This is a genomic window from Pantoea sp. B550 (assembly GCF_024158165.1).
GTDB classification, from domain to species: domain Bacteria; phylum Pseudomonadota; class Gammaproteobacteria; order Enterobacterales; family Enterobacteriaceae; genus Pantoea; species Pantoea alfalfae.
Map to the genome: position 1 here is coordinate 1 of NZ_JAMYXI010000002.1, position 57671 is coordinate 57671.

Consider the following 57671-nt stretch of genomic DNA (forward strand, 5'->3'; position numbering starts at 1 on the left):
CCGACACCAGCGCCGGAAGTTACCCCTGAGCCGGAACCGACGCCAGCGCCGGAAGTTACCCCTGAGCCGGAACCGACACCCGCGCCGGAAGTTACCCCTGAGCCAGCGCCTGTTCCAGACGCTTCGTCAGCGGATAATGCCACTGCTGAGCAAGCTGCTGTGGAGAAAGCAGAGGAAGACGCCAAATCCAAAGCAGAGGCACAAGCGAAAGCCGAAGCTGAAGAAAAAGCGAAAGAGGAAGCCGCGAAAGCAGAAGAGGAAGCCAAAAAACCGGCGTTCAATCCGGATGACTGGTTCTCTGTTTACGACAACCTGCCGCTGATCCAGCGCACGCGTGCCTTAATCGCCTCGCGGCAGTACATTTTCAGTGAAGCGGTCAGCCAGTTGCATAACCGCACTGACAGTCTGCGCGCTTCGCCAGAAAGCAGCGGATCATGGGCAACAATAGAGCAGAAAAAAGGGCATTTTCTTGGACTCGACGTCAACCAGCAAACACTGAACGTGGGCTGGGATAGCCGCAGCGACAAGCAAACAGCCGGTATCAGCGCCAGTTATACGCAGGGTGAGGTAAAAGGGGAGGGTCATGAAAAACATCGACTGGCTACTGTCGGTGCATTTTATTCCTGGCAGGCTGATGCCGGATGGTTCTTTGATGCGGCCAGTCGTTATATGTATCTGAATCAGGAGATAACGCTGGATCCTGCTTTAAATATAAATGGCATGAAAAAGGACAGCCATATGCTGGCAGGCAGCCTGCGCACTGGCTATCAGTTTGCGCTCGCTGACGATACTCTGTTTATCTCACCGTTTGTTGGTGTGACCGCAGGTGTCATGTCCGGCTATACCCTGAAAGGGGAGGATGCGTCAGTTTCGTTAAGTTCATCCACACCTTACTTCACCAGCAGCGGGTTCATGGTGCAGAAACGCGGTCTGGGCGCATTAATGCCGAATATTAACGTCAGCGCCAGTCTGGCCTATCAGTATTCACCTGGTAAAAATGGCTCCACAACCACGCTCTCCGATCGTCAGTCAAACCGGCAATACAGCGCCTGGTCAGATAACCGTTATCGTGGCAGTGTAGGGCTGGAAGGCATTATCGCGCCCGGCCTTTCACTAAATGCGAAAGTAGAGAACAGTTTTGGTGGTGAATTTAAAACGGATTACAGTGGTTTAATCGGCCTGTCATATCACTTCTGATATCCGTGTCGGAATAATATCAGAGCATCACTTCATGAAGGGGTGATGCTCTGACTTATCGATACATTATTCCTGCTGGAAAATATCAGCCTGCGGACGTAGCCGTAAGACGAAAAAGGATAATCTGCAGAGCAGTAAATCTTCAGAGGATAATGTATTAATGTTGATATTTTCTCCTTATTTCAGCGTCAGCAAACTAATCGCCAGACTTCCGCAGGCACTTCGTTGTAAGTCTCATTCATTATTAGTTCAGCTTTACGATGATCGTATGCGCCCTCAAAAGAAGAGAGATCGTCAGAAGGAAGTTTTTTCCGCATATAGCTTGTCACGATATCCAGGATATCGGTTGACGGGCAGTTTCTTAACTTATTCAGATAGTAGACTTTGTTCATAATTTTTTGCTGAAGTTAACCTGTAAAAATGAGCTTATGCGCGGTCTTAACTTTATCTAAGCTGACTCGCTGTGCTATCGATGCTGCCAGGAAGATAAAAACCTGACAACAGATATACGTGTGTCCTTACGCACTGGATACGTTCAGATGCGCCGCGTCGCCTCTGACGCTTCACTGGCCTGGCTAAACGGAAGATTAAAAATCAGCTTTTATCTTAATGTATTTTTAATTTGTTGTTTCTAAAGTTATTTTTTAAGTGAAGCCCTGCCGTAATCCCATATCAGATTGAAAAGATAAGCATAAACCAGAAAAAACAGCACTAACCCACATTCCAGTTTCAGCGCTGCGAATAGCGTAATATCCAGCCACCATGCTGCAAAAGGTATCAATACGAATAACAGACCTGCCTCAAATAAAACGGCATGGAGACATCTTATTCGCCAGTCTTTTTTAAATCCGGTTCGCAGCTGAACGCTGTCAAACATCAGGTTGAACAGATAGTTCCATCCCATCGCCAGCGTTGATGAAACTATAGTCAACAGTGCCGACTGCGAAGGTGCTGCCGAGGCAAAAATAATCAGAATGATGAAAACCAGGACATTAGCAACGACTTCGAAAATAACTGCGTGCAGCACTCTTTCTGTGGTGGTGCGTACCGGAGATAAACACTGTTCCAAATCACACTCTCATTAATCCGTCAGGCACCGTTACCGGTGAAGATAAAATTCAGGATAATCTTCTGCTCAGTCCGATTATATTCAAAGCGCTGGGCATTCACCTGCCTTAAACGGATGAGAATTTAGCATCGCACCGTCATAAAGTGAAAGCGTAACGGGTAACTACCAATAAAAATCCAGGCAGGCTTGATATTTATCAAATCTTACACAAAACGTGCTTTATCAGCGATGCGCCTTAGCATACCTGCTCCTGAATTACTCTTTCTGTTCAACGACCCGGGTCCAGAATGGTTAATCTGGTAAGTTTTTCACTGCATGCGGTGATGGCCTGTCGGATTCGAGGCGATGATAGCAACTCTGAAATGGAGTGAAATATTAAAATAGAAAATTGAGCGTATATAGATTTATATTTTAATATTTAGATGATAAGCAGGTTTAAAAACTGTATGTCGGCGTCATTTACCGTTCTGAAGCGATTGCGATACAGAAGTACAGCGTAAAGGTGAGGCTGCAGGAGGTGAAAAGTGGTTTGCCCACTGTGCCATTATCAATAGCCTAAACAGATTCAACGTCTGGCATTTATAACGAAAATGCAGTCCTCGGTGGAGAGTATGACGTGATGGTTACTTCATATCGCGTTCTCGGCTGTATAAATCATAAAGTCTACTTTTCCACTGGCATACTCATCGGGTTTCACTTTCTGCTCCAGATAATTCAGCATAAGCTGTACCGCAAGCTGAGCATGCTGCCGGGTATTCTGATCCAGCGTCAGCGCAACGCTCTGCTGCGCCATCAGCGTGCGTGTCGTGGCGTAAAGCTCATGGGTGATCCAGACGCACTGATTCAGCCGACGATGACGTGCCAGCGTCTGGCCTATTTCAGTGTTCCCCAGGCCGGTATTGTAAATTCCCTGCAGATTTCTGCTCTGAACCAACTGCTTCTCCAGCAACTTACTGAGGGTGTCCCTATTTTCCTGAGCCGCCAGAACTTCACATAGCTGAAGATGGGGATAGCGTTCAGTCATCAGCGTGCAAAATCCTTCAATGCGCTGACGATGCGCGCTGTAGTCCCTGTGACCACTGACCATCAATACCTCACCGGGCTGATGCAGCATTTTACCCATAAGCTGAGCGGCGGTGCGTCCTGCCTGCAACTGGTTGATCCCGACATGACAGAGCCGGGCGGCACCGGGCAAATCGGTGACCAGCGAGATCACCGGTACACCACGCACCCGGCAATCTTCCAGCGCCTCATAAATCGCCGGATGTTCATGGGCAAAAACGATTAATCCATCCCGCAATTCACTGCCTTGCCTGATAAGCTTTGCCAGTCGTTCAGGCTGCGCCTCCGGGACAAAAGTGCGATGCAGCGTCAACCGGCGATAGCCCAGATGGGATGCGACCTCCGTAAAATCCTGCGCCAGTTGCTTAAAGAAAAACGAATCGTTGCTGCTGAGCAACAGTTCTATCTGCCACGGATGACGATGCTCCTCAGGTAAAATTCGCCTGAGTCCGACTTCCCGTGCCGCCTGCAGCACCCTGTGAACCGTTTCCGGTGCAACGCCACCCCGTTCATTAAGCACCCGATCCACGGTTGCCAGCCCTACACCTGCCCGCAGGGCGACCTCTTTCAGCGACATGCCGCTCTCCTCTGAGGTAAACACCTCAAAACATCATGCTGTGAGTGTAAAACGCAGCGCTATTCTGCTGATGCAGCTTTCTGCCGGACTATGATGGAGTTCAAATAATGAATAAAAAGCAACGTGTTGCCCTTCTGGGGTGTGGCTTTATTGGTGAAGTTCATGCCGCGAATCTTCAGGCGCATCCCAAAGTAGAGCTGGTGTGGGTGGCGGATGCGGAACCCGCCCGCGCTGCCGACTTTGCGACCCGCTATGGTGCCCGGGTCGCGTCTGTCACAGACGCGATAAACGATCCGCAAATTGACATGGTGCTTATCGCCAGCGCGACGCCGACACATGCGGATTTGCTGGAAGCCGCTGCGCGCGCCGGTAAAGCTATCTACTGTGAAAAGCCGGTCGATCTTTCTCTTGAGCGTGCCCGTAAGGCCGTGACTAACGTTCTCCCTTACAACGTGCCGGTCACGGTGGGGTTTAATCGCCGTTTCGATGTCAGCCATCAGCAGCTGAAGCAGCAACTCCGTCAGGGGCGGATTGGCCCGGTGGAACTGATTCAGATGGTCTGCCGCTCCTCGGCTATGCCACCGCTGGCCTATCTTCAGGCGTCAGGGGGACAGATGCGCGATCAGGCTATCCATTTCTTTGACCTGCTGCGCTGGCTGACAGAAGAGGAGGTAACAGAAGTCGCAGCGATGGGAGCAGCACTGGCTTTGCCTTCTATCAGTGAATTTGGTGATGTGGACACCAGCATATTGCTGTTGCGGCTGCAGAACGGGGCGCTGGCACAGCTCGATAATACCCGCCGTACCGGCTATGGCTATGACGAGCGTATCAGTGTAATGGGGTCAGACGGCATGCTGGAATCGGCCTCTCAGCCGCAGCGCGGCGTCAGCTGTTATCAGGGCGCGCAGATTCAGCAGCCAGGTCTGCTGCCCGATTGGTTCAGCCGGGTGCAGCCAACCTATTATGCTCATCTTGATGCATTTATCCGATCGCTGAACGGGGAGCAGGTTGGCGATCTGCCTGGCCTGGAGGATGGTCTCAGGGCACAGGCGATTGCGGAAGCTGCGGTGATCTCTCTGGCGGAAAGACACTTCTGTCAGGTGGAAAACGAGCTGATCTGATCAGGCATGGCTGGCGGCCAGAAAATAAGTTTATTTTTATCGAATAGAAACCGGTGCTGAGCTGTTTACCGTATAGCGCCGCGCTGGCGGAGTGCCTCTGGCAGGTTTCATCAACTGCCTCCCCGACCCGATAAGGATAAATGATGACAACACGTTCTGGTATTCCTCTGCTTGCCGTTCCGGCCCTGTTACTGTTGCTGCACTCGCCGCTAAGTATGGCGATGGGTGACAATGACAGTGAGAAAAAGACGCCTGACTGCCCCAAAGGTCAGGTCTATGACAGTCAGACCAAAAGCTGTGTACCGGAGAAGACCAGCAGGCTGAGTGACGAAGACAAAACGCGCTACGCCTATCATCTGGCGAAAAAAGGTGAATATCAGTCAGCGCTGAACCTGCTGGATACGCTGAAAAACCCGGATACCCGCGAAGCCTGGAATTATCGTGGTTATGCTACCCGCAAGCTGGGCCGCACAGATGAGGGCATTGGCTATTATCAGCGCGCCATTGCGCTCGATCCCCGTTACGCTAAAGTGCGTGAATATCTTGGTGAAGCCTGGATGATCAAAGGGCGACCCGACCTGGCGCGCGAACAGTTAAAAACCATTGCCGGGATTTGTGGCACCGATTGCGAGGAGTACCGCGATCTGCAGGCCGCAATTAATGGCCATCCCGAGGTGTGACTCGGCACGGAGGAGCGAAAAATCACTCACAGCGACATCCGTCAGCACCTTGCAGAACACCTGACGCGACTCTGGCGTTACGGCTATGTGCTGTCGCACAACCGTGACATGGCAGAAGAGCTGGTACAGTCGACCTGCGTGCGCGCGCTGGAGCGCAGCGCACAGTTCACGCCGGGCACACGCATTGACCGATGGCTTTTCTCGATCCTCCACTCCATCTGGATCAGCGACTTACGGGCGCGAAAGGTGAGACAGGGCCAGGGATTCGTTGATCCCGATGCACTGCTGGCCGTGGATAACCATGCTTTCAGCGACGACAACCGGCACTACCAGCGCATCATGCAACAGGTTAACGCCTTGCCCGAAGCGCAGCGTAATGCGCTGTTTCTGGTTTATGTCGAAGGACTGACCTATCAGGAAGCGGCAGAAACGCTGGCTGTTCCGATTGGCACCATTATGAGCCGTCTGGCCGCAGCGCGTGCCACGCTGGCCAGGCAGACAGCGGCCTCGCCCGTACCGCAGGAGAATCGGAAATGAACAGGGAAACTTTTACGCCACCGTGGCGCGATGAGGCGATTGTTGCCTGGCTGGATGGTGAGATGATGCCACAGGAAGCTGCAGAGTTTGAGCAGGCGATGGCTGAAGATCCCGAACTGGCCGCAAGGGCCGCGAATTTCCGGCAAAGCAGTCTCGATTTTGAACAGGCTTTTGCACCGCTGCTGGAACAGGCTCCACAGGCCAGAATGGCACAGCAGCTGGCGGCCATTACCGCACCCGAGTCCCCGCCAGCCAAAGGATACAGCCGTCGGGCACTGATTGCCGCGTCTGTCAGCTTTTTGCTGGTGGGCAGCAGTATCGGTTTCCTGGCAAGACCGTCAGATGATGAGCAGGATGAAAGCCAGGCCATCCGCGATCTTGAAGCACGTTATATGTCGCTCTACAGTGCTGAAACGCTTGCCGACATGCCCGGTGATGCTCTTTCGCTGAAAAAGGGGCTGGACCGCACCCGACTCGATTTAGGATTGCAGCTGCACCCCCAGCAACTGCACGTAGCGGGGGCTGAACTGAAAATGGTGCGTATCCTGCGCTACGAACGGACGTCAATTGCGCAGATCGCCTGGCTGCACGCAGATTATGGCCCGATGGCGCTTTGTATCTCGCCCGCACCGCACAACACGAACCCGATTACCCGCGAACAGCGCCACGGCATGCAGCTGGCCTGGTGGACGCGCGACGGTTATCAATATGTGCTGATTGGCCGCAACCCCTCAGCGCAGCTGGCGTCCACCGCTGAAACATTACAGGCAGCGCTCACGTAATCCGGCAGCACGCGCAGCGGTGACGGTCAGCGCGGCTCTCTGACCTGCGCTGCAATCTTTAGCGCAATATTTACCCGGTCGTCCACCACCCCGACCAGCCGGTCCATACCGAAGGCGGAGCGGGAGATGGCGGTGGAGGCATGCAGCGCCAGCAAGCGTGAGGCAGGATCGAGGGTGTTCCCACTGTCCAGCGAGGCCAGCATCACGACAGGCCGGCTGACAGCTTTAACCGTCAGCGTGCCAAAAATCCGGTAATTACCGTCACCCAACGCAGCCACGCGACTGCTGACGAAATAAATCTGCGGGTAACGCTCTGCGTCAAAAAACAGATCACTTTTCAGTTGCCAGGTTAACAGGCTGTTCGAGGCCACCAGCGTTCCCACCGGAATATTCACTTCAATACGATCGTCACGATCCTGATCCGGATTAAGCGTAACCGTGCCGGTCACGCCCTGCAGTCTGGCCTGCGAAAAGTCATGTCCAAAGGCACGCCACGAAAGGCCAATCGACGTTTTATCGGGGGTAATGGCATAGGTTACCGGCGCGGCACAGATCACCGGGCTGATCAGGGCAAACAGAGTGCATAAGCAGGCGGCACGTATCATCACTTTTTCTCTTTTAGACAGACCAAACGTTAACGCCTGAAACCGCGATCTTATTCGCTTTTATTAGCACTGCTTTTACCACAGAGGCACAGATAAGCTTAAAGATATTAACTGACTGCCACCTTAAATTCACCAAAATGTAATGATTATTCCGCGGGCAGAACATCAACCCCAGGAAATATTAAGAATACATTAAGTCGACTTTATTAATCTTTCGTTTTACTGAAATCCTGAGTGGAGGTATTTGACACCCTTAAGGGGGCAATTTGCGATATGAAATTAGCTTATCGTAATCAGTGGCTTAAGGTTTTCTCGTTAAAGGAAATTTATGTCAGGCGAGCTTCATCGGAGCTGATAACAGGCTGGGCTTCCTGTTTTTTAAACACAATATCAATAACTCAAAAAGAGTTGAGTTCCGGGGCGGTATTATTGAAATGATAGTGAACTTTTCAGAAATCCATTAACTCAATCCTCGTTGTTTTTATTGTAATTAAACCTCTTCATTTAATGTTCAGTTAACTTTCATACGTTAGCTTGTATTAGCAGTCCGGTAACCTTAATTCCATAACGGGAAACCTGTTATGTCTTATCTGCCTGCCGGGTGTTGATAAATCACTATTTCAGTTCTTTCCGGCGTTGTATCCGATTAACAACGCGCGACAGTTTATGGGTTTGATTTGCAGGAGTTTTAGCATGGATTTTTTGCCATTTTCCCGCCCTTCATTCGGCAATGAGGAGCTGGCTGCTGTTAAAGCGGTATTCGACTCCGGATGGATAACAACCGGGGCGAAATGCGCCGAACTGGAGCAGGCCTTTGTTCAGCTGACCGGCAACCCGCACGCCATTGCAGTCAGCTCTGCCACTGCCGGGATGCATGTCACGCTGATGGCGATGGGGATCGGGCCTGGCGATGAGGTGATCACGCCGTCCATGACCTGGGTTTCAACCCTTAACCTGATTACGCTGCTGGGTGCCACGCCAGTCATGATTGATGTCGACCCGGATAACCTGATGGTGACGCCGGAAGAGATAGCTCAGGCCATTACGCCACGCACCCGCGCCATTATTCCGGTGCATTACGCCGGTGCGCCTGCCGATATCGCACCGATCTATCAGCTGGCTGAGCAGCATGGCATTGCCATTATTGAAGATGCGGCTCACGCGGTGGGCACGACTTATCAAGACAGACCGGTCGGGCATCGCGGCACGGTAATTTTCTCGTTTCACGCCATCAAAAATATTACCTGCGCGGAGGGCGGTCTGGTGGTGACCGATGACGCTGCTCTCGCCGATCGTATCCGCAGTCTGAAGTTTCATGGCCTTGCCGTGGATGCATTTGATCGCCAGACCCAGGGGCGTCTGCCGCAGGCGGAAGTGATGATGCCGGGCTTCAAATACAATCTGCCCGATATCAGCGCAGCGATTGCGCTGGTGCAGTTACAGAAACTGCCGGGCTTTATTGCACGCCGCCGTGAGATTGCCGAACGCTATCTTGAGGCGCTGCGTTCGCTACCTTTTACACCGCTTTCACGGCCAGAGTGGCCACATCAGCATGCATGGCACCTGTTTATTATCCGCATTGATGAACAACGCTGCGGGCTGTCCCGTGATGCCTTTATGCAGGCGCTGAAGACGCGAGATATCGGCAGCGGCCTGCATTTCCGTGCAGCACATACCCACAAATATTACCGCGAGCGCTATCCCGATCTGCGTCTGCCCGCCAGTGAACGTAACAGCCAGCAGATGTGTTCACTTCCCCTGTTTCCGTCCATGACGGATCAGGATGCAGAACGCGTGATTCAGGCTTTACATGACATTGCCGAGGCCTGAGATGCGCGATATCAAACCGATCAATGTGCTGTCCGTGGTGATCCCGGTCTATAACGAGCAGGAGAGTTTGCCTGAGCTGCTGCAGCGCACTTGCGCCGCCTGCGACGCCCTCAACCTTGAATATGAAATTCTGCTGGTGGATGACGGCAGCAGTGACCGCTCTGCCGAACTGATTGAACAGGCCGCCACCGTTCCCGGCAGCCGGATAACCGGCGTGCTGCTCAACCGCAACTACGGGCAGCACTCCGCCATCATGGCCGGATTCAGCCAGGTCCGTGGCGATCTGATTGTTACCCTTGATGCCGATCTGCAGAACCCGCCGGAAGAGATCCCGCGGCTGGTCGAGGCTGCGCGTCAGGGGTATGACGTGGTGGGCACCGTCCGGCAACAGCGCCAGGACACCTGGTTCCGTCGCAAGGCCTCGCGCACGCTTAACCGCCTGATTCAGCGGGTTACCGGCAAAGCGATGGGAGACTACGGCTGCATGCTGCGCGCCTATCGCCGCCATATCGTCGAAGCGATGCTCAACTGCCACGAACGCAGCACCTTTATTCCGATTCTGGCCAACACCTTTGCCCGTCACACCATCGAGCTGCCGGTGATCCATGCCGAACGGGCTTTTGGCGATTCGAAATACAGCTTTATGCGGCTGATCAATCTGATGTACGACCTGGTGACCTGCCTGACCACCACGCCGCTGCGACTGCTCAGCGTGGTCGGCAGCCTGATTGCGCTCTCCGGCTTTGCCTTCTCGCTGGTGCTCATCGTACTGCGACTCTTTTTTGGTGCGGCCTGGGCGGGTGACGGTGTCTTCGTGTTGTTTGCCGTGCTGTTCATGTTTATCGGCGCCCAGTTTGTGGGTATGGGACTGCTCGGGGAGTACATCGGGCGCATTTATAACGACGTTCGCGCGCGTCCGCGCTATTTCGTTCAACGCATTGTTCAGGCTCCTGAAGAGCCTTCAGTACAGGATACTCAATCATGAAGACCGTTGTTTTCGCCTATCACGACATGGGCTGTGTCGGCATCAATGCCCTGCTGAATGCAGGCTATGAGATCACCGCCATTTTTACGCACAACGACGTGGCGACCGAAAATAACTTTTTCGGCTCGGTAGCTCGCCTGGCGGCAGAACACGGCATTCCGGTCTATGCGCCGGATGAGGCGAATCATCCGATCTGGCTTGACCGCATCCGTACCATGGCACCAGAGATGATCTTCTCCTTCTACTATCGCCATCTGCTGAGCGATGAGATCCTGCAATGCGCTCAGAAGGGGGCCTTTAACCTGCATGGCTCCCTGCTGCCAAAATACCGTGGCCGGGCACCGCTGAACTGGGCGCTGGTCAATGGCGAGCGCGAAACGGGCGTCACGCTGCATCGCATGGTGAAGCGCGCAGATGCCGGTAATATTCTGGCGCAGCAGAAAGTGGCCATTGACGCTCAGGACAACGCGCTGGTGCTGCATCGCAAGCTGACCCAGGCCGCAGAGCAGTTGCTGAGTGACCTCTTGCCTCGCCTGCGTCAGGGTGAAGTCAGTGAGTGGCCACAGGATGAGAGCCAGGCAACCCGCGTGGGCGGTCGCACGGCCGAAGATGGCCGCATTGACTGGAATCAGCCTGCTGAGACAATTCACAACCTGGTCAGAGCGGTCACCGATCCCTGGCCTGGGGCATTCGCCTTTGCCGGTTCGGTTAAATTTATCGTCTGGAAGAGCAGGGTTCATCCGCAGCAGCAGCAGGCAAAACCGGGTACGGTCATCTCTAAACAGCCATTCCTGATCGCCTGTGGCGAAGGCGCACTGGAAATCCAGACCGGACAGTCTGAGCATGGCGTCTATATGAACGGCAGCCAGCTGGCGCAGAGCCTGGGCATGGTGCCAGGTGCGCTGCTCTATTCACAGCCGCAGTCGGCGCTGCAACGCCGTACCCGCGTACTGATCCTCGGTGTTAACGGCTTTATCGGTAACCATCTCACCGAGCGTTTGTTACAGGATGAACATTTTGAAGTCTACGGCCTGGATATCAGTTCAGACGCTATCAGCCGTTTCCTGGAACATCCGCGTTTTCATTTCGTTGAGGGCGATATCGCTATTCACTCCGAATGGATCGAGTATCACATCAAAAAATGTGACGTCATCCTGCCACTGGTGGCGATCGCGACGCCGATTGAGTACACCCGTAACCCACTGCGCGTGTTTGAACTCGATTTCGAAGAGAACCTGAAAATCATTCGCGACTGTGTGAAGTATCAGAAGCGCATCATTTTCCCGTCCACCTCTGAGGTCTACGGCATGTGTACCGATGCCAGCTTCGATGAGGATTGCTCAAATCTGGTGGTCGGGCCGATCAACAAACAGCGCTGGATCTACTCCGTATCTAAACAGCTGCTGGACCGCGTGATCTGGGCATATGGTGAAAAAGAGGGGCTGCGTTTTACCCTGTTCCGTCCCTTCAACTGGATGGGACCGCGTCTGGATAACCTCAATGCGGCACGCATCGGCAGTTCACGCGCAATTACCCAGCTCATCCTCAATCTGGTAGAAGGCTCGCCGATTAAGCTGATCGATGGCGGCAAACAGAAGCGCTGCTTTACCGATATTCAGGATGGCGTGGAAGCACTGTTCCGCATCATCGAAAACAGGCAGCAGAATTGTGATGGTCAGATCATCAATATCGGTAACCCGGACAACGAAGCCAGCATCAAAGAGCTGGCCGAGCAGCTGCTGGAAAGTTTCGAGCGTCATCCGCTGCGCAGCCAGTTTCCGCCGTTTGCCGGTTTCCGGGAAGTGGAGAGCAGCAGCTACTACGGCAAAGGCTATCAGGATGTGGAGCACCGTAAACCGGCTATCCGTAATGCGCGTCGCCTGCTCGGCTGGACACCGACCGTCACGATGGATGTCACTATCGACAACACCCTCGACTTCTTCCTGCGCACCGTCGAGCAACAGGCTGATAAGTGATGAAGAAGATTGGTCTGCGGATTGACGTAGATACCTGGCGCGGCACGAAGCAGGGTGTGCCGGCGCTGCTTGAGCTGTTCCGGCGTCATGCGGTGCGGGGCAGCTTTTTCTTCAGCGTGGGACCAGACAACATGGGCCGTCATCTCTGGCGGCTGGTGAAACCGGCGTTTCTCATGAAGATGCTGCGTTCCCGTGCTGCATCGCTCTATGGCTGGGACATTCTGCTCGCCGGCACGGCCTGGCCGGGAAAGCAGATGGGACGCGGCCTGCGGCAAATCATGCAGGACGCCACCCGTCAGCATGAGGTCGGCCTGCATGCCTGGGACCACTTTGCCTGGCAGACCTGGGCGGGCGTCTGGCCGCAGGACAAGCTGGTTGAGCAGATAGCGCGCGGCACCGAAACGCTGAGTGAAATCCTCGGTCACCCGGTCAGCTGCTCGGCCGTTGCGGGCTGGCGCGCTGATGGCCGGGTCATCGCTGCCAAACAGGACTTTGGCTTTCACTACAACAGCGACTGTCGGGGCAGCGGCCCGTTCCGGCCTCTGCTGCCGGATGGGCAGATCGGCACGGTACAGATTCCGGTGACGCTGCCCACATGGGATGAAGTGGTTGGCCGCGAGGTCAGCGCAGCAGGCTATAACGACTACATTCTGGCGAAGATGCTCGCGTCTGATGAGGGCGCGGTTTACACCATACATGCCGAAGTCGAGGGGATCATCGGCTACCCGGACTTTGACCAGCTGCTGGATGCCGCAGAACGTAACGGCATTCAGTTCTGTCCGTTAGGCGAGCTGCTGCCCGATGATCTCAGCACGTTACCGGTGGGCAGGGTCGTCAGAGGCGAAATTCCCGGACGGGAAGGGTGGCTGGGTTGCCAGAAACTGACTGAAGAGGCGAACTAGTGCGGATACATAACAACACGAAGTGGCTACTTTTTTTCGGCTTTTTTGTTCTCTATTACCTGATCCCACCGATGTTCCGCGACCTCTGGCAACCGGATGAAACCCGTTATGCGGAGATCAGTCGGGAGATGCTGGCCACGGGTAACTGGGTCACGCCGCACTTCTTCGGCCTGCGTTATTTTGAAAAACCGATTGCTGGCTACTGGGTCAATTCGCTGGGTCAGTGGCTGTTCGGTCATAACAACTTTGGCGTGCGGGCAGGAGCGATATTCTCAACGGCGATTACTGCCGCGCTGATCTTCTGGCTCGGCAGGCGGATATTTGGTTCGGCGCGCACCGCCGCTGTCAGTAGCCTGATTTTCCTCAGTTCGCTGCTGGTCTATGGCGTCGGCACCTATGCAGTGCTCGATCCCATGCTGATGCTCTGGCTGGCGGCCGGGATGTGCAGCTTCTGGCTGGCGACGGAGGCCAGCGGACGCGCCGGGCGCGCGGGCGGCTATCTGCTGCTGGGTCTCGCCTGCGGCATGGGATTTATGACCAAAGGCTTTCTGGCGCTGGCAGTGCCTGTGCTGGCGATTCTGCCGTGGGCGATCTGGCGAAAGAGACTTCCGGAGCTGCTCTGCTTCGGGCCAGTGGCGCTGCTCTCAGCCGCGGCGATCAGCGCACCCTGGGCGCTGGCGATCTATCATCAGGCACCGGATTTCTGGCACTACTTCTTCTGGGTTGAGCATATTCAGCGCTTTGCTGAGGACAATGCACAACACAAGGCGCCGTTCTGGTATTACCTGCCGGTTCTGCTGCTGGGCACGCTGCCGTGGCTGGCGCTGTTACCGGGTGCATTAATGACCGGCTGGCGCGAACGTCAGCACCATCCGGGCGCGCTCTATCTGCTGAGCTGGACGGTCATGCCGCTGCTTTTTTTCAGCCTGGCTAAAGGCAAGCTGCCGACTTATATACTGCCCTGTTTTGTGCCGCTGTCGCTGCTGATGGCGCACTATGGGCTGAACGCCGCCCAGCGTGCAGGGCGCGCTTTAACGGTCAATGGCTGGCTTAACCTGATTTTCGGCATCCTTACTCTGGCAACGGTCCTGCTGGTGCTGGCGCCCTGGAGCGTGACGCATCATCCGCTGTTCGCTACGCATGAGATGCTGAAGCTGGTACTGGGCGCGATGGCATTTCTCATCTGGGGGCTGGTGGGCGCATACAGTTGTCGATCTTCACAACGCCGCTGGCTGGCGGCCGCACTTTGCCCGCTGGGGGTCGCACTGCTTATTGGCGCTGCGATCCCGGATAAAATCCGCGATGCTAAACAGCCGCAGCACTTTGTTGCCACGATTAGCGCGCGTCTGGCCTCCAGCCGCTTTATCCTGGCGGACAATCCTGGCGTAGCCTCTGCGGCAGCCTGGCATTTGCAACGCAGCGATATCGGTTTCTATGACACTAAAGGCGAGCTGGAATATGGGCTGAGCTACCCGGATGCGCAGTCCCGCTTTGTCTCTCAGGCTGACTTTGGCGGCTGGCTTGCTGACCATCGCCGTATCGGAAGCGTGTCGCTGATGTTGCTGGTCGACTCGGTGCACAGCGATATCGGTGAGGATGTGCCGGTGCCCGATGCGGTCTATCGTCAGGGCAGGCTGGTCTGCCTCTATTACGGTCAGATGAAGTAATGCTGCTGCTGATTGTGCTGGTGAGTCTGCTCAGCTGCAGCGCGCAGCTGTGCCAGAAACAGGCGACCCACGCGACTTCGCGCCGAATTCGCTTAAGCTGGATTGGCATAAGCGTGCTGCTGTTAGGCGTTGCGATGCTCCTCTGGCTGCTGGTACTGCAGCGGGTGCCGGTGAGTCAGGCCTATCCCATGCTGAGCCTGAACTTCATTTTCGTTGCGCTGGCCGGACGCATCCTCTGGCGCGAACGGTTAACGCTGCGCCAGATTGCCGGCACGCTGCTGGTGGTGACGGGTGTGGCGCTGATGGCGAGTCAGCTATGAAAGGGTATGGATGGGTCGCCTGCAGCGTGCTGCTGGTCTCAGCGGCACAGCTGATGATGCGCTGGGCGATGCCGCGGCTGCCCGATGCCAGCAGCATTGTGTCTCTGCCTGCTGTTGCCATACTGCCCGCCTTGCTGCTGCTGGCCGGGCTGGGCGCGTATGGTGTCTCGATGCTTTGCTGGATTCGCGCGCTGCACTATTTTCCGCTGAATCGGGTCTATCCGCTGCTCAGCCTGAGTTACGTGCTGGTCTGGCTGGTGGCGGTCTGCGTGCCGGTATTCCATGAGGCGTTCAGCTGGCATAGCCTGGCGGGCGTAGCGATTATTGTTATCGGGCTGCTGTGCATTGTGGTTAAGCCCTGAACAGATAAGTTAGCGTTTCCGCATCATAAATCATTGTTATTACCGTTTTCGGGCAAAAATTAATGTCGCCATGATAGGCATATTAGCGTTTTAGTGTTAAAAATCCTTTTTGTTATCGTTTTCGGGCAACGGATAAAGGATTCATTATGCTGGTCGGCTTTAGCGCACTGCGCGAACGTTATGCTATCCAACTGGCGCAGCCATTACGCGTTAAGTCAGCTATTGGAACGGTACGCTCTCATCATGACAGCCAGGGCCAGGTTGAAAATCATTATCCACCTGGCTATCAACCGGAAGATGATTTTGCCGGTCACTTTGCCTTTGGTCTCAAGTACGAAGAGATTCACCTGGAGTTTTTTGCCCGCCTGTTTACCGCTGTCGGCCCGGAACCGCTGGAGGCGTGGTGCCGTCAGGAGCCGTTCGGACAGTATGCGCGACGGGCTGGCTTTCTCTATGAATGGCTGACCGGCAACACGCTGCAGGTACCGGATGTCACCAATGGAGGTTATATTGAGGCCATTTCATCCAAAGCCTATCTGACCCGAACGACAGTAAAGCGCGTCAGACGCTGGCGCATCAATGATAACCTGCCAGGATCGGTGGATTTCTGCCCGCTGGTACGCAGGACCGCGGCCGTTGAGCAGGCGCTTACGTTCGATCTCAATGATGCCTTAAACGATCTGGATAACGCCTTTGGCGCAGACATTCTGATGCGCACTGCCAGCTGGCTGACATTTAAAGAGTCGCGCGCCAGTTTTCTCATTGAGAAAGAGTCGGATCAGGGCGACCGCATTCAGCGGTTTGCTCACGTTATTGCGCAGTATTGCGGACAGCTTGACGATTCGCTCAGTGATAGCAGCCTGCATACCATACAGCAGGGCATTCTTGGCCAGGACGCACTGGGACTGGGCCTGCGCCGCTCACCCGTGTTTGTCGGGCAGTCGACAATGCGTGAGGATATCGTCCACTATATTGCGCCGCACTATGATGATGTTCCTCGCTTCATGCAGGGCCTGAAAGCCTTTGACCTGGCGACGCGGGGTGCCGCGCCACTGGCCCGTGCCGCGGTTATTGCGTTTGGCTTCGTCTATATCCACCCGATGCGTGATGGCAATGGCCGCATCCACCGATTTTTAATCAATGACACGCTGATTCGTGACGGAGCGATACCGGATGGGGTCATCCTGCCGGTCTCAGCCACCATCACCAGTTCGATGGATTTTCGGGTCGGCTACGATCGCACGCTGGACGTGTTCTCGAAACGGCTGATGCGGCGCTATGCGGGCTGCTATCGGTTTGGCGAACTGAAAACCTATGAAGATGACACGCTGAGCAACTTCAGTTTCAGCGAGTATGAGGATGCCCGGTTCGCCTGGCGCTATCCCGACTTAACCGAGCATGTGCTTTATACCTGCAAAGTAATAGAGCATACCGTCCGAAAAGAGATGGCTGATGAAGCGCGCGTATTGGTGATATTTCAGCGTGCACAGCAGCGTCTGAAGGACGTCGTTGAAATGCCCGATCAGGACGCGAGTCGCATTATTCGCTCGCTGAAGGAAAATGGCTGGCAGATCTCTGGCAAGCTTAAAAAAGCGTTTCCGGTGCTGGACGATACGACGCTGTCCGGGCGCATCGTGGAAGCGGTCAGAGCGGCGTTTGAGACCCAGGCAGACTGACTGCCTGGGTTTTACCGGGAATCACTGAGCACTATGCTTAGCCGGGCAGTTTAAGCTGTGCGGCCAGCGCCTGGATATCGCTGACGATCAAATCAGGTGCAGGTGCCAGCGGATAAGGTACCTGTCCGTGACGCCTGACAAAGGCAGTTTTCATGCCTGCCCGTTTTGCGCCGCCCACATCCCAGCCATGCGCCGCCACCATCATGCACTCAGACACGGGTTTGCCCATCTCCTCCATTGCCCACTGATAAACTCTCAGGTCGGGCTTATAAATCAGAACCTCCTCCACGCTGAGAATGCGAGTGAACAGCGGTCCCAGTCCGGCTGAGCTGAGTTGTTTTTCAGCCAGCGCGGTAGAGGAGTTGGTCAGCGCAACCAGCGTAAAACTCTGCTGCTTCAGGGCCGTCAGTCCTGCGGCAACGTCAGGATGGGCGGGCATGGCGGCGATAATGTCAGCCAGCGGCGTCGCGTCAGCTGGCAGAGTGACGCCGTAACGCGCAGCGGTCATCTTCAGTACTGCTTCGGCAATATCACCAAAGCTGTGCCAGTTGCCGGTCACTGACTCGACCAGTGAATGATGCAACAGTGAGGTAAACCAGGCCTCGGCGCGCTCCGGCCTGTTGCCAAGCCGCTGCGCGACAGCATGGTTCAGTTCGGTAGTGGACAAAAGGGTTTCATTCACATCGAAAAACAGGGTGCCGCTATAGGGTTTGGGGTTGCTAATGTTGCTCATTGGGCCTCCGGTAGATCGGACGAGTGTGATTGTGAGGCGTTTGGGCGCTGATTGAAGGTAGGACATTGAGGAAGATTGCTCAAGGTGTGGAGGCAGCGATAGGGTTGAAGGTAGATTAGCAAAACCAGGTGTAATTAAAGCCTGAAAACAGAGCGCATAATACTAGTTATGTTAAATAATACATAATTGTTACGGGAAACGGGCGCATTACTTTTAGTTTAAAAACGGTAACGCCTGGATTCTAAATTATGAGGACTATCGCTAAAGACAATGCCTAATCCCCCACACGCAGGTGAAGTTATTTCCGACATCATGGAAGATCTCGACAATGGAATCAGGGAGTTGGCTCGTGCTTTGGCTATTGCACCCTCTACAGCATCAGGAATGGTTTCTGGTATCACCGCTGCAACGCCTGAGATGGCTATCAAACTGGCTGCTGTTATCGGCAGTACACCTGAGATGTAGCTTCGAATTCAGGCTGCCTATGACCTTGATCGGACGGCTAAACCAGTGGATTTGTCGGTGTTGAATAGCAGTTACAAGCCCGAACCATTGCAAAATACGAACCAGCCGTATCTTACTGATGCGATTGAGTATCGAAGATATAACTCACAAAAGCTGATCCAGAACGACATCAAGCAGAGGCGGGTTGCTGCGTTCGTGGACCAGTTTAACCAGTTCATTATCGTCAAGGGCATCAGGTATCAGTTCGTAAAGCTCAGCCGGGCCGCAATAAAATGCAGGCTGATTGTGGTGGAGTATTGCGACCGGATAACCCTTCCCTGCTTTAACAATGGCAATGGGATCGCTTTTCAGCGCCTCTGTGCGGGCACGGGTATCGCAAAACTATGTATGACATAACCCCTCCAGGGCTACCTGACAGCGTTTTATCGTATCAGCATGAGGCACTGTTATTCAGCCACGGCATGTTCAGAACCCGTTGAAACTGATGTGTTCTTTATCAAAAAAGCTAAACGCTAAATCATTCTGCAAAGAGCCGTTCGATTTGATTTGCAAAACGCCCCGGCGCTTTCACCTCGCCTCTTTCTCATAAGAGTCATAACACACGCTGAAAGCATCAAACCACAGACAGGCTTTTAGTTCTCCTTCTCATTTCCGCCTGAATGTGGCTTATGCGGCTATGGCTCACGATTCAGGGTTTCAGAATGACTTTTGTCCAGCCATTATTACGATCGTCAAAATGCTTATAGCCTTCGGGAGCATCTGCCAGTGCAAGACGATGTGAGATGATCTGCGCCGGATTGGCTCTGCCCTGATGGATAAGCCTGGCGAGCTGGCGGTTGTAGGCTTTCACGTTACACTGGCCGGTTTTCATTGACTGACCTTTAAACCAGAACGTACCAAAATCGAACGGCACTTTACCCTCTTTAGCCAGCTCAGTTGCACCGCCGGGATCCTGAGGAACAAAAACGCCTACCGTACCAATCCCGCCCGTGGCCTTAGTTGATGCAACAAGGCTGTTCAGCGTGGCGGAGTTGTCCTCATGGCCATGTTTATTGCAGCACTGATAACCCACGCACTCGCAACCGCAATCCGTGCCGCGCCCATCGGTGAGTTCGAGGATTTTATTGACCGCCTCATCGCCCACGCCATTGATCGCCACTGCACCAATCTGTTCGGCTAACGCCAGTCTGTCAGGATGGGTATCGACCACAAAGACCTGTGATGCGCCTTTAATCATGGCCGAATGTGCCGCCATTAAGCCGACCGGGCCAGCACCGTAAATGGCAACACTCTCGCCAGGGCGTAATCCTGCCAGCTCCGTGGCATGCCAGCCGGTAGGGAAGATGTCGGACAGCATAACGTAGTCTTCCTCCTTTTCTGCCGCATCCGGCGGCAGTACCAGGCAGTTAAAGTCAGCAAAGGGAACACGAAGTAACTCCGCCTGACCACCCTCCCATTCGCCCATCTCCGCAAAGCCATAGGCGGCACCGGCCGTACCCGGATTTGCCGTGAGACAGTAACCGGTTAACCCTTTCTCGCAGTTTTCACAGAAGCCGCAGCCGATATTAAAGGGCAGGCAGACATAATCACCGACTTTAATCCGCTCTACACCGCTACCGATTTCAACAACCTGGCCCAGATTCTCATGGCCGAAGATGCGACCCTGCTCGAAGCTGGTTCGCCCTTCGTACATATGTAAGTCAGAACCGCAGATATTGGTGGTGGTAATACGGACAATCACATCGGTGGGACGAACGATTTTCGGATCCGGAACGTCTTTGACTGAAACGTCAAAAGGTCCGTTATAGACAACTGCTTTCATAATGTTTACCTCACGGGCATGATCAGTTTTGAGGGTGGCGACTGCATGATGCATTGCTGACGCGTACCCTCTTCGTGATGCTGCTTTTCAATCAACGGGCGTAATTGAATGCGTAAGTGTAGAACAGATTATGAAGCAGGCTGCTAACATTAACATCGTGTAACTCTATGAAATATAAACACCGCTTCGCTAAATTCCCTTTTGTCTTCCCCGCCTTTCTGCTTATCCTCACCCTGCTGTAATGCTACGGACCTATTACCGGAAAGAGATTAGCAAGGCCGCCGGTTGCTATTTAGAGAGACTGATTATCAGATGTCAGACGAAGCTTATCCGGATAAATATTCGCCTGATGCTTGCCTACTTCTTATCCTGCGACCACGTCGCGCTGCGGATATCGACTTTCACCGGCAACAGACCAATCCGGGTAAAGGTATCTGCCAGCGCCTGCTGCTGGGTGAAGACGTCTGGCGTCATCCGCTCTGCGCCAAACGGCATCCTTGCCAGGGCGCGCTGCCAGATCGGCTGCGGCAGACCGGTTGAGGTGGACATGATTTTTGCTGCCTCTTCCTGATTTTGATTAGCCCACTGACTCAGTGAACCCAGCTCATCCACCACCTCAGTGGCGATTTGAGGATAAGTTTCTGCGAACTTGCGGCTGGCAAGGTAGAAGGTGTAGTGCGGCACCAGCCCTTCGGCATTTTTAAGCAGCCGCGCATGGGCGTTGGTTTCCACTTCGGCGTAGTAGGGATCCCAGATGACCCAGGCATCTACCGCGCCGCGCTGGAAAGCGGCGCGCGCATCCGCAGGTGGCAGATAGACTGGCGTAATGTCTTTATAAGTCAGCCCTGCCTGCTCCAGCGCGGTGACCAGCAGATAGTTAACGTCAGAACCTTTATTCAGCGCCACACGCTTGCCTTTGAGATCCGCCACGCTTTTAATTGGCGAGTCTGCGGGCACCACAATCGCTTCGGTTTTAGGGTTAGCAGGCGAGTGTCCCAGATAAACCAGATCGGCCTGCGCTGCCTGAGCGAATGTCGGTGGCGCGTCGCCGGTAGCGGCCAGATCGATACTGCCGATGTTTAAGCCTTCCAGCATCTGCGGTCCGGCCGGGAACTCAATCCAGTGCACCGCAATACCCTGCTTTTTTAATTCCTGATCCAGCGTGCCGCGATACTTCAGCAGCGCAAAGATATTGGCTTTCTGAAAACCGATGTTCACTGTCTCGGGTTTCTCTGCTGCCTGGGTGTTGAACGCGAAACCCGCCTGGGCGGCAATAATCAAAGCGCTGAGTAAAACTTGTTTCATCTCTCATTCCTGAGTCTGTTTGTTGTCTGCGCAACATAACAAACGCGGGTTGAAGCGCTTAGCGATGAAATGTTCGATGCTTAGCTAAAAAAACGCTATGGATGCCAGACCGACTCGCGTACGCGAATGGCGCGACTGAATAACCCCAGCGCATAGAAGCGGTCCGCGATGGTCTGCTGTTCCCGGATAATGGCCAGGTTCATTCTCTGGGTCTGATGGCTGCGCCGGGCTAAGGCGTGCATCAGTGAGGTGGCAGAGATGCCGAGTTCCGTGGAGAGCAGCCCGGCAGCTTCAGCACGATGCGCATCAATGTAGCGGCCGGTCTGCTCGAGCGCGTTAAGCAGAACCTGTAACAGATCGCCAGAGTGCGTCGCAAATCCGCGCTCAGCCAGGTAAAACTGATGGTTATTGACCCGGCCAGTGCCATCCGCAATTACCCTGAACTCTCCGCTGTTCTCCGCATCGCTAAGTAACGGGTCCCACATCATCCAGGCATCCACCGCGTTGAGATCGCTGGGCGTCAGCGGATATTTAGGTGGGGCATAGACAATGCGCACATCATCCAGCGCTAAACCCGCCTCATCCAGAATCTGCAATAACAGATAGTGAACGTTGGAACCGCGATTCACGGCGATACGTTTGCCCCGGAGATCGCCAATCTGCTGAACCGGGCTGCTCTTCGGAACCAGCAGCGCCACGCTCTGCGGGGCGGCAGGTTCCCAGGCGACATAGACCATCGGACTATTGCTGGCCTGTGCAAACAAGGGGGGGACTTCACCAGTAGTTCCGAAATCGATCTCCTTATTGCTCAGCGCATGCAGAAGCTGGGGACCCGCAGGAAACTCACTCCACATGACGCTGACGCCCTGCCCGGCCAGCTGCTGTTCCAGCGACTGGCGGGCTTTCAGGATGCCAAGGTTGCCAAATTTCTGATAACCAATACGCAGTTCCCGCTCCCGCTCAGGCTGCTGACCAGGAGCAGCATCGCGCTGACGCACTGAACCGCGGCGCGGTTTAATCACCCCCAGATGCCCCAGCTGCGTGCGCAATGTATGTCGGCTGATACCCAGCAGCGCGGCCGCCTGTAACTGATTACCCTGGGTGAGTTCCAGCGCATTTTTTACCAGCGCAGCAATTACCCGCGGATAGAGCGGCGTGTCACTCTGCTGCATCTGCTGGCGTAAAAACTGATCCAGTGCCTCCTCTCCCTGCGGCAGATCGCTCCCCGCAAGAGGGCTTAGCCGCAGCTGCTGGGGCGTGACCAGTGAGGTTTTGCTGAGCAGCACGGCGTTGTGCAGCGTGTTCTCCAGTTCACGGATGTTGCCCGGCCAGCTGTAGTTCATCAACACCGTCATGGCTTCATCGCTGAGGCGAAGCTGAGGACGACCAAGACGGCGCGCATAGAGCTGCAGGAAGTGACTGGCCAGCACCGGAATATCTTCGCAGCGCTGACGCAGCGGCGGCAGTGTGACGCTGGCCACATTCAGCCGATAGTAAAGGTCTTCCCGGAATCGCCGCTCACGAATTGCCATCACCAGATCCCGGTTGGTCGCGGCAATGACCCGCACATTGACTTTTACTGGCCTGGAGGATCCCACGCGGGTGATCTCACGCTCCTGCAGCACGCGTAGCAGCTTCACCTGCAGCGACGGGCTTAGCTCACCAATCTCATCCAGCAGCAGCGTGCCGCCCTCTGCCGCCTCAAACCAGCCACGATGTTTATCCTGTGCGCCGGTAAAGGCGCCTTTCTCATGACCAAACAGCTCCGACTCCGCCAGGCTCTCGGTAAGTGCGCCGCAGTTAACGGCCAGAAAAGGCTGTCGGCTGCGCGCACTGTGATGATGCAGGTAGCGCGCCATCACCTCTTTGCCGGTGCCGGTTTCGCCAATAATTAATACGGTTGCATCGGTGGGCGCGAGCTGATCCAGCACGCTTTTAAAGGCGCGTGATGCGGGGTCAATTAACTCAGGGCTGGCTATCTGCATCTTTTTTACCGGGTGAGCAGGAAAGTCATGACCATACCGCGCCGCTGACGCTGAAACGAGAGCTGAAACACACCAGGTTGTTGCCGATGCAGCAGAGTACAACTCCTTCTGTTGCGAATGCAGCAGATTAACATCTGCCATCAAAATGATAAATCATTGAATTTTAATAATAAAATTATTTAACCGCACTGGCACGCATCCTGCTTAGGGCTATATAACCAAAGGGATTAACCCTATGTGATAAATTCGAATATCGTTATAAAGGAATCTGCTAATGAGCCATGCGACACAGGAAAATCCCAACCTCTTCTGGTTTCTGCCTACTCACGGCGACGGGCGCTATCTGGGTACCACCGAAGGCGGCAGAGCAGTCGATTTATCCTATTTACAGCAGGTTGCGCTGGCGGCAGATAATCTGGGCTACTACGGTGTGTTAATCCCGACCGGTAAAAGCTGCGAGGATTCATGGCTGGTCGCCTCGGCACTGGCACCGATCACCAAAAAGCTGCGCTATTTAGTGGCCGTGCGTCCCGGCCTGCAACCGCCCAGCCTGGCGGCGCGCATGGCGGCAACGCTGGACCGTCTTTCCGGCGGCCGGTTGCTGATCAACGTGGTCACGGGTGGCGATCCGGTGGAGAACAAAGGTGACGGCATCTTCCTGAGTCATGAAGAGCGCTATCAGGTGACCAAAGAGTTTCTTGAGGTTTACTCCCGCCTGCTGAAAGGCGAGAAGGTAGACTTTGAAGGTGAGCATATTCGCGTGGAAGGCGCTGAGATCCTCTTCCCGCCAGTGCAGGAAGACGGTCCGCCACTCTATTTCGGTGGTTCGTCGGAGGCAGCTATCGACATTGCGGCAAATCAGATCGACACCTATCTGACGTGGGGCGAGCCGGTTGAACAGGTCGCGGAGAAGCTGGCGGTGGTTCGTCAGCGGGCGCAGGAGAAGGGCCGTACGCTCTCTTATGGCATCCGCTTGCATGTCATAGTACGTGAAACGGAAGAGGAAGCCTGGGCGGCGGCCGATCGGCTGATTTCTCACCTGGATGAAGAAACTATCGCCGCCGCGCAGAAAATCTTTGCCCGCATGGACTCCACCGGTCAGGCGCGGATGAGTGCCCTGCATCAGGGGTCGCGTGAGAGCCTGCGCATCGGTCCCAATCTCTGGGCGGGCGTTGGCCTGGTGCGCGGCGGTGCAGGAACTGCGCTGGTCGGCAATCCGCAGCAGGTTGCCGATCGCATCCGGGAGTATCAGGCACTGGGCATTGAGAACTTTATCTTCTCCGGCTATCCGCATCTTGAAGAGGCACACCGCTTTGCTGAGCTGGTAATGCCGTTGTTGCCGCTGGCCGCCAACGCCGAAAAGAAACAGCGCAGCGTCAACACCGGTCCGTTTGGTGAAACCATCGGCGGCGACCGTCGCCCGGCTAAACAGACCAGCGCCAGCTAGTCAGTTAACAGGAAAAAGGCTCGCTTATGTCACAACAGCAGATTGTCATTATCGGCGGCGGGTTCACCGGCACCGCGCTGGCGATCCATCTGGCACGGGCTGGCCAGGCGGGGTTGCAGGTGACGGTAATTGAACCCCGCGCGCAGCTGGCGCAGGGCGTGGCATACGGCACCACCGATCCAGCTCACCGCATTAATGTGCCGGCCACCAGAATGCAGCTTGCCGGTGATGAAGAAGGGGCATTTGATTGCGACTATCGCGCCTCTCCTGCTTTTAACAACGACCCGGAGGCACTGTGGCATGACGGCAACGTCTACCCGCAGCGTGGTGAGTTCGGGCGCTGGGTCAATGCGCAGTTTGTGCATCAGCAGCAGCATTCGCCGGTAAAACTGAGTCATCTGCGTGACAGTGCGGTTGCCTTTAAGAATGGCGTGGTGACCACGGCCTCCGGGCAGCAAATTCATGCCGATCAGGTAGTGCTGGCGATCAGCCATCCCCCACCGGATCTGCCTGCTCTGCTGAAGCCGCTACAGGGCCATCCGGCTTTGATTGCTAATCCCTGGCAGCGCGATGCGCTGGCTCAGGTGGCTCCTGACGACAGGGTCGCGATTATCGGTTCAGGATTGACGATGTCTGACGTGGTGGCCTCGCTGCATCGCCAGCAGCACCGTGGAAAGATTACCGTCTTCTCCCGTCGTGGCCAGCTGCCGCGTGCCAATCTGAGTGGCAACAATGAGACTTACGCCCTGGATTTCAGTCAGCCGCAACCTGCTACCGCGCGCGGCTGGTTGCATCGTGTGCGACAGGAAGTTAAACAGGCGGCGGCGCTGAATCTGCCCTGGCAGCTGGTGCTGGATGATATTCGCCGTAACGGTCAGCGCATCTGGCAGAGTCTGTCGCTGCACGAGCAGCAGCGCTTTCTGCATCATCTCCGTCCCTGGTGGGATGTTCATCGCTATCGTATTGCGCCACAGGTGAGCCAGGTTCTCAGCCAGCAGCAGGCCAGCGGTCAGCTGAATCTGCTGGCGGCGCGCCTTATCGCCGCTGAATCGGGTGGCGCAACGCTCCGGCTGACGCTGCGCCTGCGTGGTGCGCAATCACACATGCTGGAGGTGGAGAAAGTCCTTGTCACCACCGGCCCTGCACACAACGCGCTGCTTAACAGCAATGCGCTGCTGCGTCAGCTCCATGGCGATGGCGTGATCCAGCCTGACTCGCTGGCGCTGGGGATCCAGGTTAATGCGCTGTCTCAGACGCTGAATGTGAACGGTGAAGCTAATCCCGGACTGTATGTTGCCGGGCCTGCCGCACGGGGTCGTTTTGGCGAGCTGATGGGATTACCGCAGGTGGCGGAACATGCCGAGTCCGTTGCACGACAGCTCCTCGCCGCCCCGCCGCTACCCTTCAGCGAGCGATGTCCCGACTCACTCACCTACTGAATCTTCCTTATAAAACACACATTAAAAGGTGGGCGGCAAGCGATTGCCGCATCCGCTCAGGAGTCGCTATGTCATCGCAACGTGAAATTCGCCTGAATGCTTTCGATATGAACTGTGTCGGTCATCAGTCACCCGGCTTATGGGCGCATCCCCGCGACCGCTCATGGCAGTACAAAGACCTGGCGTACTGGACCGATTTAGCACGCCTGCTGGAACGCGGTAAATTTGATGGGCTGTTTATTGCTGACGTGCTGGGTGTCTATGACGTGCTCAACGGTAATAACCATGCCGCCATCCGTCAGGCTACACAGGTACCGGTAAACGATCCGCTGGCGTTAATCACGCCGATGGCCATGGTGACGGAACACCTGGGCTTTGGCCTGACCGCCTCGCTGTCGTTTGAACATCCTTACCCGTTTGCGCGGCGAATATCGACCCTGGATCATCTGACCAAAGGCCGTATTGGCTGGAATATTGTCACCTCATATCTGGAAAGTGGTGCGCGCAATATCGGGCATCAGGCTCAGACCGACCACGATGCGCGCTACGACTACGCCGATGAGTATCTGCAGGTTATCTATAAGCTGCTGGAAGGAAGCTGGGAAGACGACGCTGTCCTGCGTGATCGTGAACGTCATATTTTCAGCGACCCCAATAAAATCCATCCGATTAACCATCAGGGAACGTTTTTCCAGGTGCCGGGCATTCATCTTTGCGAGCCGTCACCGCAGCGCACGCCGGTGCTATACCAGGCCGGAGCCTCCAGCCGCGGGAAAGCCTTTGCAGCAGAGCATGCTGAATGTGTATTTGTCGCGGCACCGTCGAAAGTACTGCTGAAGAAAACTGTGGCAGATATTCGCCGCAGGGCCGCTGAGGCGGGACGCGATCCCCGTTCCATACTGATCTTCAATCTGCAGACGGCGATTGTGGGTGAAACCGACCTGGCGGCGCAGGCGAAATGGCAGGAGTACAAACGCTATGTCAGTTACGAAGGCGCGCTGGCGCTGATCTCAGGCTGGACCGGTATCGATTTCGGGCAGTATCAGCCGGATCAGGTGCTAAAACATCTGCACACCAATGCGATTCAGTCGGCGGTTGAGACCTTCTCGACCGCCGACCCCAACCGCCAATGGACGGTGCAGGGTCTGGCAGACTGGGTGGGCATTGGCGGATTTGGTCCGCTGCTGGTGGGCAGCGCCGAAACGGTGGCCGATGAGCTGCAAAGCTGGGTTGAAGAGACCGACGTTGACGGGTTTAACCTCGCCTACGCCGTGACGCACGAAACCTTTACTGACGTGGTGGAACTGCTGGTGCCGGAACTGCAAAAGCGTGGCGTCTACAAGCAGGAGTATCAGCCCGGTACGCTGCGTGAAAAGTTATTTGGCCAGGGGCCGCGGCTGGCGTTGCCGCACCCGGGTGCCGGTTATCGTCGTAACGCTGACGCAGAAACTCGGGTAAATAGCGCTGAAATATCAGGATGAAATCTGCCGGTTAATAGTCTCAGTCATCGCTTAACAGATTTATTAACGGCTGAGAAAAGCGCCGATTTCAGGTCAGGAAAAGAGTAATGCTTTAATTCGTACCGGATGAATCCTGCTATTCATCCGGCGTCTGTCGTGGTCGTGTTTTAATGATTAACTTATTGAATATACTGAAATAGTTATCGTTATTTGTTGGTTGTTTACTGAGCCGGGAATGCCTATAAAACCCTCGTTACCTGCTGAATATAATAACGAGGATATGATGAGTACATTAGAGATTGACAACACCCTGACTGCCCCGCCGCCCCACTCCACGCCGGTTCGTTCGGTGAGTGATGTAGCCCGGCTGATCAACAGTAATACCGAGAAAAACAGCTACGCCCGCTGGATTGTGTTCCTGGCGCTGGGCGGTGTATTTCTTGATGCCTACGATCTCACCACGCTCTCTTATGGTATTGACGATGTGGTGAAAGAGTTTGGCTTAACCCCGGTGCTGACCGGACTGGTGACCTCTTCAATTATGATCGGCACCATCGTCGGTAACCTGGTTGGCGGCTGGCTGACCGATAAATATGGCCGCTACTCGGTGTTTATGGCGGACATGCTGTTCTTTGTGGTCTCTGCGATAGCTGCGGGTCTGGCGCCCAACGTCTGGGTATTGATTGGCGCGCGTTTTCTGATGGGAATCGGGGTAGGAATCGATCTGCCGGTTGCCATGGCCTACCTGGCGGAGTTCTCTAAATTCTCCGGCAAAGGGAACAAAGCGTCGCGCCTCGCCGCCTGGTGCCCGATGTGGTATGCCGCGTCATCTGCCTGCTTCTTTATTATTTTTGCGCTCTATTTCCTGCTACCTGCAGAACACATCGACTGGTTGTGGCGCGCCTCGCTGTTGTTTGGCGCGGTACCGGCCCTGCTCATTATCGCGGTACGCAGCAAGTTTATGAATGAGTCACCGCTGTGGGCAGCCAATCAGGGAGACCTGAGCGGAGCAGTTCGTATCCTGCGCGACTCCTACGGCATTATTGCGCATGAAGAGCAGCCCGAAAAAACCGAAACCGTGAAAGCGGCCCCGAAGGTGAGTTTCCGCGTGCTGTTTCAGAAGCCATACCTTGAACGCACCATCGTCAGCGCAGTAATGAACGTCTGTATCGCCTTTGAGTACACCGCCATTGCTTTCTTCCTGCCCTCTATCCTGGCGCAATTTCTGGGCGCGGGCGTGTTTGAAACCATCTCGGCCTCACTGGGGCTGAACGCGCTGTTCGCCTTTACCGGCGGTCTGCTGGGGATGCGACTGGCATGGAAATTTCCCTCCAGGCATGTGGCGATTGCGGGTTTTGCGCTGCAGTTTATCGCGCTAATCTCGCTGGCGCTGATCGGTCATCCGCAGGCGACTATCGGCGTGGTATTTGCCGTACTGATGCTGGGACTCTGGCTGTTTGCCGAAGGATTTGGACCCGGCGCGCAGTTGATGATCTATCCGGCGCTATCCTATCCGACCCACATTCGTGCAACCGGCGTGGGCTTTAGTCGCTCGCTCTCCGGCATCGGCAGTGCGCTGGCGCTATTTATCCTGCCCATTCTGCAGGCCCGTTATGGCACCAACATGTTCTGGATCGTCTCTCTCGCCGCCCTTATCCCCATTATTTTCCTGTTGATTATCCGGTTTGAACCGACCCGACAGGACATTGATGAACAACCTGCAACAGGAGAAGAACATGTCTGACTTAACCCATACTGAATTTGCCGCGCTGACCGAACATTTCCGGCCCCTCTTCAACCGTATTGCTGAAGGTGCCGCCGCGCGTGAAATCAACCGTACTCTGCTGCATGAGCCGATCCGCTGGCTGAAGGAGGCGCGGTTTGGCACCCTGCGTATCCCTAAAGAAGAAGGCGGTTTCGGCGTCTCGCTGCCGCAGCTCTTTTCCCTGCTGACCGCGCTGGCTGAAGCGGATTCGAATCTGCCACAGGCGCTGCGTGCGCACTTCGCTTTTATTGAGGATCGCCTGAACCAGCCAGAAAGTGAAGAGCGGCGGCGCTGGTTCCGCCGTTTCGTAGATGGTGAGCTGGTGGGCAGTGGCTGGAGTGAAATCGGAGCGGTTAAGCTGGGTGAGGTCAACACCCAGGTCTCACCGGCAGAGGGAGAATGGCGGATCAGCGGTGAGAAGTTTTACAGCACCGGCACGCTCTATGCGGACTGGATTGATGTCTATGCACAGCGGACTGACAACGGCCGCGACGTCATCGCGCTGGTGAACACGCATCAGAAAGAGGTGGAACGTGATGATGACTGGGATGGGTTCGGGCAGCGGCTGACCGGCAGTGGCACCACACGCTTTCATCATGCCCGCGTGGAGCAGCCGCATGTTTATGATTTCAGTGAGCGCTTTCGCTATCAGACCGCATTTTATCAGCATGTGTTATTAGCCACGCTGGCGGGTATAGGCCGGGCCGTAGTACGCGATGCGTCACAGGGGGTCGCGCAGCGTAAACGGATGTACAGCCACGGCAATGCGCCTCAGGTTAAGCAGGATGTGCAGGTGCTGCAGGTGGTCGGTCAGATCAGCAGCTGGATCTGGGCCGTTGAAGCCGCCGTTGATCGGTCCACCCACTCACTGCAACGGGCATTTGAACTGCAACTGAGCGGTGCGAATGAAGCGGAGCTTCACGCGGCGAACGTTCAGGCAGAGGTGGAGTCCGCCCGGGCGCAGGTAGTCGCGGTGGAGCTAGTGACGCGAGCTGCCACGGAGTTCTTCAATGCGCTGGGCGCGTCCGATACCCGCGTCAGCAAGGCGCTGGATCGGCACTGGCGCAACGCCCGCACAGTGTCATCACACAACCCGGTGATCTACAAAATCCGCAACGTGGGTGACTGGGAGGTAAATGGCAACGATCCGACATTTATCTGGCAGATCGGCAACGGTGATTAAGCATATTGATGATAGATGAATATGACGCAGCGGCGGTGTTCAGGCTGATAATGCAGTCGAGCGCCGTCTGGCGATAACATTTATTAATGTTAACCGAACCATGATAATGGGGTTACGTGTTTTAGTACCAATGAGCCTTATAAGGTAATCACAAGAATTCAGGTGTGAAATTTTTTTAAGGGATTACACCATGAAATAATTTTTTGCCAGGAAAAATCGGCAGTTATCTAAAATTCTGAAATGGCGGAATTAATAAAACCAGCTTCGCATTGTGAAGCTGGTTTTCATCCTGCCACACCGGTTGTTAAGGCTGGCTTACTGGCTCTGGCATAGCTGAAGAGTGGTGAGTGGAGATCTTCCAGCCCTTGCCATCCCAGACATAGGTGAAAGTATAACGTGCTGTGACGTGCGAATTATCTTTGAAGGTAAAAGTATAAACGCCGGCATCAATCGCTTTATTACAGCCGATTCGGATGGTGCGGGAATCAATTTTACCGCTCGGGCCTTTTTTCAGGAAGTCTTTAAAGTAATCAATGCGTTCCTGGTCTGTCAGGCGCACATGGTTTGAAATAGTTGGCAGCAGCACGGCATCGCTGACATATAATTCAGAGACTTTAGTGGCATCGCCGGTTGCCAGCGTATTATTCCAGGTATCAAACAGGCTGGCAACATCCTGTTCAGATGCTTTAACACAGGTCACAGGCTGTTGAGCCAGCGTGATAGCCGGTGCGCAGGACAGGCCAAATAGGCACAGTGACAATAACGTTTTTTTCATGAGATATCCTCTTTTTATCCTGGTGATGACAGCGTTCTGTGACTTAACTCAGACGCAGTCATGAAAAATTTAATAACGCATCAGGAAGAAATGCCCGTTACCTTGCCAGAAATTAATTTTCGATAATAAGTTAATTATCAGTCTCATTCGATAAACTATCTGACATAAAGCATCAACGTTGCTTTTTATTCAGGCTGGAAGATAACGTATAATCGCCAATAGTTGATATTTAAATCTTTGCGAAGTCAGTATTTAGTTTTTTATTCTGATTCAGGATGCAGATATGCTCCCGGAGAACGTGAATAAGAACTGTTCATAGGATGATAGCCGGGTTAGCATGTGGAGATTCCATTCCAGAAATTCAGTAAGCAAAGCGTTCTAAAACGGATCTGGTAGACAGTATTTTCATTTAGGGTCCTTCAATTATCTTTAAATTAAACTGGCTGCTTACATAATAAAAGTTTCAACCTTCAATGGTCTGTTAATTTCACTTCACGTTTTTTCCTTTTCGCCTTACTCCGCGAACTGGAAGTACTGACTTTATTCAAATTCTATTTATCAGGTTACTATTTCACTGAATCATTATTCAGACTTTCCTTCAATTATTCATTTTATGCCTTGCCAGAAATAACCGCTTCTTCATCAACCCAGGGTGGGCTGATGTTCCGGACGTCTTTCTGCCCTACCCATTTGAACGTCTGTCAATCAGGTCAAAACCGGGCTGAATCCGGTACCTTAACCTGGCTTCGTATAATTGTTCTTATACGAAGTCATGACACAGGAAAGTCGTCGGGTTATGATATAGAGCAGCAAAGATCACCCTGCAAAATGGCAACGCTACGTAAATTCTGACCGGTTATCCCCCTGATGAATTCTCAGAATTCACGTAGCGCGATCATCGCGTTTTCTGACTGATAAGTGAGCAAAAATGAGCGAGATAGTGCCGTTAACCCATCTGACGGTGACCCGGAATAGTGATATCACCGAACGGCTCAGGCAGTTCGTTCAGGACAAAGAGGCATTTTCCCCCAATACCTGGCGACAGCTGCTTAGCGTCATGCGAATCTGTAATCAGTGGTCAGAAGATAATCAGCGTACTTTCCTGCCAATGAGTGCAGAGGATTTGCGCGACTATCTCTCTTTTCTGGCTGAAAGCGGCCGGGCCTCCTCGACGATCACTTCACACGCTGCGTTAATCTCGATGTTACACCGTAACGCCGGGTTGCCGGTGCCCAATCTCTCGCCACTGGTTTATCGTACGATGAAGAAGATAAATCGTGTGGCCGTGATGGAGGGTGAGCGCGCTGGCCAGGCCGTGCCTTTCAGGCTGTCCGACCTGATGGCACTGGATAAACAGTGGTCAGGTTCTGATAACCTTCAGGCACTTCGTGATTTGGCTTTTTTGCATGTCGCCTATGCAACGCTACTGCGTATCAGTGAACTGTCACGGTTGCGGGTGCGTGATGTGATGCGTGCCGGTGATGGTCGTATCATTCTGGATGTGGCGTGGACAAAAACGATTGTGCAGACCGGCGGATTGATCAAGGCGCTCAGTGCCCGTTCAACTCAGCGTCTGGAAGAGTGGATCGATGCAGCCGGGCTATCCGGCCAGCCTGATGCCTTTCTGTTTACTGCTGTACACCGCTCTGGCCGGGCAATGATTTCAGCAAAGCCGATAAGCACCCGGGCACTGGAACAGATCTTTGACCGTGCATGGCATACTGCTGGAAAAGGCGGCGCAGTGAAGGCTAACAAAAATCGTTATACCGGATGGAGTGGTCACAGCGCCAGGGTGGGCGCAGCTCAGGATATGGCTGATAAAGGCTATCCTATCGCCCGGATCATGCAGGAAGGCACCTGGAAAAAACCGGAGACACTGATGCGTTATATCCGTCATGTGGATGCGCATAAAGGTGCGATGGTGGAATTTATGGAGCAGCACGCGGCCCCGGATGTTGCTGGCTGATAGAATGATAAAAAACGGAACGCCCATGATTAGGGCTCAAGTTATCCACAGAAAAAGTGGACAGCCTGTGTGTAAGCCGGTACTGAATGAGAGGGTGCCGGTCCTCCGACGCGTTCATCCCGCTGATATGATTGATTTCTTTTTACTCCCTTACAACTTGCTGCGACTCTGTCAAAAAATCAGACCTTTTAGTCAGTAATGCGTGGATTATTGCGGTCAGTGATGACCCTTGTACTGGCGGTTAGCGGTCTATACCGGCGATGATGTCTTCTGCTGATTATTATTGAAAAGGCCGCTGCCCCTCGGCCTTTTCTGCACCTGAAGACGTGACTTCACGCTATCAATCACTTCATTTTATTGCCTGCTCAAAAAATGCATCAACGGAGGCTGGCGAACTGGTTGCAAACACCAGTGCCGTGGTGGTGCCATTGTTGACAAGCTGATCAAGAAATTCAGATGCCTGTTGTTGCGCATAGTGATGATTGCGGAATTTTATTTCGGTTGGAAAGGTATAGGTATTGAGCCAGCCATTAAGCTGTTTACCATATTCACTGATCATGGTGATTTGAGGATAATGAACATGCGTATCCACGAATCCGGGTGTGATAATTTTTCCGCTGTAATTAATCAGCTGGTCGACAGGCTGGTCCTTTATGGTCGCATAATCACCTGATTTTAAAATATAGCCATCTTTAACAATAAGATAGCCATCTTCATAGTGCACGTTAGCTTCTTTTTTTTTTGCTGGAACGGCTTTAAAATAGACGATTTCAGCCCGGTATCCAACCGTTTCCGCGGCTACACAACAGGAGAAAAGAGACAACAATGCCATAAACGTAAGTTTCATTTACACCTCCATTTAGTATCTTTAATAAAATCCGTCTTATCTTTTCAGCGCGGGAATGATAGGTGAAATGATAAGGATGGCCGATACTAAAAATGCGATGACATTATTAACCTGGAAATATTGCTTAACTACTGAAATTAACCCGTTTTGTGGTTGTCTTATCCTTATCATCAATGATGCCTGACGTTTAAATTAACGCAGGTTTAGTCTGTTAATAATAATTTATTCACATTGTTTCTAATGTCTGATAAGCCAGAATCTTTATTCTGACACTTACACAAAGCATCCCATTAACATTTAAATGATTACAGGACAAAAAATATGAGAAACTGGCACCTCTTAATGTCGGGAGTCGTTATGCTTTCAGTCGCTACTACAGCCATCGCATCCGGTCAGGATCAGCTTCCAGGTCATGCTCAGGGTGCTGAGATTCTCCAGGTTAACACCCGTCAGGACCAGATCGACAATATTGGAGATCTGGTTTACCACCAGGTGAAAAGCGTGCGTTCTGTCAGGCAATTGCACATGTCACTGCTGGTGCCACGAACCAATGATCTGAAACCAGCGATTATCTATTTTCCCGGCGGGGGTTTCCTGTCAGCGGAACGTGACAAGTTTATTGCAATGCGGCTGGCCTTGGCAGAGGCGGGTTTTGTGGTCGCCGCAGCTGAATATCGCACTATTCCTGATATTTTTCCGGCGCCGGTTGTTGATGCTAAGGCGGCAGTCCGATTTCTGCGCCAGCATGCCTCTGAGTATGGTATCGATCCGGCGCGTATAGGGGTTCTGGGTGATTCGGCGGGGGGATGGCTCGCCCAGATGATGGGAACCACCAATGGGGATAAATCGTTTGATAAAGGCGATTTCACTGACCAGTCTTCAGATGTACAGGCTGTGGCCACGCTGTATGGCATTTCTGATTTGCGTAGCATCGGAGAAGGCTTTCCGGATGCGATACAAAAAGTGCATCAATCCCCTGCCGTCACCGAAGCGCTGCTGATTAATGGTGCGGCGTTCCGCGAATTCGCCGGGGCATCAGTGACCGATGAGCCTGAGAAAGCGCTTTATGCGAGTCCAGTGGGTCACCTGAAAGGCGTTAAACCGCCATTTTTAATTATGCATGGCAGCAGCGATACGCTGGTCTCTCCTGAACAAAGTGCAAATCTTTATAACGCCCTTAAAAAAGCGGGTAATCGTGCTGATTACGTGTTGATCGAAGGGGCTGAACATGGTGATTACCGCTGGTATCAGCCTGAGGTTATTACCAGAGTGACTCACTGGTTCCGGCAGGTGCTGGGTGAGCCAGTCAAATCAAAGAGCCAGTCAGCAGCAGATCCTGATGCCAGCCTCTGACTCAGGGTGATGTCTCCTTGCCTGTCAACCTGCACAGGCAAGGAGCACAGTCCTTTCACGCGCCTGTATGTAATCGTCTTGATGGTCCCTCAGCGTACCAGTCTGGTTTTGCGATCACTGCGCGTAGCTTTTCTGTTTATCACAATTTCCATGGCAGCCGTGACACCCCATCTTTTCCTCATCAGGCATAACCGGTATTGCCAGCACCCTATTTCCCGCTTTACGCAGTGTCAGCAGGATGATTCCATTCAGCAACAGAACGCTTATCAGGCAGACTGCACTGAATACAGGATGCTCGTTAAACGTGACGGTCTGATAAAAGAATGTCGCTATGGTATAGGCGATGTTAAGCCCCCAGCAGAATGAGAACATCATCCATTTTTTCCCGGCCTCGCGGGCGATCGCGCCCATGACTGAGACGCAGGGAACGTAGAGCAGAACAAAGATTAAGTAGCTGTAAGCGGCAAAGCCGTTGCCAAATTTGGTAGCCATCACACTCATAGAACCGGATGCCATCTCACCATCGCCTTTACTGGCATCGAGGGGATGCGCCAGTGCATCAATTCTGAATGCAGCGGTCAGGCCCGCCCAGGTTTCCGTCAGCGCCTCTTTTAGTTCATCTGCCAGGTTAAAAGCCTGCGGGTCAAACACGCTGCGCTGAATCGCCTCCGTGGTGTAAAGACTGTTGAGCGTACCGACCACGACCTCTTTTGCCATAATGCCGCTCACCAGCCCCACTGTCGCCTGCCAGTTATCCTGCGTCACCCCGATTGGCAAAAGCACGGGCGTGATTGCTTTGCTGGTCGCCGCCAGCGCAGAGTGGTTTATGTCATCAACCAGCTGGCCGTTGAATGCAAAGCTGCTCAGCACACCAATCAGCATACTCACCAGGATAATGACCTGACCGGCACGCACCACAAACATTTTCAGCCGTTGCCAGGTCTGCAGCAGCAGGCTTTTAAGATGAGGCCGGTGATAGACCGGCAATTCCATGATAAACGGTGAAGCTTCGCCACCCAGCAGGGTATGCTTGAGCACCAGTCCGGTCGCAATCGCCACTACAATGCCCAGCAGATAGAGTGAAAATACCAGGCTGGAACTGTGAGCATCAAAGAATGCTGCGGCGAACACCGCAAAGATTGCCAGCCGCGCGCCGCAGGACATAAAAGGCGCAATCAGTACCGTAAGCAGACGCTCACGCGGCGTGTCGAGCGTTCTTGTACCCATCACCGCCGGCACATTACAACCAAAGCCGACAATCAGTGGCACAAAGGATTTTCCCGGCAGGCCCAGTGACTGCATCAGCCGATCCATCACAAAGGCGGCGCGCGCCATATAGCCTGAATCCTCAAGGAAAGAGAGGAACAGAAACATCAGGCCAATCTGTGGAATGATTGGCAGCACGGTATTGATACCGGCACCCAGCCCCTGCGCCAGAAAAACCGTCAGCCAAACCGGGAAGTGGCAGACATATCCCAGCCATTGTGCGCCATGAATGAATATCGCCACCGAACTGCCGTCGAACAGCGGCTGCAATGCCGCGCCGATATTAATCGAGAGAACAAACATCACATACATCACGGCCAGGAATATCGGAATGCCCAGCCAGCGGTCCAGCACAATGTTATCAATCCTGCGGGTAAGACTGGCCGGGATAGCCTGATGAATGTTACTGACGGCCGTACAAACCGCATTAATGGCACGATAGCGATAATCGGCTATCTGCACGCCCGTATCGCCACCCGCTCGCGCCATAATCTCAGGCAAGGTTGGAAGTAGTTCCGGGCAAAGTTTCTGGCTGTTGATATCGCCTTCAAGCAACTGCAATGCCAGCCAGTACCTTTTCTGCGGGGTCAGAGACCCGGACATCTGCAGGCTGAGCTGCTCAATCGCGGTTTCAATCGCGGCCGGATATGGCACCTTCTCTGGAGCGCGATAAATATGTGGCTGGTCAATCAGTGTTTTTAGCTGAGCGATACCGTCGCCTTTGGTTGAAGTCAGTGAAACCACCGGACATCCCAGGCGGGCTGACAACGCTGCGGCATCAATAGTGATGTTCTGGCTTGCGGCAATATCCTGCATGTTCAGAGCGACAATACAGGGTACGCCAAGCTCAAGCAGTTGAAAGGTCAGGAACAGGTTACTTTCCAGACTGGAAGCATCGACGACGTTGATCACTACATCGGCATGATCCTGATAAAGATACTGACAGGCGATGCTCTCATCAATCGAGCTTTCAGCGGATAGCGTAGTCAGCGAGCGAGTGCCGGGCAGATCGATGAGCCGGACGTCAGACTGTGCAGTAAAGAACTGTCCCTCTTTACGTTCAACCGTGACACCCGCCCAGTTACCGACCCGCTGGCGGGCACCGGTCAGCTGATTAAACAGTGTGGTTTTGCCGGTGTTGGGATTGCCTATCAATCCGATGGTGATCTTTTTCATCAGGCGATTTCCTCCAGAATGATGTCGGCCAGATCACGCTGTCGCACCGCCAGGCTGACACGGCGGGTACGAATATGAACCGGATCGCCCATTGGCGCTACTCGAATGATTTCGATAACAGCACCTGGAAGCATGCCCATTGTCAGTAATTTCTGGCGCCAGGCGAAATTTACTGATGGCTTATAACCAAGGATTCGGTAGGAGCTGCCCATGTTAATTGCCATACCACGCTCTGCCTTTGAGTAAGAGACACTCATTCTATAAATGATAAGCGTTTCGGTTTTTGATCTGGCTTCAGGCAGACAGTGGAAAAGTGCTCTGAATGGCTTTCGTTTAGGAAACAGAGAACATCTTTCTGTAACCTGGTATCACGCGATACAGGCGATGTTTGTGAGAACTCTCATCGTCAGTTTTATAGCTTTGAGCAGCATCTATAATCCCGACAACAATCTGCTCCGCGAATGCAGAGGTTATTCATCCGTTGAGAATGGCAAAAGCCTTACGGCAACCTGATTGTCGTAAGTTGCCCAAAATCCAGAAGGCTTATATGAAACAAATTACTGTTACTGACCTCCGGCATCTCAGCGAAGAGGCTGCGAAATCCCCTCGCTTACGAGCCAATCGTAATTTACACCCTGAATTGAGCGATCCGGTGCAGCGGCTGGCCATCGCGATGGAGCCGGGCACTTATGTCCGCCCTCACCGACATCCGCATACTTTTGAATTGCTGACCTCGCTCTGTGGGCGGTTTCAGGTATTACATTTTGATGAAAATGGGTATGTGACCCAACGGGTGATGTTAGGAGAGGGGGGCAAGGTCATGGAAACGGAAGCCGGCACCTGGCATGCGGTGTTATCGATGGATAAAGGTGGCGTTATTTTTGAGGTTAAACACGGAGGTTACCAGCCTGTGACTGAACAAGACTCAGCACCATGGGCACCCGCCGAAAATGAGCCGGGTGCTGGGGAGTTAATGGAATGGTATGCTCAGGCACAAGTAGGGGATTCTTTTATCCGATAATTATTGTTTTACGCGGAGTAGACGGTATCGCGAGCGATGCTGTTCTGCCCCTTTATCCTGGCCTGACTGAATATCTTTCATGATGTCTTTTTGCTCAAACTTTCGTGTGGCGGCATACACTGTTTTAATCAGTAAAAATTTTTTAAATACGCAGAATTTCTGTCGTAAAAAAGGATTAATATTTTTGGGGTTCTGTTAATACTGACATGAAAAAATTCTGCTATTACATCAAAACCATCCGAATTAAATAAGTGAAATATAGATTCATTATAAAAAGATTAGCCTCCAGGCTCGTCTGGAGGCACGTGAATCGCTAAACGTTATGATTCTTATGGAAAAATAATCACTGGTTTCGTTGCTTAGGTAAAGCAATAATGGAAAAATCACGACGCGCAGTATAGTTTATTTTACTAAATCAGCAATTGTGTACGCAAAAAATCTTGTTTTCATAAGATGAAAAAATAAAATTATTACATGTCAATTCTGACGGGTCTTGCATAAAGGCATGCTTTCTCTTATCAAATCAATCAAAAAAAATCCATTTACGATTTATTTTAAATTTCTTTTGATAATGATAATTGACATTCAGGTCAGCTACAATCTCAGTACTTTCTTGCTAAAATTCCCCTGCGTTACCAGTTAAATTATACAGACATAAAAGGATGTTAAAATGCGTGAATTGTATATCTCAGAAGTGATCACCGTAAGTGGCGCTGACATCGGTTACTCGAAACTTCTTGGCTTGTGGAATGATGCGGGTCTGAATTCGCAGGGCTACTTTAACTATGACCGTGCCGCTAAAAGTATCAATGCTCTGGGGTTTGCCAGTGCAACAGAGAATAAAGACTGGAATAACTCATCCATTGGTGAGGCTGGATGGATGCTTAATGGCGCGGGTGAAAAAGTAACATGGTTCAACAACGGTCTCTTTATGGCTTTCCAGATCGGCTGATGTGAAGCAGCTAACACGGTTACTTCGCCGGACGTAACGGTGATCGATAAAAGGTTTCTGAAACTATCCTGATTCAGAAACCTTTTTTATCTTTAATACTCACCTGTGAGGGACTATCAGACCAGCTGGTTGTCATGTAAAACATGTCTCAGTTTACAGAGCGGCTTCAGAGTTCAGGTATGACAAACATATCATAACGACATTGTGTACAATAGTACCTGCCTGAGCGAATCCGGGTGTAAAGTATCTGCCTCTCATTTCATCCAGGCGCTATGGTCCCCCATTTTGAAATTCCGAAAAGAAGATAACGAAGAATTTTAGTTACATCATGCAGGTTTACTATAAAGAACAATTACGGCCCTTCGGGCCGTGCCCGACGGCTTGTCAATGAGCACTCGGGCTTTCAGAACGGCTCGCTTAGATTTGGCCAAAAACATGCACATTTCATAGGAAGATCGCCTGTTCAGATATCCACAAACAAGTGTGTTGTAACTAATCTATATCTGCTTCAGGACTGATTCAGTACCATTTTATAAGTTGTGAATGCACCGTCTCATCCGATGTTAAACCTTGACGTTTTTGTCATCGCTATCCTGCCGGACAGGCTTCGTGAATATTTATTGCTTACTCTGGAATACCCAACCGGGAACGTGCATATAAAAATGACAGTGGCCCGGCTTCAGGTCACTGCCATATCAGTGGTAAATACAGGTTACTTCAGAACACGGACCGTTTTCACATCAATTTCAACGCTGTTCCAGTCTTTATCGACTTCGCCTTCTATGCGGACTTTGTCAGCGGGTGACAATGATTGTCCCATCCAGCGCTTGTCGTCGATATCGACGTAAATCGTTCCAGTGGCATCTTTAAATTCATAAAGTTCATGACCAACCTGTCGGATGATATTGCCTTCAAGAACGACCCATGCGTCGTCACGTAGTGTTTTAGCCTGAGCCACTGAAGCGACACCCGGTGTCGGGCCTTTAAAACCGCCCAGCGAAGACCCCTGCCCTGCCGGATTAATAAATCCTTCCTGCGCAGAAACACCCAGACTCATTCCTGCTAATAACACCGCCAACATAATCTTTTTCATATTTTTATCTCCGTTAAATTTCCAGGGTAATTTACATCCCAGATCTTAACGGGATCTTAAGAAGTTTTATTGTCTGCACGTGTTTTGAAAATGTCATCAGTAAGGCGCTCGCACCATAAAACCATTAAAAAAATAATCAAAGTTGAATCTATGTTAACAATCAACAAAGTATAACAATAAATTAAAACCCTCTTGTTGGAAATAACCTCTTTAACACTGTTCTCAATATGGCAATAATAATAATTAATATCTACCTATTTCCGCACAAATTACTTAGCTCGCCTGCAGGTTGATAGTTATCATTTTCTGGCATAGATATATCCCGGTATTAAATTATTCTGTATCGCAGCTTTGCTCATGAAGTATTTTGTAATGTTTATAACCACTCGATTGAGTGGTTTTTTTATGTCTTATTTCAGCTAGTTAACTTAAACCTGTAACGCTGATTATACACGCCCCGATTGCAGGGAGGGATTTTCTGGTGCCACGGAGATAGGGAGTGGCGACAGGTATTGACTGCTCATCTGAACAAGCAGCTAACTGTCTTTTATAGCATTGCGACACTTATAAAAACGGTGTTGTGACTAATAACGAAAGAGGCAGAGATCATCAAAACGTTTTCAGGCTCACATAGTGAGCCTGAAAATAGTGGGATATCAGTTCAGTCTCTGAGCATCTGCCTCAGCTTCTTTTAAATCCATTTTTGCAGATTCAAGCTTCAGCTTCTTCTCTTCTACCTTTGTCATTTTTTTTCTGATTTTATCGCTACGTCCATCGACTCTGGCCTCAGCCAGTTCCTGCTGTGCTTCCTGAAGTTCAAGTTCCGCTTTTTTGACTTTCATCTCACGTTTACTGACATCATGAGAGGCACGCGTTGCCTGACGCTCATCAGTACAATAGGTTTCAATTTTGTTACGCGCAATATTGAGCCGTGCAATTTCTGCACTATTTCCATGTATTTTAGCGATTTCGCTTTTAGCTGAAATATCTGCGAGTTGATCTTTGCAGGAATCAGTTGCAGCGAACACGGTTAATGGTGAAGCAACCAGAACAAAAGCGATAATTGTTTTTTTCATAGCTATATTAAATCCTTGTTAAATTACACTAATCAGAATGATATTGCCGGTTCAATATAGCGAAAAGGAAAATAGCCACAACATAAAATTTGAAACATTAAATTATCATGTCATTAAGTCGCTATTGTTAAATGATTGGTTAGCACTTGATAGGATTCTTCATGCATATCACTTTTGGGAACCAGAAAAGTGCAATGCGTTTATTTAAACACCTTAGTTTTTAAACAATGTGCAATAATTAATCCTCTTCTGAGCAAACTATGGAAATGATCCAGATCATTTTTTTGAGCATTCGGGTCGGTACTCTTTGATTGTTATCATGTCGTTTAACAAACACAGCTAATAATACCGCATCTTCTTAAAGAACAACGAGTGGAAAGTAAAATGACATCTTTCAATTATGGCAGAAAATTTGCCTTCGCTTTCGTGATGATGGTTTCAGTTATGTCCATTTCCGCCTGCTCAGGCAATTATGTCATCTCCACCAATGACGGCCACATGATAACCACCCATGGTAAACCCGTCAGAGATAAAGAAACGGGCATGCTCTCCTATAAAGATGCGGACGGAAACATGCATCAGTTGCAGCAGCATGATGTTAAAGAAATGGTGCAAAAGTAAATCGCTTTAAACAACGATATTGATTGATTCCCTGAAAACTCCTGATGTGGAAAAAATGAGCAATGAAAATTTCCCTAATTAGCCTTGGTTTGCTGCTGTGTGTTTCTTCATCTGCAATGGCCATTGGCCTGAATGCTGAACAAGGTAAAAACACCTCTGCGCTGGATGCTGAAATTGGCCGTTCTTCCGGCGGACTCTATCTGGACAGCCAGTGGATCAAAAATACGGCAGATGGTGTGCAGATTGGTCAGGCGGGTACCGGCTATAACCTGGAAATGGGTCCGGTGATGCTGACCGCTGGCGTTAAAGCTACCTACATCGGTGGCAAAAAAGGGGATAACGGCGTCGCATTTCCTGTCGGCGGCGGTGTGAAAATCAATCTGCCTGCCGATTTTGCGATTTATGGTGAGGGGTATTCCGCGCCGGAACAGCTGACCAACAGCGTTAAGAATTTTGTGGAAGCAAACGCTGGCGTCAGCTGGTCACCTTTAGGCCCACTGGTCTTAAAAGTGGGCTACCGCTATGCGGGTGTCGATGGCAAAGATGGACGTCCAGGCCATACGCTGATCGATGGACCGTACATTGGTGGCGGTCTGACATTTTAATGTCGGCTGAAAATTTATTTTTGCAGGTGAGGAAGCACGTTCAGTTGACCAGACTGGCTTCCTTACTGAATAACTCGCCTCAAGGCTGGCGGGTGTCGCTGAGGAACAGATGATGAAACCTTTGATGCTGATGTTGTTCACTCTTTGTCTGACCGGATGTGTGCAATATAAATGGGTCAAACCCGATGCATCTGAGCAGCAGGAAACCATCGCAGAAACAGCCTGTCAGGCTCAGGCGCTGCGGGATTTACCGCCTGATAATATCGTCAGTGGTAAATACACCTCGAAAGACAGTAAAGATAAGACGACTGATACCGACTACTCCACCAGTGACGCCAATGAAAGTCAGCGCGAGATACTGGTGAAAGATTGCATGTTTAAAAAAGGCTGGCAACAGATTGAGGTTCAGCAATAGAGGTCTGTGAGGCCAGGTCAAAACCTGGCCTGTTCCTTTGAGTTTTACTTGTTCCGCTCAGCGTTTATTTCTGCATCATCTTTATGCTGCGCAGAACGCTGACGCCGGCAACGCTCTGAGCAATACAAAACCTCATTCCAGCACTTCTCCCACTTTTTACGCCATGACATCGGTTTGTTACACGTTTTACAGTAACGAACCGGTAATGATTTTTTATTGCCCTTAAACACTTCAGACCTCTGCAGAAGTAATCATCGCGCTGACGTTAACGCATCTGTTGTTCAGTGTAGCTTACTGAGGTTATTCCTCCCCATGTTTGCATTAGCAACATGTATACCGCGTTCAGATCAGATGATGCTGATGCCTGACCTTACCCGCTCAGCCCCAGAACGGATTGATAGTGCGAACTTATCATTAGCAACTATTTAAACTTGCGTTACTCTCTGTAACCTAAGAATGAACCCTGCTTAAATGAGAATCCACAGGGTTAATTACACCAGGCAACAGTACAGCGTCGTTCATACACGCACTCACCGGGCCGATTATTACTCTGTTCTGCTATACCTTACGTGGTGGACTTGAGACGAGAACACGTTGTCAAACCACTTATCAATCCTGGTCGAAGTTGTTCAACCAGGCGCTGAGTTTAATGCGTCTTAAGCAATAATCCTGGATAAAATGGCACACAGGCCTGAATCCACAGTATGCCATGAGGTTATTAGTTGCAGACTCTGAATGAACAAAGGGTAATTATTACCGTAAATAATCAGTTTAATGGTAAGGGACAGGCAATGATTCTGCTCAACCGCTACCCAGCAGTTTGAGTGCACAGCACATTTCACGCATATTTAAACCAACCGGCAGACAATTTTGCAGCGCTGTTATGCGTTATGTTACGTTTCTGAAAACAGAGAAATTCATAGGAAAATTAAATTATTATCATGAACTTACCACTGTGAGGCTGAATCAGCTTTTCAGTAAATAAACGAGAGAAATAATTTATAGCGGGATCTTTACAGCGAAATTATGCACAGCAGCATTGCCCTGTACGGTAACTTCGTGTGAGCTTTGCAGCTAACGTTATCCTCTTTATCAGGACGAGCATGCGAATAGCGAAGCGACTCCGCTGCCACTACAGAAAAATCAGCACGATTAATCCATAGCCCCGCTAAATTACTCTGCTTCTCAGATGATACGGGTTTTAGCCATTTTGAGTGAAGTAAGTAAAAAAATGGCGTAAATTTACTTTTGTTTAACGAGCATGCGTTCAATAGAGTTTCAACTCTCTCAGAAACAGATTAATATGTTAAAGTTGAACTATTGGTTCTGTATTATGATTCTTCGAAGGCAAGCATTTTAAAAAAGCAGGTCTGACGAAAAGCATCAGCGTGAACCCGCTCTGTATTTTTATTATCTGAACATGACTATGGTGACTTTGATGAGTGACACTCTCAACAGCTTGAATAATATCCGTACCCTCCGCGCAAATGCTCGCGAGCTTGACCTTGCTGCCCTGGAAGAAATGCTGGAAAAACTGTCTGTTGTGGTCAGTGAGCGACGTGAAGAAGCTCAGGCTTCTGAAGCGGCTAATCGTGAAAAAGCTGAGAAACTGGCAAAATATCGTGAATTATTGTTGCAGGAAGGTATCGATCCTAACGAACTGTTAAATGGTATGCCCACTGCGCCCGCTGAGAAGAAAAAACGTGCGCCTCGTCCGGCTAAATATCAGTATACCGACGAGAATGGTGACGTTAAGCAGTGGACAGGTCAGGGCCGTACCCCATCGGCTATTAAATCAGCCATCGATGCAGGTAAATCGCTGGACGATTTTCTGATCTAATTCAGAATGCCTGGATGATAACCGCCTGGCATTACCCAGGCGGTTTTTTATCATCAACAGACAGAAACATATCAATCAACAACACCTACTTTTCCTGCCTTTCATGCACTGCAATCCTCCTTCATACACAATCATGCACAGACACTATCCTGAATGTAATAACCGAAATGCTCTGCGTAATCGCGTTGCAGATAAAAGGCTTTATTCACTTACCTGAGCCGTTTTATCTATTCACAACCGACGGGGACTTACGGGCCCTGATGATTGCCAACCCGATCTGCTGACCAAATGAAAGTTCAAGCGTATTACCATCAGGATCGGCAAAAAATGCCCAGTAACCAACGGGTATTTCAGATTGCTGCGCATCGCGTCGCAATACACCTTCGCGCCGCGCAATTGCCACTTTTTCATCTATCTCTTTGCGACTGCCGCAGGCTACGCCAATATGACCAAAAGGCCCCAGTGGCGTATCGTTACTGTTATCAGATTGCACCAGTACCAGAGCAAAAGGTCGGGTCAGGTCAGACAGCCATGCGACTTTTTGCGCTTCCGCAATACCCGGTGCTCGCTGATGTATTACCTGCATCCCGGCATAACGATGATAAAAATCTACGCTTTTTTCTAAATCACATACCTGTAAAGCAAGATGAGTGAAACCGGTATCGTCTGACATGATCGCTCCCTGTTGAGGTTGAGCGATTACCGTGCCACAGGTGCAGTTCAGAATTTGATCACGCGTGCTGAGCCGGGCGCTTTTCACACATCACCCGGTTGCGCCCTGCCCGTTTCGCACGATACAAGGCCTCATCCGCACGCTCTATCAGCGCCTGTTTCCCTTGCTGTGAATCAGTAGCCAGATACATGGCACAGCCTGCACTCAGGGTAATGTGCTTTTGCGGCAGCTCAGTGGTCATATGCGGAATAGTGAGCAGATTGACGGCTGCGATGATGGACTCCGCCAGGTCCAGCGCAGCGGACAGCGGTTGTTCAGACAAAATGATGGCAAACTCTTCGCCGCCATAGCGGGCTGTGAGTTCGTTTTTGCGCCGGGCGGCGTGTTTCAGAACGGTGGCCACTTTTTTCAGACAGTCGTCACCGGCTACATGACCGTAAGTGTCGTTGTAACGTTTAAAATAGTCGATATCAAACAGAATCAGTGACACGGGCATGCCACTCAGCTCCGCATTCAGCAGGCTTTCTGTCAGCATGTGGTCGAAATGGCGACGGTTAGCAACCCCTGTCAGCCCGTCACTCTGTGCCTGATTTTCCAGGGAGCGATTCGCTGCTGTCAGTTCATCGCGTAATCGTGTCAGCTCACGCTGATAACGCAGCGTATGGCGCACCTGACGCAGCACAAACGCACCCAGTAAAAGAATAACAAGTAGCAGAGCCAGACTCAGAATCAGATCCTGTACCCAGCTCTTAAGCCAGTAGTTAAAGAGGGCACGCTTATCGTAGCCCGCGGCTACCACCAGCGGATATCGCTGTGAGCGGACAAAACCGAAGATGCGCTTTTTACCATCAAGCGCAGCCGTCCACTGACCGCTTCCTTTATCCGAATTGGCCAGGATCTTCAGGAACAGCGGACTCACTGAAAGATTTTTGCCGATGTAGCTATCGGGCATCGGCCGGGCGTAAAGCATCGTACTGTCTGCCAGCATCAGCACCAGCACATCGCCATCACTGAGTTCGTAGTAGCTGTAGAAACGGCGAAAGTAGTCCACTTTAACGGTGGCGAGCAATACACCCTTAAAACCGTTGTAAGCATCGTTGACCCGCAGGGTAACCGGAATTACCAGTTCGTGCGTGGTGCGGCTGCGAATGACCGGGCCGATATGCAGGTTATTGCGCGGGCTGGCACGATGATAATCGAAATACTCACGATCGGAATTATCAACACCTGGCGGTATCCTGCTCATCGAGGTCGCTATCCACCGGCCGCGCTCATCATAGTAGAACAGACCGTGAAGTTGCGGCAGATGGCTCTGCAAGAGATGCATCGTCTGACTCAATGCCTTACCCTCTGCACCGGTGGTGGCGAGCTGCTTTTCAAGCTCACGTTGTACTTCGCGCAATGAAAGTTCGGTTTGCAGAAACGTATCGTCAGCCTGCCGCGCCTGCGAAAGTGAGAGATTCACGGCCGTATCCTCAGCTTTACGGACGGTTTCATTCCAGTCTTCCCGCAGCGTCCACACATTTAATCCAATTACCGCCACAGTGAGTAATACACCTGAAAGCATTATGCTTCTCAGCAGCGGTGAAATTTCTGGCGCAGGACCATCGTTTTTACGGCGAAACTTCATGCCTGTCCTTAATAAACCCGGTTGACTGATTTAAGCACAGTTAATCAAAAGCAAAAATGCAAATCCTGCAATCCCGCTTCGATAATGACAATCTGCATTAAAACAGCAGAATTCGCTTAAATCCTCACCTTAACTGGCTCAATCAGTGTTCATAGTGCAGCATTACTAGCGAATAAATCCACATTTAAGCTTCAATTCGCAGGCACGTAAATGTTACCCTTGCTGGCTGAATAATTTGCACTTTATTGATTAGCCTGGATATTTGAGGAAATTTATGAATAAGAACCTGAGCAGCCTGAATAATATCCGCACGCTTCGTGCAGAGGCGCGCAATATGGCTCTGGATATGCTCGAAGAGTTGCGCCAGAAATTAGAGACCGTAGTAAATGAGCGTCGTGATGAGGAAAACGCGCGGGCAGCAGAAGCCCGTGAAAAAGCGGAGAAGCTGGCGTTTTACCAGGAGCTGTTGCTGGAAGAAGGCATTGACCCAGCGGAGCTGGTAAATAGCGCATCGCCTTCCGAAACCGGTACAAAGAAACGCGCGAAACGTCCGGCCAAATACCGTTACACCGATGAAAATGGCCTGGTCCGTTACTGGACCGGTCAGGGTCGAACGCCCTCCGTCATTAAAGCGGCGATTGAAAATGGTCAGTCGCTGGATGATTTCCTGCTTTAATCGCAACATTTCTGCCGGAATAGTGACCGCTACTGTGTGACACTATTCCGGCATTAAAATCCCGGAATGCCGATAGCCATCCCGACTTGATCATGCGTTATCTTTTGCCACTTTCTCGTCGTTCACCCTCTTCTGTGGACCACGAAACGTCCGGCGCCACTCGCTGGGAGAGACGCCAAACCGGGATTTGAAACGCTGCCGGAATGAGACAGGTGAATCAAAGCCTGCCTTTGCTGCTACACATTCAATGCTGATGCCGGTGGTTTCCAGTAACTGCTGGCTACGCTGCAGACGCTCAGCCGTCAGCCAATCGCCCAGTGACATCCCCGTCGCCTTATGAAAATGGCGCGTCAGCGTTCGCCGGCTCATGCTGAGTGTGTGCGCGAGTGAGTCCAGATCCTGCGGCTGATGCAGATTCTCTCGCAGGAATGCCAGCAGTGCATTGATCTTACCGTCTCGCGTGGACGCCGGAACTGGCCGCTCAATAAATTGCGCCTGTCCGCCTTCACGGTAAGGCGGCACCACCATACGTCTGGCCACCCGATTCGCTACGGCGCTGCCATAGTGCTGACGGATGATGTCCAGACAGCAGTCGATACCCGCCGCAGTGCCGGCAGAGGTGATAAGACGATCGTCCCGGGTATAAAGGGCATTGCTGTCGAGCAGAACCTGCGGAAAGCGTTCGCTGAAGTCACGCTCAAATTCCCAGTGGGTAGCAGCCCGATGCTGATCAAGCAGGCCTGCATAAGCCAGTACGTAAGTCCCCAGACAAAGTCCGACGACCTCCGCGCCACGCTGCCAGGTAGCCATCAGCTTATCAAGCAGCGCCTGTGACGGTTTTTCGTCCGGATTGTGCCAGTATGGCACGATAACGATATCTGCCTGATCAAGCAGGGTTAGCCCATGCGCCACCATGATTGACAGCCCCATCTCTGAGATCACCGGGCCTGATTTTTCTGCACAGATATCAATATGAAACAGATCCTGCTGCGGCAGAGCAGAGCCGAACAGAATGCAGGGAACTGAAAAATGAAATGGACTAAAACCGGCTGTTGCCAGCACAGCAACTCTCAGAGCAGCCATCTTCCCCCCCTTATTGTGTGAAAATGTATGATTAAGAATGAACCGCGCAACTGGGCCGGTTTAATGCCACGATGCTCAGAACATCATCGTTTCACCATCTTCCGGGATCACTACCTGGTCAGCAATATCCTGTTCCTGGGTGTAAGCTCGCAGTTCAGCGCGTGTCAGCAGACAATGGTTGATCGCTTCCATGTGCGAAGTTACCAGTGTCGCTTCAGGCAGAATATTGAGCGTACGCAGCGTATCCTCTTTTCCCATGATAATCGGGCCATAGAGATCGTTAGTCGCATTGCCGGCATTGATTACCACGACCTGCGGCTGAAAACGTTGCAGCGTTCTGACATAAGGCTTAACCCAGACGGTATCCCCGGCAATGTAGAGCGTTTTTTCTGACGGATGGGTAAACACCAGACCACAGGCATCACCCAGAATATCGCCCATTGTTTTGTCGGCGTACAACGCATTGCTGCCATGCTGACCCTCTGTTTTGTGGATTGTCAGGCCGTCGACAAACGAATTTTCATCCTGCAGCACCCGCACATGTGCAAAACCCTGCGAACGAATCAGCGCTGCATCACTTTCATTCTGGCTATAGATCATCATCGTCTTCGGTATAAGCTGCTGCGCAGCCTCGTCCCAATGGTCCATATGTGTGTGGGTGACAATCACTGCATCTACCTCCAGCAGCGCCTCAACCGGGAGAGGCAGCTCAACCATGGGATTGCGCAGATGGGGACGGGCGTTACCGGTAAAGCCTGGCCACGCTTCTTTATCAGCCAGCATCGGATCGATCATGAATCTATTGCCTGCATACTCCAGCAGCAGTGTGGCATTACGAATCTGGGTCAGCTTCATTGTGTGCTCCATAAACGGTCTGTTTTGATATCAGCCAGGCTTACAGGCTGCGATACGTTCACTTTACCGCATGCTCTGACCTGCCCGTGACAGGCTCACAGGACAGTGTTCGATGGATTCGGGCCAGTTTTGAATGTATCGCTGACGGGAGTCCGAGCTTGATGGAAGAAAGGGCATGACCTGATTGTGAAACAAATTATCAGGAGCAGGGCTGACAACATGAGGACAAAAAAAATGCCGCAGCAGGCTGCGGCATATTCATTTCAGATTCGCATCAGAAATCGGCTTTAAGAACCACGCGGTAATTGGCTTTACCGGCGCGGACGTGATCCAGCGCTTTATTGATGTCTGACATCGGGAAGAATTCAACCTGTGGCGCAATATCCGCACGCGATGCGAGTCGCAACAGCGAGCGCAGCTGGCCTGGTGAGCCGGTTGATGAACCGGTTACCGCTTTGTCGCCCAGGATCAGATCAAAAGCACTGACTTCAATCGGCTTCATTACGGCACCCACAGTGTGGAATTTACCCTGAGGTGCCAGCGCGGCGAAATAAGGTTTCCAGTCCAGGTCGACTGCCACGGTGCTCAGGATCAGATCAAAACGACCCGCCTGCTTCTTCAGGGCTTCAGGATCACGGCTGTTAACCACTTCATCCGCACCCATATCCAGAATCGACTGCTTCTTATCCGGCGTTGAGCTGAAGGCCACGACTTCGGCACCCATCGCGTGCAGGAGTTTAATCGCGATATGGCCCAGACCGCCAATACCAATCACGCCAACACGGCTGGTCGCAGTGATGTTGCTCATCAGCAGGGGTTTAAATACGGTAATACCGCCGCACAGCAGCGGACCGGCGCTGGCCGCATCCAGTTTTTCCGGCAGCGGGATAACCCATTGCCAGTCGGCGCGCAGCTTCTCGGCAAAACCACCCTTGTTCATGATGGTCGGGATGCTGCCCTGCTGACAGTTAACCTGCTCGCCGTTGATACAGGCATCGCAGTGCTGACAGCTTTTGGCTGTCCAGCCAATTCCTACACGCTGGCCGATTGAGAGACCTTTGCTTTTAGCCGCTTCGCCCAGGGCTGAAACCCGGCCAATCACTTCATGTCCTGCAATCACCGGGAACTGAGAGATGCCCCATTCGTTATCGATCATCGACAGATCTGAGTGGCAGACGCCACAATATTCCACCTGGACTTCGACTTCTTCGGCTGCCAGCTCGGCGGCATCGTACTCATAGAGTTCAAGGGCCTGGCCAGCCTGCATGGCTGCATAACTTTTGATTTTCATTAGTACCTCTGCGTGGTTAATCACCGACAAGTGTAACAACTGAAAGCCTGCCTTGCCTGGCCGTTACGCTTACACCGCACTTTTTTGTCTTTTATGTTGATAAATCAGCCTTTAACCTGCGCCCCGGAAAGCGTTTGTAACACTTTGAGCTGCGCGACCGCTTCCTGCATCGCGTCCATTCCCTGCGTCAGTTCACGCAGGCTGCCGAGATGCTTCGCAATGTCGGCGCGCTCATGTCGGGTCTGCTGATTCATGGCTGCCAGCGTATCGGCCGCGCTGATGCTGCGCTCAGCCATCTGTGCCGCCGTCTGTGCCGAGTCATTGGCCACCAGCCGGATCCGTGAGATGGTGGTAACCGCCTCGCCGATGTTACTCGCCGTGGCTTCAGCCTGCTCTTTCGACGAATGTGCCAGACGACGAACTTCGCCTGCTACTACGGCGAAGCCGCGGCCAGCCTCGCCTGCACGTGCTGCTTCGACAGCGGCATTCAGCGCCAGAATGTTAGTCTGGAAAGCTATATTGCTGATGCCATGCGTAATCTCATTGATGCCATTCGATATTTTTTCCAGATCGTCAAGCCCTTCATCCAGCCGGCCCTGCGCCTGCTGACTCTCAGTGGCGATGTTGCTGATGTTACGGATACTGCTTTCTGCCAGACTCAGCGTTTCGCCCTGGCTGTGAGTCGCCGTTTCCAGTACCGGTAGCGCCTCCATCAGCGGCGTCAGCGCCTGCTGATAGTTGATCACCCGATCCAGCACCCGTGTCTGAATGCTGTTCAGCGCTTCCCAGCGGCGCAACGCGCGCTGCGCGTAATGGGCAGCGTAACCGGCATACTCCACCGGAAACTGGCTCATCGCTTTGACGTCATGATTGAAAAACACCAGCGCCGAAAGCGTCTGATTGATTGGCACGCCCAGGATTTCACCAAAGCTGGAAAAGCCGGCCGCGGCAATCCCTTTGAAGAAGTGGGCATTGTGCAGTTTGTCAGCATTACCTACACGACGCAGGATACAGTCGTTCATGAGTATTGCGGCCGGTTTGCCATGCCGGGCAGTAAAAGCCTGCCACTCCTGCTGTGTCGCCTGTTTAAAGTCTTTTTCTTCCATCAGGAACAGCCGATCGCCAAACTCAAGGTCACAGAAAAAGTGCACGCCACCCGATTCAATTTTGGCGATCGAGCGAATGAAGTACTCCCCACCGACTTTAACGCCGAAAGTTAACCCCTTTAGCCGCTCGGTCAACTGCGCTTCGGTGCAGTTGAGATGTTCACACAGCGACGCGACAAACGGCTGCTGCTGACCCTGACGGTTAAATACAGAAGTGACGGTGCGCGCAATCGGATCGGCTTCAGCAATCAGCCAGCTCTGCTCGCGTGGCGTGAAGTTCTGGCTTTTAAACGGCGCAAAGGATTTTCCTGCTGCCATCTGGCAGAACACGATGACAGCCTTGCCCTGCAGTACCCTCCCACCCGCACCAATCCAGGTGCCATCAAAGGTGATTTTGCCGCCCGCTGAACCACCAATCGCCAGGCAGGGAAAACGCCCACAGTTGTACCAGGCCTGCATCAGAAAGCCTTCTGACGCTGACAATCCATCGCAGTAAATCATGGCGAAAGTACGATCCGCCGAAAGCGGCATCCGCACCTGCAACCGTGCCAGCTCCTGCTGGATGGCGGTGATACGCTGGCTGGCGGTCTGTGTGTCGGCGACATGCAGGTCGACAATGTGTGTCTCATGACTGGCGATCAGCGTGTCGGGCAGCCAGAGATAGCTTCCTTCCGGGCCATTCCCCTCACAGTAGGTACTTTGTGATCGACTGCTGCTCAGCGCACCGTTGGAAGAGAGCGTCAGCACCGTCAGATCGGGGGTGTTAAAGCGCTGCCAGGCCTGACTGACCCGCTGAAAATCGGCTTCTGGTGGAACAAACGTCATCAGGATCCCGCCCGCGCGCGAGCTTAAACCAATGGAAGAGAGTGAATCTGGCAACGCACGACAATCCCAGGTGCCATTCGCTGGCTGGCTGCTACGCCTAAGACGGGCAACAGGCAGGCGTCTTTTGATCGTCTTAATGATCGACATATTATTATTTTCGCTTTTATGTGAGTAACTTGCGCTTAATTCGCATTGTCTGATGTGTATAAAAGGAGGGCTAAATGCAGGTCCGTTCGCGTTCAGAACTCGTCGCTGAGTGCCGGATTCATCATTGACTGGCGCGCTCAACGCCATTGAGTTATCGCCACCAGCGGGAAAACCTTTAACGATTGCTGCAGTTGGTTTAATGGATGAGTTTGTTACATTTTCGTAGCATAAAATAATACAGGACGAGAGTCTGGTGGGCAGATGTAAAGCTGTGCTGGTAACTGATGTCTGCTGTTTGCGATGCAGACTCACCAATACGCTAATTGTAATGTCAAATGTAAATACAAAAGGGCTGACCCTGGGCACAATTAACATTCGAATCGATGATGATCTGAAAACACCATCCTATGCTGCGCCCGAAAAAATGGGTGTAACGCCATCTGATGCGCTGCGCCTCATGGCTGAATATATCGCAGATAATGAACGTCTTCCCTTTAAGCAGACGTTACTCAGTGACGAAGATGCAACGTTAGCAGACAGCGTTAAAGAACGCCTGAGGAACCTTGAGCCTGTACGGGTCACACTGGATGATCGTTAATGCGCTGGGTCGGTTATGTGGTGGCTGTCGGAAAAAGAGAGCACTCAGAGGTTTATTCTGCGGCCTCCTGGCGTCTCTCTTAATCGGACGCCTTCACTGCTAAAAATGAGCAGCTCTCTGCTCATTATGCACTCTTTATGCACTCTGCTCCTGCCAGTGCCGTTCGCAACGCTCCCGCGCTTCGGCAGTCAAATCGCGTAGATCGGGCAGCGTATCGCCGGAGCCGTAGCCCATTGATCCCATCGCTTCCTGCTGTTCATCCTGCGCAGCAAAAGTGATTTTCTCCTCCAGTTTCTGCCAGCTATCGCCCTGCTGTCGTGAGATCACAGCAAAAGTGGGCGTCTGTGCATCATCGCCGTAGATTTCATATTTCTGCTTCTGCTCGTCAGAACCAAACTCAAGCGTGTCGATTAATGTCGCGTCGCTCATAGCATTCTCCTTTTTCGTCAGGCCTTTAAGCGTAGCTCATCAGTCATTGCCCTGCTGTGGCTAACCGGCAGAAGAAATTTAATCTCTGCCTTATCAAGGCCTTGACGCTGTGCATTTGCATAAACGAAGCGGGCGACTATGCTTCCTGGTGTGACTAGCTAGTCCTTTTTATCTAATGGAACATTGATATGAGGTCTTCCTATGACACAACAGAAATACAGAGGTGGTGCCGGTAATTTTGCCAACGATCCGGAACGTGCGAGTGAAGCTGGCAGTGCAGGAGGCAAAGTCAGTGGGGGCAATTTCAAAAATGATCATGAGAAAGCCAGGGAAGCCGGTCGGAAAGGAGGCAAGATTAGTCGCCGTCCTTCTAAGTAATTCTGAATAAAGCGCTTTAGGACGTTTTACGCCATGGAGTGGCATCTCTCCTGAGTGAACCCACGACGATTTTCGCCCCTCATCTGTCTCTGCCATAAAATACTTTTACGCTTTTTCACCTCTCTGGTATGCGCGACCCGGATAGCGGATCTGACGGCACGTTTTACCGGAGGAGCCGTGATTTCAGCCCGCCAGTCCTGTCGGACAGACGAGCTGAGAGCATTATTTTGCGTCACGATGCCGGGTCAGATAGTGCTTCACCAGCACAAAGAATAGCGGAACGAAGAATAATGCCAGCACGGTACCTGCCAGCGTGCCGCCAATGATACCGGTGCCGATGGCGATGCGGCTGTTAGCACCGGCACCGGTCGCCAACGCCAGCGGTATCACCCCGGCGATAAAGGCCAGTGAGGTCATCATAATCGGTCGCAGACGGGTGCGTGCCGCCAGTAACGCTGCAGCACTCAGCGAACTGCCCCGACGCACTGCATCCTCGGCAAATTCGATAATCAATATCGCGTTCTTGGAAGTCAGCCCGACCGTAGTCAGCAACGCCACCTGGAAGTAGATATCGTTGCTTAATCCGCGCAGCGCCACGGCAAGCACCGTACCCAATACACCGAGTGGCACCGCTAACAGTACGGAGAATGGCACCGACCAGCTTTCATACAGCGCAGCCAGGCAGAGGAAAACCACCAGAATCGAGATCGCATAAAGCGTGGTCGACTGCCCGCCCGCCTGCTTCTCCTGCAGCGAGAGTCCGCTCCACGCGCCCGTCGTGCCTGCCGGTAGTTCATTGGCCAGCCGCTCAATGGTGTTCATGGCATCACCGGAGCTGAACCCTTCGGCGTTCTGACCCTGAATTTCATACGAGGCAGAGCCGTTGTAGCGGTTAAGACTTTCCGGTCCCATGGTCCAGCGGGTCGAAGCAAACGCTGAGAACGGCGTCATGCTGCCTTCACTGTTACGGATGTACCACTTATCCAGATCCGACGGCGCGGAGCGATACTGACCATCGCCCTGCAGATAAACGCGTTTCACCCGGCCACGATCAATAAAGTCATTGATGTAAGCTCCGCCCCAGGCGCTGGTCAGCGTGTCGGTCACATCATCCAGCTGAAGTCCCAGCGCCACCGCTTTACTGGTATCGATATCAATCTGCAGCTGCGGAGTCTGTGGCAGGATATTCGCCCGCACGCCGATCAGTTCCGGGCTTTGCGCGGCGCTCTGCAACAGCTGATCGCGGAGGTTACCCAGTTGCTCACGCGTGGTGCCACCGCTGGCCAGCAGCTCATAGGTGAAGCCATTATTCTGTCCCAGCCCCGGCACCGACGGCGGTGTCAGTGCAAAGATCTGCGCATCCCGAATCGACGCAAGCGCATAGGTGGCGCGTCCGGCAATCGCTTCGGCAGAGTTCTCACTGCCGGGTCGCTGGTCCCAGTTTTTAAGTTTGATAAACGCCATACCGGCATTCTGCGCCGCACCGCTGAAGTTAAAGCCGTTGATGGTGAAGACCACATCAATGTTCTGTTTCTCTTCCGTCAGGAACCAGTCAACAATCTGCTGATTAACGGCCTCTGTGCGGCTGGCGGTTGCGCCCGCAGGCAACGTCGCCTGAAGCATAATGCTGCCCTGATCTTCGGTCGGCAGGAAGCTGCCTGGCAGTCGGGTGAACATCACAAACAGCACCACGCCCATTGCGGCGTAGAGTGACACCATGATTAGCGGACGACGCAACGTTTTCACCACTTTATGACGATACTGACGCTCGGTGGCAGCATAAAAGCGGTTAAACCCGCCAAAGAAGCCTTTGCGATGGGGTGCTGTTGGCCGCAGCAGCATGCCACACAGCGCAGGCGTCAGGGTTAGCGCCACCACCACAGAGAAGGTCATGGCGGCTATGATAGTGACGGAGAACTGCCGATAGATCACGCCGGTTGATCCGGCAAAAAAGGCCATAGGCAGAAAGACAGCGGAAAGCACCAGCGCGATAGCCACCAGCGCACCGGAGATCTCCTTCAT

54 protein-coding genes (1 of these 54 running past the window's edge) are annotated in these 57671 nt (G+C 52.4%); 30 read left to right on the top strand and 24 right to left on the bottom strand.

Annotated features, from left to right (window positions below; all coding sequences use genetic code 11):
• Positions 1-1197: autotransporter outer membrane beta-barrel domain-containing protein (locus NIM72_RS02420; protein WP_253418405.1), on the top strand; the 1197-nt coding region annotated here is incomplete at its 5' end.
• 188 nt (positions 1198-1385) lie between these two features.
• On the opposite strand, the gene NIM72_RS21470 is transcribed toward NIM72_RS02420, so the two are convergent.
• The 3 genes from NIM72_RS21470 to NIM72_RS02435 all read right to left on the bottom strand — a co-directional run bounded on the left by NIM72_RS21470 (position 1386) and on the right by NIM72_RS02435 (position 3905).
• Positions 1386-1589, bottom strand: a complete 204-nt coding sequence (locus NIM72_RS21470; RefSeq protein WP_150015823.1) for an Hha/YmoA family nucleoid-associated regulatory protein — start codon at positions 1587-1589, stop codon at positions 1386-1388.
• A 245-nt stretch (positions 1590-1834) separates the two neighbouring features.
• Positions 1835-2266: a PACE efflux transporter gene (locus NIM72_RS02430; RefSeq protein WP_253418425.1), complete on the bottom strand. Its 432-nt coding sequence runs from the start codon at positions 2264-2266 to the stop codon at positions 1835-1837.
• Positions 2267-2894: 628 nt separating this feature from the next.
• Positions 2895-3905, bottom strand: coding sequence for a LacI family DNA-binding transcriptional regulator (locus tag NIM72_RS02435; protein ID WP_161736614.1), 1011 nt, complete (start codon positions 3903-3905; stop codon positions 2895-2897).
• 107 nt (positions 3906-4012) lie between these two features.
• Between NIM72_RS02435 and NIM72_RS02440 the strand changes: the two genes are divergently transcribed.
• The 4 genes from NIM72_RS02440 to NIM72_RS02455 all read left to right on the top strand — a co-directional run bounded on the left by NIM72_RS02440 (position 4013) and on the right by NIM72_RS02455 (position 7025).
• The gene (locus tag NIM72_RS02440; protein ID WP_253418428.1) at positions 4013-5026 is read left to right on the top strand and encodes a Gfo/Idh/MocA family oxidoreductase; all 1014 of its coding nucleotides are present in this window, start codon (positions 4013-4015) and stop codon (positions 5024-5026) included.
• A gap of 143 nt (positions 5027-5169) precedes the next feature.
• Entirely contained in the window at positions 5170-5706 is a 537-nt protein-coding gene (locus NIM72_RS02445; protein WP_161736616.1) for a tetratricopeptide repeat protein, read from the top strand.
• 60 nt (positions 5707-5766) lie between these two features.
• A complete protein-coding gene (locus NIM72_RS02450) occupies positions 5767-6243 on the top strand; it encodes a sigma-70 family RNA polymerase sigma factor (RefSeq protein WP_202605095.1) in 477 nt (158 codons plus the stop codon).
• On the top strand, positions 6240-7025 hold the full coding sequence (locus NIM72_RS02455) for an anti-sigma factor (RefSeq protein ID WP_253418434.1): 786 nt from the start codon (positions 6240-6242) through the stop codon (positions 7023-7025). The genes NIM72_RS02450 and NIM72_RS02455 overlap by 4 nt, the downstream gene beginning before the upstream one ends.
• 26 nt (positions 7026-7051) lie before the next feature.
• Here the strand turns inward: NIM72_RS02455 and NIM72_RS02460 are convergent, their stop codons facing one another.
• The gene (locus NIM72_RS02460) at positions 7052-7630 is read right to left on the bottom strand and encodes a YceI family protein (protein WP_222925720.1); all 579 of its coding nucleotides are present in this window, start codon (positions 7628-7630) and stop codon (positions 7052-7054) included.
• A 693-nt stretch (positions 7631-8323) separates the two neighbouring features.
• Here NIM72_RS02460 and arnB point away from each other — a divergent pair.
• From arnB to NIM72_RS02500, 8 genes are all read left to right on the top strand, one after another.
• Positions 8324-9460: a UDP-4-amino-4-deoxy-L-arabinose aminotransferase gene (gene arnB, locus NIM72_RS02465; protein WP_253418437.1), complete on the top strand. Its 1137-nt coding sequence runs from the start codon at positions 8324-8326 to the stop codon at positions 9458-9460.
• Between the two features lies 1 nt (position 9461).
• Positions 9462-10445, top strand: coding sequence for an undecaprenyl-phosphate 4-deoxy-4-formamido-L-arabinose transferase (gene arnC / locus NIM72_RS02470; RefSeq protein ID WP_253418440.1), 984 nt, complete (start codon positions 9462-9464; stop codon positions 10443-10445).
• Complete coding sequence (arnA, locus tag NIM72_RS02475; RefSeq protein ID WP_253418443.1) at positions 10442-12421, top strand: bifunctional UDP-4-amino-4-deoxy-L-arabinose formyltransferase/UDP-glucuronic acid oxidase ArnA; 1980 nt, start codon at positions 10442-10444, stop codon at positions 12419-12421. The genes arnC and arnA overlap by 4 nt, the downstream gene beginning before the upstream one ends.
• Positions 12421-13323: a 4-deoxy-4-formamido-L-arabinose-phosphoundecaprenol deformylase gene (gene arnD, locus NIM72_RS02480; RefSeq protein WP_161736621.1), complete on the top strand. Its 903-nt coding sequence runs from the start codon at positions 12421-12423 to the stop codon at positions 13321-13323. Before arnA ends, arnD begins: the two co-directional genes overlap by 1 nt.
• Positions 13323-14990 carry a lipid IV(A) 4-amino-4-deoxy-L-arabinosyltransferase gene (arnT, locus tag NIM72_RS02485; RefSeq protein WP_161736622.1) on the top strand — a complete coding sequence of 556 codons (1668 nt, stop codon included), beginning with the start codon at positions 13323-13325 and terminating at the stop codon, positions 14988-14990. Before arnD ends, arnT begins: the two co-directional genes overlap by 1 nt.
• Positions 14990-15310 carry a 4-amino-4-deoxy-L-arabinose-phosphoundecaprenol flippase subunit ArnE gene (gene arnE / locus NIM72_RS02490; protein ID WP_253418446.1) on the top strand — a complete coding sequence of 107 codons (321 nt, stop codon included), beginning with the start codon at positions 14990-14992 and terminating at the stop codon, positions 15308-15310. The genes arnT and arnE overlap by 1 nt, the downstream gene beginning before the upstream one ends.
• Positions 15307-15672 carry a 4-amino-4-deoxy-L-arabinose-phosphoundecaprenol flippase subunit ArnF gene (arnF, locus tag NIM72_RS02495; RefSeq protein WP_161736624.1) on the top strand — a complete coding sequence of 122 codons (366 nt, stop codon included), beginning with the start codon at positions 15307-15309 and terminating at the stop codon, positions 15670-15672. Before arnE ends, arnF begins: the two co-directional genes overlap by 4 nt.
• Positions 15673-15818: 146 nt before the next feature.
• Positions 15819-17348 (top strand): Fic family protein, encoded by a 1530-nt coding sequence (locus NIM72_RS02500; protein WP_161736625.1) that lies wholly within the window; start codon positions 15819-15821, stop codon positions 17346-17348.
• 37 nt (positions 17349-17385) lie between these two features.
• On the opposite strand, the gene NIM72_RS02505 is transcribed toward NIM72_RS02500, so the two are convergent.
• Positions 17386-18081 carry a haloacid dehalogenase type II gene (locus NIM72_RS02505; RefSeq protein ID WP_253418463.1) on the bottom strand — a complete coding sequence of 232 codons (696 nt, stop codon included), beginning with the start codon at positions 18079-18081 and terminating at the stop codon, positions 17386-17388.
• A 270-nt stretch (positions 18082-18351) separates the two neighbouring features.
• On the opposite strand from NIM72_RS02505, the gene NIM72_RS02510 reads away from it, so the two are divergent.
• Entirely contained in the window at positions 18352-18546 is a 195-nt protein-coding gene (locus NIM72_RS02510; RefSeq protein WP_309568533.1) for a HigA family addiction module antitoxin, read from the top strand.
• Positions 18547-18690: 144 nt separating this feature from the next.
• Here NIM72_RS02510 and NIM72_RS02515 read toward each other — a convergent pair whose 3' ends face one another.
• From NIM72_RS02515 to NIM72_RS02530, 4 genes are all read right to left on the bottom strand, one after another.
• A complete protein-coding gene (locus NIM72_RS02515) occupies positions 18691-18897 on the bottom strand; it encodes an antitoxin (RefSeq protein ID WP_253418652.1) in 207 nt (68 codons plus the stop codon).
• A 337-nt stretch (positions 18898-19234) separates the two neighbouring features.
• Positions 19235-20368, bottom strand: coding sequence for a glutathione-independent formaldehyde dehydrogenase (locus tag NIM72_RS02520; protein ID WP_253418466.1), 1134 nt, complete (start codon positions 20366-20368; stop codon positions 19235-19237).
• 357 nt (positions 20369-20725) lie between these two features.
• Positions 20726-21673, bottom strand: a complete 948-nt coding sequence (locus NIM72_RS02525; protein ID WP_161736451.1) for a sulfonate ABC transporter substrate-binding protein — start codon at positions 21671-21673, stop codon at positions 20726-20728.
• A gap of 95 nt (positions 21674-21768) precedes the next feature.
• On the bottom strand, positions 21769-23658 hold the full coding sequence (locus NIM72_RS02530) for a sigma-54-dependent Fis family transcriptional regulator (protein WP_161736452.1): 1890 nt from the start codon (positions 23656-23658) through the stop codon (positions 21769-21771).
• 274 nt (positions 23659-23932) lie between these two features.
• Here NIM72_RS02530 and ssuD point away from each other — a divergent pair, with 274 nt between their 5' ends.
• The 5 genes from ssuD to NIM72_RS02555 all read left to right on the top strand — a co-directional run bounded on the left by ssuD (position 23933) and on the right by NIM72_RS02555 (position 30952).
• Complete coding sequence (ssuD, locus tag NIM72_RS02535) at positions 23933-25105, top strand: FMNH2-dependent alkanesulfonate monooxygenase (RefSeq protein ID WP_253418469.1); 1173 nt, start codon at positions 23933-23935, stop codon at positions 25103-25105.
• Between the two features lie 26 nt (positions 25106-25131).
• Entirely contained in the window at positions 25132-26544 is a 1413-nt protein-coding gene (locus NIM72_RS02540) for an FAD/NAD(P)-binding protein (protein WP_253418472.1), read from the top strand.
• Positions 26545-26612: 68 nt separating this feature from the next.
• Positions 26613-28025: an LLM class flavin-dependent oxidoreductase gene (locus NIM72_RS02545; protein WP_222925706.1), complete on the top strand. Its 1413-nt coding sequence runs from the start codon at positions 26613-26615 to the stop codon at positions 28023-28025.
• Between the two features lie 262 nt (positions 28026-28287).
• A complete protein-coding gene (locus NIM72_RS02550) occupies positions 28288-29748 on the top strand; it encodes an MFS transporter (RefSeq protein ID WP_161736464.1) in 1461 nt (486 codons plus the stop codon).
• Positions 29741-30952 (top strand): monooxygenase, encoded by a 1212-nt coding sequence (locus NIM72_RS02555; RefSeq protein ID WP_253418475.1) that lies wholly within the window; start codon positions 29741-29743, stop codon positions 30950-30952. The genes NIM72_RS02550 and NIM72_RS02555 overlap by 8 nt, the downstream gene beginning before the upstream one ends.
• 304 nt (positions 30953-31256) lie before the next feature.
• On the opposite strand, the gene NIM72_RS02560 is transcribed toward NIM72_RS02555, so the two are convergent.
• On the bottom strand, positions 31257-31727 hold the full coding sequence (locus NIM72_RS02560) for an SgcJ/EcaC family oxidoreductase (RefSeq protein WP_161736457.1): 471 nt from the start codon (positions 31725-31727) through the stop codon (positions 31257-31259).
• Positions 31728-32655: 928 nt separating this feature from the next.
• Between NIM72_RS02560 and NIM72_RS02565 the strand changes: the two genes are divergently transcribed.
• Positions 32656-33693: a tyrosine-type recombinase/integrase gene (locus NIM72_RS02565; RefSeq protein WP_253418477.1), complete on the top strand. Its 1038-nt coding sequence runs from the start codon at positions 32656-32658 to the stop codon at positions 33691-33693.
• Positions 33694-34042: 349 nt separating this feature from the next.
• Here the strand turns inward: NIM72_RS02565 and NIM72_RS02570 are convergent, their stop codons facing one another.
• Positions 34043-34540, bottom strand: a complete 498-nt coding sequence (locus NIM72_RS02570) for an amidohydrolase family protein (protein ID WP_253418480.1) — start codon at positions 34538-34540, stop codon at positions 34043-34045.
• A 321-nt stretch (positions 34541-34861) separates the two neighbouring features.
• Between NIM72_RS02570 and NIM72_RS02575 the strand changes: the two genes are divergently transcribed.
• A complete protein-coding gene (locus NIM72_RS02575) occupies positions 34862-35893 on the top strand; it encodes an alpha/beta hydrolase (RefSeq protein WP_161736460.1) in 1032 nt (343 codons plus the stop codon).
• A 114-nt stretch (positions 35894-36007) separates the two neighbouring features.
• On the opposite strand, the gene feoB is transcribed toward NIM72_RS02575, so the two are convergent.
• Together feoB and NIM72_RS02585 are read right to left on the bottom strand one after the other, a co-directional pair.
• The gene (gene feoB / locus NIM72_RS02580) at positions 36008-38335 is read right to left on the bottom strand and encodes a Fe(2+) transporter permease subunit FeoB (protein WP_253418483.1); all 2328 of its coding nucleotides are present in this window, start codon (positions 38333-38335) and stop codon (positions 36008-36010) included.
• Positions 38335-38559, bottom strand: coding sequence for a FeoA domain-containing protein (locus NIM72_RS02585; protein WP_161736462.1), 225 nt, complete (start codon positions 38557-38559; stop codon positions 38335-38337). The genes feoB and NIM72_RS02585 overlap by 1 nt, the downstream gene beginning before the upstream one ends.
• A 323-nt stretch (positions 38560-38882) precedes the next feature.
• On the opposite strand from NIM72_RS02585, the gene NIM72_RS02590 reads away from it, so the two are divergent.
• The gene (locus tag NIM72_RS02590; RefSeq protein ID WP_222925700.1) at positions 38883-39356 is read left to right on the top strand and encodes a WbuC family cupin fold metalloprotein; all 474 of its coding nucleotides are present in this window, start codon (positions 38883-38885) and stop codon (positions 39354-39356) included.
• 670 nt (positions 39357-40026) lie between these two features.
• The gene (locus NIM72_RS02595; RefSeq protein WP_161736743.1) at positions 40027-40308 is read left to right on the top strand and encodes a hypothetical protein; all 282 of its coding nucleotides are present in this window, start codon (positions 40027-40029) and stop codon (positions 40306-40308) included.
• 712 nt (positions 40309-41020) lie between these two features.
• On the opposite strand, the gene NIM72_RS02600 is transcribed toward NIM72_RS02595, so the two are convergent.
• Both NIM72_RS02600 and NIM72_RS02605 read right to left on the bottom strand, forming a co-directional pair.
• The gene (locus tag NIM72_RS02600) at positions 41021-41401 is read right to left on the bottom strand and encodes a YgiW/YdeI family stress tolerance OB fold protein (protein ID WP_161736742.1); all 381 of its coding nucleotides are present in this window, start codon (positions 41399-41401) and stop codon (positions 41021-41023) included.
• Positions 41402-42057: 656 nt separating this feature from the next.
• Positions 42058-42477 carry a DUF1090 family protein gene (locus tag NIM72_RS02605; protein WP_253418486.1) on the bottom strand — a complete coding sequence of 140 codons (420 nt, stop codon included), beginning with the start codon at positions 42475-42477 and terminating at the stop codon, positions 42058-42060.
• A 384-nt stretch (positions 42478-42861) separates the two neighbouring features.
• Between NIM72_RS02605 and NIM72_RS02610 the strand changes: the two genes are divergently transcribed.
• The 3 genes from NIM72_RS02610 to NIM72_RS02620 all read left to right on the top strand — a co-directional run bounded on the left by NIM72_RS02610 (position 42862) and on the right by NIM72_RS02620 (position 44118).
• Positions 42862-43098: a YgdI/YgdR family lipoprotein gene (locus NIM72_RS02610; protein WP_161736740.1), complete on the top strand. Its 237-nt coding sequence runs from the start codon at positions 42862-42864 to the stop codon at positions 43096-43098.
• 62 nt (positions 43099-43160) lie between these two features.
• On the top strand, positions 43161-43703 hold the full coding sequence (locus NIM72_RS02615; RefSeq protein ID WP_222925698.1) for a YfaZ family outer membrane protein: 543 nt from the start codon (positions 43161-43163) through the stop codon (positions 43701-43703).
• 109 nt (positions 43704-43812) lie between these two features.
• Complete coding sequence (locus tag NIM72_RS02620) at positions 43813-44118, top strand: hypothetical protein (protein WP_371876259.1); 306 nt, start codon at positions 43813-43815, stop codon at positions 44116-44118.
• Positions 44119-44162: 44 nt separating this feature from the next.
• On the opposite strand, the gene NIM72_RS02625 is transcribed toward NIM72_RS02620, so the two are convergent.
• Positions 44163-44348, bottom strand: a complete 186-nt coding sequence (locus tag NIM72_RS02625) for a DUF2256 domain-containing protein (protein ID WP_135911148.1) — start codon at positions 44346-44348, stop codon at positions 44163-44165.
• A 1208-nt stretch (positions 44349-45556) separates the two neighbouring features.
• On the opposite strand from NIM72_RS02625, the gene NIM72_RS02630 reads away from it, so the two are divergent.
• Positions 45557-45958 carry an H-NS family nucleoid-associated regulatory protein gene (locus NIM72_RS02630; RefSeq protein WP_098049800.1) on the top strand — a complete coding sequence of 134 codons (402 nt, stop codon included), beginning with the start codon at positions 45557-45559 and terminating at the stop codon, positions 45956-45958.
• Positions 45959-46181: 223 nt separating this feature from the next.
• Here NIM72_RS02630 and NIM72_RS02635 read toward each other — a convergent pair whose 3' ends face one another.
• Both NIM72_RS02635 and NIM72_RS02640 read right to left on the bottom strand, forming a co-directional pair.
• A complete protein-coding gene (locus tag NIM72_RS02635; protein WP_253418655.1) occupies positions 46182-46634 on the bottom strand; it encodes a VOC family protein in 453 nt (150 codons plus the stop codon).
• 55 nt (positions 46635-46689) lie between these two features.
• Positions 46690-48261 carry a sensor domain-containing diguanylate cyclase gene (locus NIM72_RS02640; RefSeq protein ID WP_253418488.1) on the bottom strand — a complete coding sequence of 524 codons (1572 nt, stop codon included), beginning with the start codon at positions 48259-48261 and terminating at the stop codon, positions 46690-46692.
• Between the two features lie 274 nt (positions 48262-48535).
• Here NIM72_RS02640 and NIM72_RS02645 point away from each other — a divergent pair, with 274 nt between their 5' ends.
• Positions 48536-48937: an H-NS family nucleoid-associated regulatory protein gene (locus tag NIM72_RS02645; protein ID WP_253418491.1), complete on the top strand. Its 402-nt coding sequence runs from the start codon at positions 48536-48538 to the stop codon at positions 48935-48937.
• 90 nt (positions 48938-49027) lie between these two features.
• On the opposite strand, the gene NIM72_RS02650 is transcribed toward NIM72_RS02645, so the two are convergent.
• The 4 genes from NIM72_RS02650 to NIM72_RS02665 form a co-directional block, all read right to left on the bottom strand.
• A complete protein-coding gene (locus NIM72_RS02650) occupies positions 49028-50020 on the bottom strand; it encodes a GlxA family transcriptional regulator (RefSeq protein WP_253418494.1) in 993 nt (330 codons plus the stop codon).
• 75 nt (positions 50021-50095) lie between these two features.
• Positions 50096-50875: an MBL fold metallo-hydrolase gene (locus NIM72_RS02655; RefSeq protein WP_253418497.1), complete on the bottom strand. Its 780-nt coding sequence runs from the start codon at positions 50873-50875 to the stop codon at positions 50096-50098.
• A 274-nt stretch (positions 50876-51149) separates the two neighbouring features.
• A complete protein-coding gene (locus NIM72_RS02660) occupies positions 51150-52166 on the bottom strand; it encodes an NAD(P)-dependent alcohol dehydrogenase (protein ID WP_107320469.1) in 1017 nt (338 codons plus the stop codon).
• A 104-nt stretch (positions 52167-52270) separates the two neighbouring features.
• Positions 52271-54244: a methyl-accepting chemotaxis protein gene (locus NIM72_RS02665; protein WP_222925694.1), complete on the bottom strand. Its 1974-nt coding sequence runs from the start codon at positions 54242-54244 to the stop codon at positions 52271-52273.
• Positions 54245-54602: 358 nt separating this feature from the next.
• Between NIM72_RS02665 and NIM72_RS02670 the strand changes: the two genes are divergently transcribed.
• Positions 54603-54842: a type II toxin-antitoxin system RelB/DinJ family antitoxin gene (locus tag NIM72_RS02670; RefSeq protein ID WP_253418658.1), complete on the top strand. Its 240-nt coding sequence runs from the start codon at positions 54603-54605 to the stop codon at positions 54840-54842.
• Positions 54843-54977: 135 nt separating this feature from the next.
• On the opposite strand, the gene NIM72_RS02675 is transcribed toward NIM72_RS02670, so the two are convergent.
• The gene (locus NIM72_RS02675; protein ID WP_161736671.1) at positions 54978-55271 is read right to left on the bottom strand and encodes a hypothetical protein; all 294 of its coding nucleotides are present in this window, start codon (positions 55269-55271) and stop codon (positions 54978-54980) included.
• Positions 55272-55472: 201 nt separating this feature from the next.
• On the opposite strand from NIM72_RS02675, the gene NIM72_RS02680 reads away from it, so the two are divergent.
• Positions 55473-55649 (top strand): general stress protein, encoded by a 177-nt coding sequence (locus NIM72_RS02680; RefSeq protein WP_009093122.1) that lies wholly within the window; start codon positions 55473-55475, stop codon positions 55647-55649.
• A gap of 222 nt (positions 55650-55871) precedes the next feature.
• Here the strand turns inward: NIM72_RS02680 and NIM72_RS02685 are convergent, their stop codons facing one another.
• On the bottom strand, positions 55872-57671 hold the 3' portion of the coding sequence (locus NIM72_RS02685) for an efflux RND transporter permease subunit (RefSeq protein WP_253418500.1). Its footprint extends 1305 nt past the window's final position; 1800 of the gene's 3105 nt are visible here — the last part of the coding sequence; the start codon falls outside the window, past its right edge — the gene reads right to left on this strand; it ends in the stop codon at positions 55872-55874.

Coding starts and splice junctions, on each gene's coding strand:
- NIM72_RS02630 (WP_098049800.1), top strand. CDS start 45,557: ATGAGTGACACTCTCAACAGCTTGAATAATATCCGTACCCTCCGCGCA.
- NIM72_RS02640 (WP_253418488.1), bottom strand. CDS start 48,261: ATGAAGTTTCGCCGTAAAAACGATGGTCCTGCGCCAGAAATTTCACCG.
- NIM72_RS02645 (WP_253418491.1), top strand. CDS start 48,536: ATGAATAAGAACCTGAGCAGCCTGAATAATATCCGCACGCTTCGTGCA.
- NIM72_RS02620 (WP_371876259.1), top strand. CDS start 43,813: ATGATGAAACCTTTGATGCTGATGTTGTTCACTCTTTGTCTGACCGGA.
- NIM72_RS02445 (WP_161736616.1), top strand. CDS start 5,170: ATGACAACACGTTCTGGTATTCCTCTGCTTGCCGTTCCGGCCCTGTTA.
- NIM72_RS02460 (WP_222925720.1), bottom strand. CDS start 7,630: ATGATACGTGCCGCCTGCTTATGCACTCTGTTTGCCCTGATCAGCCCG.
- NIM72_RS02665 (WP_222925694.1), bottom strand. CDS start 54,244: ATGTCGATCATTAAGACGATCAAAAGACGCCTGCCTGTTGCCCGTCTT.
- NIM72_RS02540 (WP_253418472.1), top strand. CDS start 25,132: ATGTCACAACAGCAGATTGTCATTATCGGCGGCGGGTTCACCGGCACC.
- NIM72_RS02660 (WP_107320469.1), bottom strand. CDS start 52,166: ATGAAAATCAAAAGTTATGCAGCCATGCAGGCTGGCCAGGCCCTTGAA.
- NIM72_RS02550 (WP_161736464.1), top strand. CDS start 28,288: ATGAGTACATTAGAGATTGACAACACCCTGACTGCCCCGCCGCCCCAC.
- NIM72_RS02520 (WP_253418466.1), bottom strand. CDS start 20,368: ATGAAAGCAGTTGTCTATAACGGACCTTTTGACGTTTCAGTCAAAGAC.
- NIM72_RS02650 (WP_253418494.1), bottom strand. CDS start 50,020: ATGGCTGCTCTGAGAGTTGCTGTGCTGGCAACAGCCGGTTTTAGTCCA.
- NIM72_RS02555 (WP_253418475.1), top strand. CDS start 29,741: ATGTCTGACTTAACCCATACTGAATTTGCCGCGCTGACCGAACATTTC.
- NIM72_RS02455 (WP_253418434.1), top strand. CDS start 6,240: ATGAACAGGGAAACTTTTACGCCACCGTGGCGCGATGAGGCGATTGTT.
- NIM72_RS02655 (WP_253418497.1), bottom strand. CDS start 50,875: ATGAAGCTGACCCAGATTCGTAATGCCACACTGCTGCTGGAGTATGCA.
- NIM72_RS02600 (WP_161736742.1), bottom strand. CDS start 41,401: ATGAAAAAGATTATGTTGGCGGTGTTATTAGCAGGAATGAGTCTGGGT.
- NIM72_RS02570 (WP_253418480.1), bottom strand. CDS start 34,540: ATGAAACTTACGTTTATGGCATTGTTGTCTCTTTTCTCCTGTTGTGTA.
- NIM72_RS02615 (WP_222925698.1), top strand. CDS start 43,161: ATGAAAATTTCCCTAATTAGCCTTGGTTTGCTGCTGTGTGTTTCTTCA.
- NIM72_RS02560 (WP_161736457.1), bottom strand. CDS start 31,727: ATGAAAAAAACGTTATTGTCACTGTGCCTATTTGGCCTGTCCTGCGCA.
- NIM72_RS02440 (WP_253418428.1), top strand. CDS start 4,013: ATGAATAAAAAGCAACGTGTTGCCCTTCTGGGGTGTGGCTTTATTGGT.
- ssuD (WP_253418469.1), top strand. CDS start 23,933: ATGAGCCATGCGACACAGGAAAATCCCAACCTCTTCTGGTTTCTGCCT.
- NIM72_RS02585 (WP_161736462.1), bottom strand. CDS start 38,559: ATGGCAATTAACATGGGCAGCTCCTACCGAATCCTTGGTTATAAGCCA.
- arnD (WP_161736621.1), top strand. CDS start 12,421: ATGAAGAAGATTGGTCTGCGGATTGACGTAGATACCTGGCGCGGCACG.
- NIM72_RS02525 (WP_161736451.1), bottom strand. CDS start 21,673: ATGAAACAAGTTTTACTCAGCGCTTTGATTATTGCCGCCCAGGCGGGT.
- arnB (WP_253418437.1), top strand. CDS start 8,324: ATGGATTTTTTGCCATTTTCCCGCCCTTCATTCGGCAATGAGGAGCTG.
- NIM72_RS02680 (WP_009093122.1), top strand. CDS start 55,473: ATGACACAACAGAAATACAGAGGTGGTGCCGGTAATTTTGCCAACGAT.
- NIM72_RS21470 (WP_150015823.1), bottom strand. CDS start 1,589: ATGAACAAAGTCTACTATCTGAATAAGTTAAGAAACTGCCCGTCAACC.
- arnA (WP_253418443.1), top strand. CDS start 10,442: ATGAAGACCGTTGTTTTCGCCTATCACGACATGGGCTGTGTCGGCATC.
- NIM72_RS02595 (WP_161736743.1), top strand. CDS start 40,027: ATGCGTGAATTGTATATCTCAGAAGTGATCACCGTAAGTGGCGCTGAC.
- NIM72_RS02505 (WP_253418463.1), bottom strand. CDS start 18,081: ATGAGCAACATTAGCAACCCCAAACCCTATAGCGGCACCCTGTTTTTC.
- NIM72_RS02435 (WP_161736614.1), bottom strand. CDS start 3,905: ATGTCGCTGAAAGAGGTCGCCCTGCGGGCAGGTGTAGGGCTGGCAACC.
- NIM72_RS02575 (WP_161736460.1), top strand. CDS start 34,862: ATGAGAAACTGGCACCTCTTAATGTCGGGAGTCGTTATGCTTTCAGTC.
- NIM72_RS02510 (WP_309568533.1), top strand. CDS start 18,352: ATGCCTAATCCCCCACACGCAGGTGAAGTTATTTCCGACATCATGGAA.
- NIM72_RS02610 (WP_161736740.1), top strand. CDS start 42,862: ATGACATCTTTCAATTATGGCAGAAAATTTGCCTTCGCTTTCGTGATG.
- NIM72_RS02530 (WP_161736452.1), bottom strand. CDS start 23,658: ATGCAGATAGCCAGCCCTGAGTTAATTGACCCCGCATCACGCGCCTTT.
- feoB (WP_253418483.1), bottom strand. CDS start 38,335: ATGAAAAAGATCACCATCGGATTGATAGGCAATCCCAACACCGGCAAA.
- NIM72_RS02605 (WP_253418486.1), bottom strand. CDS start 42,477: ATGAAAAAAACAATTATCGCTTTTGTTCTGGTTGCTTCACCATTAACC.
- NIM72_RS02675 (WP_161736671.1), bottom strand. CDS start 55,271: ATGAGCGACGCGACATTAATCGACACGCTTGAGTTTGGTTCTGACGAG.
- NIM72_RS02565 (WP_253418477.1), top strand. CDS start 32,656: ATGAGCGAGATAGTGCCGTTAACCCATCTGACGGTGACCCGGAATAGT.
- arnC (WP_253418440.1), top strand. CDS start 9,462: ATGCGCGATATCAAACCGATCAATGTGCTGTCCGTGGTGATCCCGGTC.
- NIM72_RS02545 (WP_222925706.1), top strand. CDS start 26,613: ATGTCATCGCAACGTGAAATTCGCCTGAATGCTTTCGATATGAACTGT.
- NIM72_RS02500 (WP_161736625.1), top strand. CDS start 15,819: ATGCTGGTCGGCTTTAGCGCACTGCGCGAACGTTATGCTATCCAACTG.
- arnF (WP_161736624.1), top strand. CDS start 15,307: ATGAAAGGGTATGGATGGGTCGCCTGCAGCGTGCTGCTGGTCTCAGCG.
- NIM72_RS02590 (WP_222925700.1), top strand. CDS start 38,883: ATGAAACAAATTACTGTTACTGACCTCCGGCATCTCAGCGAAGAGGCT.
- arnE (WP_253418446.1), top strand. CDS start 14,990: ATGCTGCTGCTGATTGTGCTGGTGAGTCTGCTCAGCTGCAGCGCGCAG.